Origin of the sequence: Pseudoalteromonas sp. NZS11 (assembly GCF_015864765.1) — a bacterium.
Lineage (GTDB): Bacteria > Pseudomonadota > Gammaproteobacteria > Enterobacterales > Alteromonadaceae > Pseudoalteromonas > Pseudoalteromonas arctica.
On sequence record NZ_JADYWP010000003.1, the window covers coordinates 115344 to 173014 of the forward strand.

General features: G+C 39.2%; 47 protein-coding genes, 1 pseudogene and 1 riboswitch. Of the genes and pseudogenes, 33 read left to right on the forward strand and 15 right to left on the reverse strand.

Going from position 1 to position 57671, the window contains the following annotated elements; translation table 11 throughout:
• Positions 1–197: 197 nt before the first annotated feature.
• The 7 genes from I6E82_RS07655 (at position 198) to I6E82_RS07685 (ending at position 6275) form a co-directional block, all read left to right on the forward strand.
• Positions 198–968, forward strand: coding sequence for a DUF3450 domain-containing protein (locus I6E82_RS07655; RefSeq protein WP_024590812.1), 771 nt, complete (start codon positions 198–200; stop codon positions 966–968).
• A 6-nt stretch (positions 969–974) separates the two neighbouring features.
• On the forward strand, positions 975–2339 hold the full coding sequence (locus I6E82_RS07660) for a MotA/TolQ/ExbB proton channel family protein (RefSeq protein WP_007583865.1): 1365 nt from the start codon (positions 975–977) through the stop codon (positions 2337–2339).
• Positions 2339–2863, forward strand: coding sequence for a MotA/TolQ/ExbB proton channel family protein (locus tag I6E82_RS07665; RefSeq protein WP_002961709.1), 525 nt, complete (start codon positions 2339–2341; stop codon positions 2861–2863). The genes I6E82_RS07660 and I6E82_RS07665 overlap by 1 nt, the downstream gene beginning before the upstream one ends.
• 14 nt (positions 2864–2877) lie before the next feature.
• On the forward strand, positions 2878–3282 hold the full coding sequence (locus I6E82_RS07670; protein ID WP_007583867.1) for an ExbD/TolR family protein: 405 nt from the start codon (positions 2878–2880) through the stop codon (positions 3280–3282).
• Complete coding sequence (locus tag I6E82_RS07675; RefSeq protein WP_007583869.1) at positions 3282–3899, forward strand: energy transducer TonB; 618 nt, start codon at positions 3282–3284, stop codon at positions 3897–3899. The genes I6E82_RS07670 and I6E82_RS07675 overlap by 1 nt, the downstream gene beginning before the upstream one ends.
• A gap of 11 nt (positions 3900–3910) precedes the next feature.
• Positions 3911–5170 (forward strand): tetratricopeptide repeat protein, encoded by a 1260-nt coding sequence (locus I6E82_RS07680; protein WP_010553387.1) that lies wholly within the window; start codon positions 3911–3913, stop codon positions 5168–5170.
• A gap of 61 nt (positions 5171–5231) precedes the next feature.
• Complete coding sequence (locus I6E82_RS07685; protein WP_197111507.1) at positions 5232–6275, forward strand: hypothetical protein; 1044 nt, start codon at positions 5232–5234, stop codon at positions 6273–6275.
• Between the two features lie 16 nt (positions 6276–6291).
• Here the strand turns inward: I6E82_RS07685 and I6E82_RS07690 are convergent, their stop codons facing one another.
• Both I6E82_RS07690 and I6E82_RS07695 read right to left on the reverse strand, forming a co-directional pair.
• Positions 6292–6618 (reverse strand): TraR/DksA C4-type zinc finger protein, encoded by a 327-nt coding sequence (locus I6E82_RS07690; protein WP_024590816.1) that lies wholly within the window; start codon positions 6616–6618, stop codon positions 6292–6294.
• A 61-nt stretch (positions 6619–6679) separates the two neighbouring features.
• Positions 6680–7660: a tRNA-dihydrouridine synthase gene (locus I6E82_RS07695; RefSeq protein ID WP_007583877.1), complete on the reverse strand. Its 981-nt coding sequence runs from the start codon at positions 7658–7660 to the stop codon at positions 6680–6682.
• A 225-nt stretch (positions 7661–7885) separates the two neighbouring features.
• On the opposite strand from I6E82_RS07695, the gene I6E82_RS07700 reads away from it, so the two are divergent.
• The 12 genes from I6E82_RS07700 (at position 7886) to adk (ending at position 20369) form a co-directional block, all read left to right on the forward strand.
• A complete protein-coding gene (locus I6E82_RS07700) occupies positions 7886–8419 on the forward strand; it encodes an HvfA family oxazolone/thioamide-modified RiPP metallophore (protein WP_010553389.1) in 534 nt (177 codons plus the stop codon).
• A 67-nt stretch (positions 8420–8486) separates the two neighbouring features.
• Entirely contained in the window at positions 8487–9344 is an 858-nt protein-coding gene (locus tag I6E82_RS07705; protein ID WP_024590818.1) for an HvfB family MNIO-type RiPP peptide maturase, read from the forward strand.
• Positions 9345–9380: 36 nt separating this feature from the next.
• On the forward strand, positions 9381–10133 hold the full coding sequence (locus I6E82_RS07710) for an HvfC family RiPP maturation protein (RefSeq protein WP_197117403.1): 753 nt from the start codon (positions 9381–9383) through the stop codon (positions 10131–10133).
• A gap of 72 nt (positions 10134–10205) precedes the next feature.
• Positions 10206–10328, forward strand: a complete 123-nt coding sequence (locus I6E82_RS19915; protein WP_002962301.1) for a hypothetical protein — start codon at positions 10206–10208, stop codon at positions 10326–10328.
• 170 nt (positions 10329–10498) lie between these two features.
• Positions 10499–11044, forward strand: a complete 546-nt coding sequence (gene apt, locus I6E82_RS07715; RefSeq protein ID WP_024593943.1) for an adenine phosphoribosyltransferase — start codon at positions 10499–10501, stop codon at positions 11042–11044.
• 3 nt (positions 11045–11047) lie between these two features.
• On the forward strand, positions 11048–13573 hold the full coding sequence (gene dnaX / locus I6E82_RS07720) for a DNA polymerase III subunit gamma/tau (RefSeq protein ID WP_197103264.1): 2526 nt from the start codon (positions 11048–11050) through the stop codon (positions 13571–13573).
• 60 nt (positions 13574–13633) lie between these two features.
• Positions 13634–13960, forward strand: a complete 327-nt coding sequence (locus tag I6E82_RS07725) for a YbaB/EbfC family nucleoid-associated protein (RefSeq protein WP_002962306.1) — start codon at positions 13634–13636, stop codon at positions 13958–13960.
• A gap of 7 nt (positions 13961–13967) precedes the next feature.
• Positions 13968–14576, forward strand: a complete 609-nt coding sequence (gene recR, locus I6E82_RS07730) for a recombination mediator RecR (RefSeq protein ID WP_008165968.1) — start codon at positions 13968–13970, stop codon at positions 14574–14576.
• A gap of 296 nt (positions 14577–14872) precedes the next feature.
• The gene (locus tag I6E82_RS07735; protein WP_197117405.1) at positions 14873–16774 is read left to right on the forward strand and encodes an MFS transporter; all 1902 of its coding nucleotides are present in this window, start codon (positions 14873–14875) and stop codon (positions 16772–16774) included.
• A 4-nt stretch (positions 16775–16778) separates the two neighbouring features.
• Positions 16779–17504, forward strand: coding sequence for an RluA family pseudouridine synthase (locus I6E82_RS07740; RefSeq protein WP_197117407.1), 726 nt, complete (start codon positions 16779–16781; stop codon positions 17502–17504).
• A gap of 118 nt (positions 17505–17622) precedes the next feature.
• Complete coding sequence (gene htpG, locus I6E82_RS07745) at positions 17623–19536, forward strand: molecular chaperone HtpG (protein ID WP_024592695.1); 1914 nt, start codon at positions 17623–17625, stop codon at positions 19534–19536.
• A gap of 188 nt (positions 19537–19724) precedes the next feature.
• Positions 19725–20369, forward strand: a complete 645-nt coding sequence (adk, locus tag I6E82_RS07750; protein WP_010553395.1) for an adenylate kinase — start codon at positions 19725–19727, stop codon at positions 20367–20369.
• Positions 20370–20457: 88 nt separating this feature from the next.
• Here adk and tpx read toward each other — a convergent pair whose 3' ends face one another.
• Complete coding sequence (gene tpx, locus I6E82_RS07755) at positions 20458–21039, reverse strand: thiol peroxidase (RefSeq protein WP_024598337.1); 582 nt, start codon at positions 21037–21039, stop codon at positions 20458–20460.
• A gap of 233 nt (positions 21040–21272) precedes the next feature.
• On the opposite strand from tpx, the gene I6E82_RS07760 reads away from it, so the two are divergent.
• Together I6E82_RS07760 and I6E82_RS07765 are read left to right on the forward strand one after the other, a co-directional pair.
• Complete coding sequence (locus tag I6E82_RS07760; RefSeq protein ID WP_007584074.1) at positions 21273–22277, forward strand: response regulator; 1005 nt, start codon at positions 21273–21275, stop codon at positions 22275–22277.
• Between the two features lie 3 nt (positions 22278–22280).
• Positions 22281–23252 (forward strand): sensor domain-containing diguanylate cyclase, encoded by a 972-nt coding sequence (locus tag I6E82_RS07765; protein ID WP_024592692.1) that lies wholly within the window; start codon positions 22281–22283, stop codon positions 23250–23252.
• 98 nt (positions 23253–23350) lie between these two features.
• On the opposite strand, the gene I6E82_RS07770 is transcribed toward I6E82_RS07765, so the two are convergent.
• The 4 genes from I6E82_RS07770 to I6E82_RS07785 form a co-directional block, all read right to left on the reverse strand.
• Positions 23351–24865, reverse strand: coding sequence for a SpoVR family protein (locus I6E82_RS07770; protein WP_197117409.1), 1515 nt, complete (start codon positions 24863–24865; stop codon positions 23351–23353).
• 19 nt (positions 24866–24884) lie between these two features.
• A complete protein-coding gene (locus tag I6E82_RS07775) occupies positions 24885–26168 on the reverse strand; it encodes a YeaH/YhbH family protein (RefSeq protein ID WP_197117411.1) in 1284 nt (427 codons plus the stop codon).
• Between the two features lie 31 nt (positions 26169–26199).
• On the reverse strand, positions 26200–28122 hold the full coding sequence (locus I6E82_RS07780; RefSeq protein WP_165722493.1) for a PrkA family serine protein kinase: 1923 nt from the start codon (positions 28120–28122) through the stop codon (positions 26200–26202).
• Between the two features lie 210 nt (positions 28123–28332).
• Complete coding sequence (locus I6E82_RS07785) at positions 28333–28914, reverse strand: superoxide dismutase (protein ID WP_002960323.1); 582 nt, start codon at positions 28912–28914, stop codon at positions 28333–28335.
• Between the two features lie 266 nt (positions 28915–29180).
• On the opposite strand from I6E82_RS07785, the gene I6E82_RS07790 reads away from it, so the two are divergent.
• Complete coding sequence (locus tag I6E82_RS07790) at positions 29181–29519, forward strand: Grx4 family monothiol glutaredoxin (protein ID WP_004335359.1); 339 nt, start codon at positions 29181–29183, stop codon at positions 29517–29519.
• Between the two features lie 90 nt (positions 29520–29609).
• Here I6E82_RS07790 and I6E82_RS07795 read toward each other — a convergent pair.
• Positions 29610–29888: pseudogene (locus I6E82_RS07795) on the reverse strand (ATP-binding protein); the annotation flags it as partial.
• A gap of 655 nt (positions 29889–30543) precedes the next feature.
• Between I6E82_RS07795 and gltB the strand changes: the two are divergent.
• The 3 genes from gltB (at position 30544) to I6E82_RS07810 (ending at position 38371) form a co-directional block, all read left to right on the forward strand.
• A complete protein-coding gene (gene gltB / locus I6E82_RS07800) occupies positions 30544–35001 on the forward strand; it encodes a glutamate synthase large subunit (protein WP_101216462.1) in 4458 nt (1485 codons plus the stop codon).
• Positions 35002–35010: 9 nt separating this feature from the next.
• The gene (locus I6E82_RS07805) at positions 35011–36426 is read left to right on the forward strand and encodes an FAD-dependent oxidoreductase (protein ID WP_197103256.1); all 1416 of its coding nucleotides are present in this window, start codon (positions 35011–35013) and stop codon (positions 36424–36426) included.
• A 922-nt stretch (positions 36427–37348) separates the two neighbouring features.
• Positions 37349–38371 carry a GGDEF domain-containing protein gene (locus I6E82_RS07810; protein WP_231609677.1) on the forward strand — a complete coding sequence of 341 codons (1023 nt, stop codon included), beginning with the start codon at positions 37349–37351 and terminating at the stop codon, positions 38369–38371.
• A 371-nt stretch (positions 38372–38742) separates the two neighbouring features.
• Here I6E82_RS07810 and recN read toward each other — a convergent pair whose 3' ends face one another.
• The 3 genes from recN to nadK all read right to left on the reverse strand — a co-directional run bounded on the left by recN (position 38743) and on the right by nadK (position 42011).
• Entirely contained in the window at positions 38743–40416 is a 1674-nt protein-coding gene (recN, locus tag I6E82_RS07815; protein ID WP_007584560.1) for a DNA repair protein RecN, read from the reverse strand.
• A gap of 75 nt (positions 40417–40491) precedes the next feature.
• A complete protein-coding gene (locus I6E82_RS07820; protein ID WP_024590837.1) occupies positions 40492–41049 on the reverse strand; it encodes a hypothetical protein in 558 nt (185 codons plus the stop codon).
• 77 nt (positions 41050–41126) lie between these two features.
• A complete protein-coding gene (nadK, locus tag I6E82_RS07825) occupies positions 41127–42011 on the reverse strand; it encodes an NAD(+) kinase (RefSeq protein ID WP_004335384.1) in 885 nt (294 codons plus the stop codon).
• 154 nt (positions 42012–42165) lie between these two features.
• Here nadK and I6E82_RS07830 point away from each other — a divergent pair, with 154 nt between their 5' ends.
• Both I6E82_RS07830 and grpE read left to right on the forward strand, forming a co-directional pair.
• On the forward strand, positions 42166–43131 hold the full coding sequence (locus tag I6E82_RS07830; protein WP_024590838.1) for an HrcA family transcriptional regulator: 966 nt from the start codon (positions 42166–42168) through the stop codon (positions 43129–43131).
• Between the two features lie 58 nt (positions 43132–43189).
• Positions 43190–43801 (forward strand): nucleotide exchange factor GrpE, encoded by a 612-nt coding sequence (grpE, locus tag I6E82_RS07835; protein WP_007375833.1) that lies wholly within the window; start codon positions 43190–43192, stop codon positions 43799–43801.
• 33 nt (positions 43802–43834) lie between these two features.
• On the opposite strand, the gene I6E82_RS07840 is transcribed toward grpE, so the two are convergent.
• Entirely contained in the window at positions 43835–45037 is a 1203-nt protein-coding gene (locus I6E82_RS07840) for a Bcr/CflA family efflux MFS transporter (RefSeq protein WP_010553412.1), read from the reverse strand.
• Between the two features lie 196 nt (positions 45038–45233).
• On the opposite strand from I6E82_RS07840, the gene I6E82_RS07845 reads away from it, so the two are divergent.
• On the forward strand, positions 45234–46031 hold the full coding sequence (locus I6E82_RS07845) for a M48 family metallopeptidase (RefSeq protein ID WP_197117415.1): 798 nt from the start codon (positions 45234–45236) through the stop codon (positions 46029–46031).
• A gap of 88 nt (positions 46032–46119) precedes the next feature.
• On the opposite strand, the gene I6E82_RS07850 is transcribed toward I6E82_RS07845, so the two are convergent.
• The 3 genes from I6E82_RS07850 to I6E82_RS07860 form a co-directional block, all read right to left on the reverse strand.
• On the reverse strand, positions 46120–47136 hold the full coding sequence (locus I6E82_RS07850; protein ID WP_197117417.1) for an alpha/beta fold hydrolase: 1017 nt from the start codon (positions 47134–47136) through the stop codon (positions 46120–46122).
• Positions 47137–47287: 151 nt separating this feature from the next.
• Positions 47288–48076, reverse strand: coding sequence for a nucleoside-binding protein (locus I6E82_RS07855; RefSeq protein ID WP_170070684.1), 789 nt, complete (start codon positions 48074–48076; stop codon positions 47288–47290).
• Between the two features lie 133 nt (positions 48077–48209).
• Positions 48210–49523, reverse strand: a complete 1314-nt coding sequence (locus I6E82_RS07860; RefSeq protein WP_024607544.1) for a Na+/H+ antiporter NhaC family protein — start codon at positions 49521–49523, stop codon at positions 48210–48212.
• Between the two features lie 372 nt (positions 49524–49895).
• On the opposite strand from I6E82_RS07860, the gene dapB reads away from it, so the two are divergent.
• The 5 genes from dapB to I6E82_RS07885 all read left to right on the forward strand — a co-directional run bounded on the left by dapB (position 49896) and on the right by I6E82_RS07885 (position 57258).
• Entirely contained in the window at positions 49896–50699 is an 804-nt protein-coding gene (gene dapB / locus I6E82_RS07865; protein ID WP_024592675.1) for a 4-hydroxy-tetrahydrodipicolinate reductase, read from the forward strand.
• Positions 50700–51061: 362 nt separating this feature from the next.
• A complete protein-coding gene (gene carA / locus I6E82_RS07870; RefSeq protein WP_007375827.1) occupies positions 51062–52198 on the forward strand; it encodes a glutamine-hydrolyzing carbamoyl-phosphate synthase small subunit in 1137 nt (378 codons plus the stop codon).
• Positions 52199–52214: 16 nt separating this feature from the next.
• Positions 52215–55433, forward strand: coding sequence for a carbamoyl-phosphate synthase large subunit (gene carB / locus I6E82_RS07875; RefSeq protein ID WP_010553418.1), 3219 nt, complete (start codon positions 52215–52217; stop codon positions 55431–55433).
• Between the two features lie 48 nt (positions 55434–55481).
• On the forward strand, positions 55482–55958 hold the full coding sequence (greA, locus tag I6E82_RS07880; RefSeq protein WP_010553419.1) for a transcription elongation factor GreA: 477 nt from the start codon (positions 55482–55484) through the stop codon (positions 55956–55958).
• 241 nt (positions 55959–56199) lie between these two features.
• Positions 56200–57258, forward strand: a complete 1059-nt coding sequence (locus I6E82_RS07885) for a S66 family peptidase (RefSeq protein WP_197117419.1) — start codon at positions 56200–56202, stop codon at positions 57256–57258.
• 80 nt (positions 57259–57338) lie between these two features.
• A riboswitch (FMN riboswitch) is annotated at positions 57339–57505 on the forward strand.
• The last annotated feature ends 166 nt before the right edge of the window (positions 57506–57671 follow it).

Below are 57671 nucleotides of genomic sequence, written 5' to 3' on the forward strand. Positions count from 1 at the left end.
TTAACAGTTGTGTGCTAGTACTTTTGTTTAAGCATTAACTTAGCTATTTATTTGCAGAGATTAGTAAACATCAAGTTGACAGCGCTAATTGCATTTAGCATTATTGGAAGGTTGATATCTATTAAAAGATATCAGGGTTGTTCTCTTCGGAGGATAATTAAATTATAAAAGTAACATTACTTAATTGGTTGGGAACTATGTCTGTTAAAATCAGAAAGAGTCTTGTAGCAACTGCGTTGGTTGGCGCATTTGCATTTGCAAGCAGCAATGTGATTGCAGATCCTTTGAATGACGTGCAAAAAGCAGGTCAACAAATTCAAAAGGCTGCGGTTAAGTCTCAAACTAAAATTGACAATGTATATGGTCAAACTCAGGAGCTAATCGCTGAGTACCGTAGCGTTGTTGATGAGACTGAACTTATGAAAGTGTATAACGATCACGTGTCGCGCTTGGTTGATAGCCAAAACGCGTCTATTGAATCGTTTGATCGTCAAATCGCTACGATTGATAACACGAAACAAAACGTTGTGCCTTTGATGTATCGCATGATCGATACGCTTGAGCAATTCATCAAAGCGGACGTTCCATTTAATCTAGAGACGCGTTTAGGACGTGTTGAAAGACTACGTGAAATCATGGTTTCTGCGTCTGTAACGACGTCTGAAAAATTCCGTCAAGTACTTGAAGCTTACACTATTGAAACAGCATACAGCTCACTTGTATCTGCTTCACAAGGTACACTAGAAGTTGATGGCAAAAGTATTAACGTTGATATCGGTCAGTTAGGTCGTATTACTTACGTTGCTCAGTCTTTTGACTTGAAACATGCTTGGGTGTGGGATAACAACACTAAACAGTGGAAAGAATTAGGTGAAGAATACCTAAAACCTGTTAAAGAAGTTATTCGTATGGCGCGTAAGCAAGCGACATTAGAACTTGTTAAACTACCTATCTTTGGCGCGGAGTAATCAATAATGAAGAAACTATTTAAAGGTTTTGCTGTTGCCGCAGTACTAACTGTTTCTGCAGGTACCGCGTTAAATGCACATGCAAATACTGGAGCTCTAGATAAAATACTTGAGCAAGTAAAGCAAGAGCGTATCTCTGAAGGTAAAATCGATAAGAAACGTGAACAAGAGTTCTTATCAGATCGTGCTGACAAGCAATCTTTACTTAATAAAGCTAAAAGCCAACTTGCTTCTGAGAAGTCTCGTGGTGAAAGCTTAACTAAGCAATATGCACAAAACGAAAACACGTTAGCTGAAAAAGAAGCCGCTCTTCAAAGTGCTCAAGGTACTTTGGGTGAGATGTTTGGTGTTGTACGTCGTGCAGCTCAAGACGCTATCGGTTCTATCGAAGCATCACTAGTTAGTGCTGAGAAACCTGGCCGTGCAGAAATCTTACGTTCATTAGCTGCTGCTAAAGAACTTCCAACTGTTCGTGAACTTGAAGAACTTTGGATTTCACTTCAAACAGAAATGACTGAATCAGCTAAAGTTTCAACTTTTGAAACTGAAGTTGCTGGTCTTGACGGTAACCCGTCAATGAAGAAAGTAACGCGTATCGGTAACTTTAACTTAGTTACAGACGATGGTTACTTAATTTATTCACCAGAAACTAAGTCTATTCAGCCTCTAGGTAAACAGCCTGATAGCTATATTTTAGACGGTATCACTGATCTTGAAAATACATCACCAGATAACTACGCTGGTGTTTATATCGATCCGACTCGTGGTGCTATCTTACGTATCAACACTCAAAAAGCGACACTTATGGAATACTTCCATCAAGGTGGCGTAGTTGGTTATATCATTACAGCTTTACTAGCTTTAGGTATGCTAATTACTCTAATTCGCTTTGTTGACCTTACACTTACTACTAGTAAGATTAAGAGCCAGCTTAAAAATGTTGCTACACCGAATACAAATAACCCACTGGGTCGTATTCTTAAAGTGTACCATGACAACAAGAACCAAGATGTTGAAAACCTTGAGCTTAAACTTGATGAAGCGATTCTACGTGAAACGCCGCGCATCGAAGCTGGTATCAACATAATTAAGATTCTTGCTGCAATCGCACCATTACTAGGTCTACTAGGTACAGTAATCGGTATGATCTTAACGTTCCAAACAATCACATTGTTCGGTACGGGTGATCCGAAGATCATGGCAGGTAACATCTCTCTAGCACTTGTAACTACAGCGCTAGGTCTAATTGCTGCATTACCACTAATTCTACTTCATGCTCTTGTAGCTGGTCGTAGTAAGTCGGTATTACACATCCTTGATGAGCAAAGCGCGGGTATCGTTGCTACTCACGCGGAGAAGGAGAAAGCCTAATGCTAGTCCTGATGGAGATATGGGAATCTATCAGGGATTTTGTTGGCACAGGCGGCCAGGTTTTATACGTGGTCGCGATAGCACTCTTTCTGATGTGGGTTTTAATGATTGAGCGCTATTGGTTTCTACTTGCAGAGTTTCCTCGCACAGCGAAAGAAATTGTAGCAAAGTGGGATGCCCGCCAAGACACTACGTCTTGGTACGCACACAGAATCCGTGAAGCATGGATTTCTGAAGCGTCTGAAAAATTAGATCAGCGTATGTTGTTGATTAAGACATTAGTAGCTGTTTGTCCTTTAATAGGCTTACTTGGTACTGTTACTGGTATGATCTCGGTTTTTGAAACCATGGCCAACCAGGGCACAGGTAACGCACGTTTAATGGCATCAGGTATTTCAATGGCAACAATCCCAACAATGGCTGGAATGGTTGCGGCACTATCTGGAGTATTTTTTAGCTCACGTCTTGAGACAAAAGCTAAAATGGTGAAAGCCAAACTTATTGATAGTATGCCTCATCACTAGAGAGAGAATTAAATATGGCACGTAAACAACGTTTTCGTGAAGAAGAAGAAGCAGCGGTTGATATGACGCCAATGCTTGACATCGTATTTATCATGCTTATTTTCTTTATCGTAACTACATCGTTCGTTAAAGAGGCTGGTATCGAGGTCAATAAACCAAAAGCTGCCCAAGCTACTAAGCAAAAAAATGCTAACATTTTTATTGCTATTCGTAGTAACGGCGAAATCTGGGTTGATAAACAACAAATTGATGTTGAACGTATTTCAGCAAAAATCGAAAGTTTATTAGCAGAACAACCTACTGAAGTTGTGATTATACAAGCTGATAAAGAAGCTAAACACGGCACAGTGGTTAAAGTTATGGACCAGATTAAAGCGACGGGTGACAACCTTAGAATTTCAATAGCTGGAGATCAGTAATGATTCGTTTTCTGTTTTCACTGATTGCAGGTGGGGCAGTTACTTTCGGCTTGTTCTACTTCATGGCCTTCCTCATCTCTGGTGGGGCTGACCGTAATACGGAACAAAAAGAGCAGATCATAGTCGAAATAATGACGAATCCGCCTGAATCTAAGGTGCAGGAGAGGAAGCGTGTACCGCCTCCTCCTCCACCACCGCCAAAGCAGCCGCCTAAACCGCAGCCGCCACAGCCGGAAAATAATAATCCAAACCCTGGTGCTATGTCATTTAACATGGGTAGCATTGATGTTGGTAGTTCAGCTGGTGGACTAAGTGGTCCTGGTGCATTTGGACGAGATGGTGATGCGACACCTATCGTTCGTATAGAACCAAAATATCCAACGCAAGCAGCACGTGATGGCAAAGAAGGTTGGGTACAACTTTCATTCACAATTGATGAGTTAGGTGGAGTAACTGACGTTGAAGTAATTGACGCAGATCCAAAACGTATCTTTGACCGTGAAGCTAAACGCGCACTGCGTAAGTGGAAGTACCGTCCTAAGATCATTGACGGAAAACCACAGAAACAACCAGGTTTACAAGTTCAATTAGACTTTAAACTTAACCAAGGCAACTAAGGAGGCGAGTAATGAGAAATTTTTCTAAAGTAACTGCTCTTGCGATTCTTATGTCTGTGTCGGGTGCTACTTTAAGTGCATCTGTTTTAGCAGCGCCAGATTACGCAAAGATTGAAGAGCGTAAAAAAGCAAAAACTAAAATCATGGGCGAGCGTACTGGTAAAAAGGTAATTAAAGCATTTGACTTGTACAACGAAGAAAAAGTTGATGAAGCAATTGTTTTGCTTAGAGAGATTGAACCTTCGAATGACTTTGATAAAGCGACCGTAAATCGTTACTTAGGTAGCATGTACGCTCAAAAAGAAAAGTATGACGAAGCGATTAAGTACTCTAAGCAAGCAGTTGCCCCTGATGTTTTAAACTTTGCTGATCAAGAACAAACTCTAAAGCTGTTAGGTGATTTATACGCTGGCACAGAAAAGTATCAAGAAGCCAAAAAAGCTTATGTTACTTGGATGGATTTTACCGGTGAAGAAGATCCTACGGTTTACACGCGTATTGCCCAAGCTAACTATCAGTTAGAGCAATTTCGTGATGTTTTTGAACCAGCAGATAAGGCAATTAAACTTCAAAAAGAACCTAATAAAGGTCCTTACCAATTAAAACTGGGTGCATACTTTGAACTTAAAGATTATGCAAACATGGTTAAGATTGGCGAAGAGATTGTTCGTGTATGGCCTGATGATAAAAAAGCTTGGGTTAGCTTAGGTAAATATTACCTACAAACCGAAGACTATCAAAAAGGTTTAGCAACGATGGAAGTTGCTTACAAGAACGGTTACTTTGAAAATGAAGTTGAGTATAAAGTCTTATCTAACTTTTACTCTCTAAACGAGATCCCTTTTAGAGCAGCTGTAACGCTAGAAAAGGCCGTTAAGAGTGAAAAAGTAAAACGTACAAAGCAGAATGTTAGCGCGATTGCTAGTAACTATCATCGCTCTAAAGATCTAGAAAAAGCTGCTAAGTACTATGAAGAAGCTGCTAAATTTGATGACGACGCTGAACTTTACCGTAAAGCTGGTTCATTACTTTTACAATCTGAGAAATTCAGTGCTGCTGTTGTTCGTTTGAACAAAGCATTAGAGCTTGGCTCTGACAAAAAAGGTACTATTTATTCAGATTTAGCTGAAGCGTATTACTATCAAGGTAAGTATAAGCAAGCATATGCTGCAATTACTAAAGCTATGGATGACCCTCGCACACGTAAGTTTGCAAAAGGTTGGTCTACATATATTAAAGATAAAGCCGCTCGCAACGGTGTTAAAATTTAATTTTAATTAGCTAAAGCAACTTATAAAAAGCCCCTCTGGGGCTTTTTTTATTGGAACTACTATGTATAAAAAGCTCTCTTTTTCATTACTACTGTGCTTATTTTTAGCTGCATGTTCAAAGCAGCCTCAACCTTATGAGTCATTTGAAGACGCACAAGTTGCTTTAAAAACTTTAAACATGGCACTTGTACAACCAGACGCTAAAAAAATCGATAGGATTACTAAAGAGCAATTGGTCTTTTCTGATGCGTATTTAGTTAAACGTCATACTATTTATCAGAACCTAATGGGTATGGAGCTTAATCTCAATCAAATTGCACAAGTAAACTACTTGGTTATTGCAGAGCGCTTTCCTGAGCGCTATTTTAATTGGCCGGCTCAAGTAGACGTATTAAAAAACATGCTTGCTTTTGAGGGTTCAAAAAGTACGCCGGATAATATTATTACTTGGCTTAAGTTAACCCAAGATACGCTAGACAGTGCTAAACAAAGCAATTTAAAGCTGAATAAAATTGAGCTCACACTACTACAAAGCTATGTATTGAGTGCGATAGGTAGTAATGACGTTCAACCAGCGCTTAAGAGTCATATAAGAGCTTTTAGCGATTATTTAGCTAGTTACAAGCCTAGAGGTAGTGTTGGTCTGAGAGGCCTGCCAAATGGGTCACAGTGGTATCAGAGCAAACTAAATTACTTTAGTGGCGAAGTACATTCACCGCTAGAGTGGGTTACTATTTTAAATGAAAATATAAAAGTATTAGATCGTGTTGCATTCGACAGTAAATTGTCTATTTCTCATAAAAAATCGTTTTTAGTGCAGTATCTATCGGATGAAAAATTAATTGAAGGGCTTGATTGGCAGGCTGATTATCAAGACTTACCTGCAATGGCGAGCAATATGAACATGTCTGATAAAGATAAAACATTGATGCTTGCAATGATGGAATCAGATATTGGCATTCATTACCATGCGTGGACTTTGCCACAGGCAAAGGTAAACCTTATGAAACGCTTAGAAATCACCCAAGAAGAGGCTCAATATTTAGTTGAAGATATAATACTCTACCCAGGGCAATCATTTAGCTTTATACAACAAATTATATAATGATTTGAAAGTGCGCTTATTGTGCGCACTTTGTACACCGTTGAGTTGCGGGGTCTAGTTCAAGTGATTTGGCTGGTATTTTTTCTTCACAGTCGCAGCAGTAGCCATATTGCCCAATTTCTATTTGGCTGACCGCCGCTTCTAATTTAGTCATGCGACTGATCAAAAACGCATACTCAGGACCTAGCTTCTCTGCTGCACAGTCTAACCATTCATTGTTTGCTGTATTATCTAAAATTTGTATTAAATGCTGATGTGTAGGGTAGGCTGATTTAGAAAGCATAGTTAATATATTTAATTTAATTTGTGCTATTTCATCGTTTAGTCTTTTTTGATGATGCATTATCAGTACAACCTTATTAAATTGGCTTCACGTTATACTGATATTATCTAGAGGCTTTAGGTTAGCCGTTATGATTTGAATCAAGTTGCGGTGCTTTGGCGTATTTATTTAATACGCTTGCCACATCTTCTTTACTTTTTAAACGCCTGATTTCATCAAATAAATCGATCGCTTGCGGGTATTGGCGTTTAAGGTAACCTAGCCATTGCTTTGTACGAGAAGCAAAATACTTTTCATCTTTTGCAGGGTCTTGATGAATAGCAGAGTGGATTAAGTGATAAATAATATGCTCCCATTGAAGGCCATCATATTGTTCATTATTTACATGAGCTTTAATTTTTTTTGCTAAATCAGGGTGCGAAAGGGCGCCACGACCAAGCATCAAATCAGTACATCCACTTCGTTTTTGGCAAAGCATTGCGTCCTCAACTTGCCAAATTTCACCATTGGCAACAACGGCAATATTTTTATCTTTTATTATTGGTGGAATTTTTTCCCAATAAGCTGGCGGGTTATAACCATCACGTTTGGTTCTGGCGTGTATAGCTACACTATTTGCGCCTGCGCTTACCACAGCATCAACAATTTCTTGGCTGTTACTGTCGTCATCAAAGCCTAAGCGAATTTTTGCACTTACTTCATGTTTATCATCTACAGCATCTCGGACTGCTTTAATAATCGTATACATGTGGTCAGGATCTTTAAGCAGTACAGCACCCCCTCGACTACGATTAACGGTTTTTGCTGGGCAACCAAAGTTAAGGTCGACCCCATGAGATCCTAAAGCAATTGCTCTTACTGCATTTTCGGCTAACGGATTTGCTTCTTGGCCGAGTAATTGAACACGCACAGGAGTACCTGCTCGCGTAAATCCATTATTATGTAGTTCAGGGCAAAATCGATGAAAAACTTTATCAGGTAAGCATGTTTCAACCACTCTTACAAACTCGGTAACGCACAAATCGAACCCACCAATGTCTGTGAGTAATTGGCGCATTTTAAAATCAACGACACCTTCCATAGGTGCTAAAACAAGTTTCATAAGGTGATTAATTTTGATAAAAAACTGGACGCATAGTTTACCTGTAAATCACACATTGATAAATCTGTAATTACCAACCATATTTAATGTAGAAACCGCAAAAGTAAATATTATGAAAATAAATGAAAGTTTTTATTCTTGTACAGGTCTACTTAAGCATACAAGCAATTTAAAATACATTTTTATTGCTGAGATTTACAATACTTGATTAAAGAGAGTCACAAAATGAATACAGTTAAAAAAAATACAATCGCGTTAACTTTAGGTGCAGTAGTTGTTGGCTCTGCAAGCTTTGTATCTGCAGATGTACAAGCCAACCCATTTGAGTTTCAACAATTAGTGACAGGTTACCAACTAGACGCTAAAGAAGGTAAGTGTGGTGAAGGTAAATGTGGCGGCGATGCTAAAGATGCAAAAGCTAAAACAGAAGGTAAGTGCGGCGAAGGTAAATGTGGCGGCGATGCAAAAGATGCAAAAGCTAAAACAGAAGGTAAGTGCGGCGAAGGTAAATGTGGCGGCGATGCAAAAGATGCAAAAGCTAAAACAGAAGGCAAGTGTGGCGAAGGTAAATGTGGCGGCGACGCAAAAGATGCAAAAGCTAAAACAGAAGGCAAGTGTGGTGAAGGTAAATGTGGCGGCGATGCAAAAGATGCAAAAGCTAAAACAGAAGGCAAATGTGGTGAAGGTAAATGCGGCGGCGATGCTAAAAAAACTAAAAAAGAAGGTAAGTGCGGCGAAGGTAAATGTGGCGGTCGTTAATATCTTATTCTAAATAAGTTATGCTAAAAGGGCCTTAAGGCCCTTTTTTGATAAGTTAGAGGTAGTTATGACACAAATCCAGAGTACAGATTTCGGGATGGTGGGCCTTGGCCTACGACGAGAAATGCTTGATGAACTGCTTGAACACGTACCTAATCAAGTAGATTTTTTGGAAGTTGCGCCAGAGAATTGGTTAAAACTAGGTGGACGCTTTAAAAAGCAATTTAGAACATTAACAGATGCAAATAATTTTGTGTGTCATGGATTATCACTGTCTATCGGTTCACCCGAACCACTGGATGTTGAATTTGTTAAGTCTTTAAAAGTTTTTTTTGAAGAGCACAATATAAAAATCTTTAGTGAGCACTTAAGTTACTGTTCCGGTACAGGCCATATGTATGACTTAATGCCTATTCCGTTTACACAAGATGCAATAGCACATGTTGTCCCTCGTATTAAACAAGTACAAGACATACTTGAGCAGCAAATTGCGATAGAAAATGTTTCCTATTATGGCGCTCCTGGACAGCAATTATCAGAGCTGGAATTTACAAATACCATTTTAGAGCAAGCAGACTGCAAGCTTTTACTGGATGTGAATAACATTTATGTGAATTCGATTAATCATGGCTATAACGCACAAGAATTTTTAACAGGGTTACCCTCTAATCGTATCGCCTATGGGCACGTTGCAGGCCATTATAATGAGGCTGATGACTTAATAGTTGATACACATGGTGCTGATGTCATTGATCCTGTGTGGGAGCTACTGGATAAAGCATATGAAGTGCATGGCGTATTTCCAACCTTGCTTGAGCGCGATTTTAATATCCCTACCATGAATATTTTAACCAAAGAGTTAGATATAATTCATGAGCTACAAGCTAAACACATTACTTCAATGGTTTCAAAACAACGAGCTTAATATAAGCCTTTATAAATATTAAAAGAGTGCCTGGTTATGAGCTTTATTGAAATACAAAACGAATTTATGGCGCATATTCGCGAGCCTAAAAAAAATAAAAAGCCCAGCGGTATCGAAGACAGACGTATGTCCATTTATCGCGACCTATTTTTTAATAACATTGAAGGTTTTATATCATCAGGCTTTCCGGTATTAAAAACCTTATATACAGACAAGCAATGGCTGGTTCTTGTACGCCAGTTTTTTAGCGAATATGATTGTCATTCGCCGTACTTTTTAGATATAGCAGGGGAGTTTATTAATTACTTATCAAGTGATTATAAAATGAAAAGATACGATCCCGTGTTTATGCTAGAACTTGCACATTATGAGTGGGTAGAGCTAGATGTATCAATTGCACACGAAGATGAGCAAAAGCAAAAATTACAAACAACAGCGCTTACTAGTTCTGCTTTGTATTTATCGAAAACGGCAAGAAATTTAAGTTATCAATTTCCGGTTCAAAATATTAGCAATCGCTTTAAACCAAAAGAGCCATCACCTCAGCCTAATTATTTTGTTGTATATAGAGATGAAGATGATGACGTTCAATTTCTGGCTACGAATGCGATGACTGCTTTGTTACTATCAATTATTGAGGCAAGTGATGGAGCGACATTTGACGACGTTTGCCAACAGGTATTCGCTCATGCACCGCAGTTTAATGCAGATCAAATTGCTCAAGGCGCATTAGTTACCCTCAATGCAATGGTTGAACGCGGTGTAATTGTGACAAAAAATCAAGATTAAGGTCTTTATTGATGATTTTACATCGTCTATTATGGCAGCCTTATTTGTCGTGCTTAATAAAAGGTTGTACCAATGTCAGATGATAAAGACTTTAAAGATCCGTTCAACGCTACTTATTTTCTTGCTTTCTTAGCTGTATTTGCAGGGATTGGTTGTTTAAATGCAATATTAGGCTGGATCACTAGCTTAACTTAAAATGCATAGCGTTTATTAAGGCTGTTGCTTACTTCAGCCTTGAACCACTTTATTTTAATTACCCCCCCATAGTTAATACTTCTTTTATAGTAACGCCAAACTCGCAATTAAAGGTTAGTTAAGGTTATAATCACCTGCTTTGTAATATAAACAATTGAGCAGTTAAAATTATGACTCAAGTAACACCAGCAATTATCAAAAACAGCATAACTACAATTGCTGATCATCCAAAGCCGGGCATCATGTTTCGCGATGTAACCACTTTAATGGCAAATCCAGAAGCCTTTAAAGCAACTATTGACGCGTTTATCGCAGAATATAAAGATCAGGGTTTTACTAAAATAATTGGCACAGAATCACGTGGCTTTATTTTTGGTGCGCCACTGTCTTACGCATTAGGCATTCCGTTTATTCCAGTTCGTAAACCAGGTAAGTTACCACGCGAAGTTATTCGTCAAGATTACTTACTTGAGTACGGTGAAGACACGCTAGAGCTGCATGTTGATGCAATTGTACCTGGCGATAAAGTATTATTAGTTGATGACTTATTAGCAACTGGCGGCACAATTGAAGCCACAGCTAAATTAGTTCATAAACTAGGTGGCGAAGCCACAGATGCTGCATTTGTTGTATCACTACCAGAACTTGGTGGCGAGCAGCGCATCAAAAAAATGGGTATTAAAATCCTAAAATTGGTTGAATTCGAAGGCGAGTAATCGATGAGTTATCAGGTTCTAGCGAGAAAATGGCGTCCTCAAACCTTTCATGAATTGGTTGGGCAGTCTCATGTTAAGCAAGCGCTTGTAAATGCGCTTACACAAAATAGACTGCATCACGCTTATTTATTCACTGGAACCCGCGGTGTAGGTAAAACCACTATTGCGCGTATTTTTGCTAAAAGCTTAAATTGCGACGAAGGTATATCTGCAAATCCGTGTGGCCAATGTAGCAGCTGTTTAGATATAGAAGCAGGGCGCTACATTGACTTACTCGAAATAGATGCGGCTTCTCGTACAAAAGTAGAAGACACCCGCGAAATACTCGATAACGTTCAATATGCACCAACACGTGGACGTTATAAAGTATACCTAATCGATGAAGTTCACATGCTTTCTAAGCACAGCTTTAATGCGCTTTTGAAAACGCTTGAAGAGCCACCAGAGCATGTGAAATTTTTATTGGCGACGACCGATCCTCAAAAACTACCAGTTACTATTTTATCTCGCTGTTTACAATTCAACCTAAATGCCTTGTCGCAAAGTGAGATTAAAACACAGCTTGAACACGTACTTACTCAAGAGCAGCTTAGCTTTGATACCGATGCACTTAGCATTATTTCAAAAGCCGCTGATGGCAGTATGCGTGATGCGCTTAGCTTAACCGACCAAGCTATTGCACAAACAAATGGTGATATTAATAATCAAGCAGTACAAACAATGCTTGGTTTAATGGATACTCATTATAGCCAAAGCTTGCTTGCAGCATTACTTGCACAAGATGGCGCTGCGCTAATGGATGAGATTGCACAGGTGGCAAGTCGTAATCCTAATTATGTTGCATTGCTTGATGATTTAATTGCACTTACGCATTTGACCCAATTAACCCAGTTAGTGCCAGAAGCGGCAGGGCTAGATGAAAAAAATGTAGATTATATTGCTCATGTTGCACAACATACGAGCCCACAACAAATTCAAATTTATTATCAGTTACTGTTAAATGGTAAAAAAGATTTACAATGGGCACCAGAGCCTCGTTTAGGTTTTGAAATGATAATGCTAAGATTATTAGCATTTAAGCCTACAGACGCTCAACAAACTGTACACACAGTAAACGAAGAGCCGGCTCCAAATAAACAAAGCCGCGCAAATGCACTGCGAGATATATTAAATAAAAATAAAACATCGCAAAACACTGTAGCTAGCCAAAGTAGTGCCCCTGTAAATAATACTAAGCCAGTTAGCAATACAGAGCAGCCTAAATCCCTTGAGATAGAGCCTTTACCAAATGTTGCTGCTCAGACATCGAATAATGATGTCGTACAAAGTAATAATGAGCCTGCCCAAGTTGCAGTAGAGCAACCGGTTCAACAAAGTGAAAACGCTTTTGAACAACAGGCTTCAGCTAATGAACAACCACAAACCAATGTTGTTTCGGATGCTCAAGCCCAGCGCCAAAGTGAAGATGAAGCTTACATGCAACATAGTGATGCTGAGCAAACGTTAGCTTCGCAGTTTGACGATATAATGAGTAGCGCTGTAGATCAGGGTTTTAAACCTGCACCTACTGCAAACTCAGAGTCTTCACCAGAGCCCTTAGCAAATCACAATGCAAGTACGCCAATAGCTGAACAAGAAGCGCAGGCGCAATCTGCCATTGCTCGTATTTTACGTGACAGAAACATATCGGGTGCGGGTAGGTTATCAGGCAAGAGTACAAGTACATCTGCAAATAATGTAGCAGTGCAGCCAAGCCAAGCGCCTGCTAAAAAGCCAGAACAGCATCCAAGAATGCCTAAAGCCCAAAGTGTTCATCAAGGTAGTGCAGATACAAGTGCAAGTGAGCTTAATAGCCCTTCAGGTAATGCGTCTGGCGATATCCCTCCTTGGGAAACTGATAGCGAAGGTGAGAGTGAAAAAAAGCATGAGCTCCCAGTAACAGGGGGCCAAACTCAGGCACATAATCACTCCAACATAAAGCCAACTAGTAAGATTGATTTTAAAGCAAAGCACCAAACAATTACTGAAAATCTTGCGCCAGAATTACTTGAGCAAATAAACCCTCAAAAAGCGCCTGAAATAGTGCCAGAGGAAGTAAGTATTCCTGCCCCTGATGATTTTCAAAGCCCAATTAGTGAAATTAGATTTGCACATCAACAAGATGAATGGGCTTATTTAATTAAACGTATGGGGCTAGGTGGTCGTATGCGCCAATTTGCATTGCATTCAATATTTACCAAGCAAGGCAACAGTTTACATATAGACGTTGATGAATCACAAAAGCATTTAGATACACCGATGCTTCGCCAAAGATTAGATGCCGCATTGTCGAGTATTTATGAGCATAACGTGTCGTTAAGTATTAATTTTGCTAAGGGAGTTATTGACTCTCCTTATCTTATTCAGCAAAAAATTGATGCAGGTCGTCATCAACAAGCAATCGATGTGATCACATCTGATGAAAACATAGTACAATTTCAGCAAGTATTTAGCGCCGAAATTGACGAAAACAGTATTCAGGCATTGTAATTACTTACAATCGCCCTTATGTTCATGTTAATTAATGTATTAAAAGAAAGAGAGAAAGTTATGTTTAAAGGTGGAATGGGCAACATGATGAAGCAAGCGCAGCAAATGCAAGATCGCATGCAAAAAGCCCAAGACGAAATCGCAACATTAGAAGTTGTTGGCGAAGCCGGTGCCGGTTTAGTTAAAGTAACCATGCTTGGTAACCACAATGTACGTCGTGTTCAGCTTGATGAAAGCCTTATGGAAGACGACAAAGACATGATTGAAGACTTACTTGCAGCAGCATGTAACGATGCTGTACGCCGTGTTGCAGAAGAAACACAAGAGCGCATGGGTAAAGTAACTGGCGGTATGCAATTACCACCAGGTATGAAAATGCCGTTTTAAGTAAATAATGCAACTTTCAGATAGTTTAAATCAGCTTATAGAAGCACTGCGCTGTCAACCGGGCATTGGTCCAAAGTCAGCACAACGTATTGCTTTTCACTTGCTTGAGCGCGACCGAAAGGGAGGCACTCAGCTGGGCAATGCATTGACTAAAGCAATGACAGCCATAGGGCATTGTCAGTCTTGTCGTACTTTTTGCGAACAAGCTCAGTGCGATATTTGTTTAAGTACAAAACGCCAAGACAGCGGCATATTATGTGTTGTTGAATCGCCTACTGATGTGCTTGCCATTGAGCAAACAGGTCAGTATTTAGGGCTATACTTTGTTTTAATGGGTCATTTATCGCCAATTGACGGTATCGGCCCTAAAGAAATTGGCTTAGACGTTTTAGAGCAAAAACTTGCTCAAGGCGGTATTAATGAGGTTATTTTAGCGACTAACCCTACCGTTGAAGGCGATACTACAGCTCATTATATTGCTCAGCTTTGTCATAAATATAAAGTAGGTGCTTCGCGTATTGCTCACGGTATTCCTGTGGGGGGCGAGCTTGATTTAGTAGATGGTAGAACGCTTATGCATGCTTTTAGCGGCAGGCGTTTAGTTACACAAGACTAACTCTAAGTCACTATTTGAAAAGATTTTATAAAAGCCTACATGATTAAATTATGTAGGCTTTTTTGTTTTTAAGGTAAGCTTAGAAGCAATCTAATACCAATCCGCAATAATACTTAATCATTTTGCGGGGCTAAACGTGTCGCTACCTGCGTTAAAAAATTCCCATTTAGAACAACTAAATAGCGAATTTGTTGCCTAGCTATCAACACGTTTTTTCGCCCTCAAAATAGATCATTTAATTAAACAAATTGGTATAATATATTTTTGGGCTATGTCTCTAATTAGTAAGGAATACAATGAAAGATAATCAACCCTACCAAGGTACATTACTGGGTAGTAAGCGTTTTTTACCGCTTTTTATTACGCAGTTTTTCTCAGCGATAAACGATAACGTGTATAAGCAATCAGTGCTTATTTTATTGATATTCCAGGCTGCAACGCTTGCTGATGGCGCACTTTATTCAAATATTGCTGCTGGGTTATTTATCCTACCTTTCTTTTTATTTTCAGGAATGGCGGGGCAGCTAGCTGAAAAAACAGAAAAATCCAAACTAATCAGAATCGTAAAGCTATGTGAAATCCCTATTATGGTTGTAGGGGCTGTCTCTATTTTAACGCAGTATGTTTGGCTGATGTTAGCCACCGTATTTTTAATGGGCGTACAAAGTACGTTTTTTGGTCCATTAAAGTACTCTATTTTACCGCAGCACGTAGCCCCTAACGAATTAACAAAAGCGAATGGCTTGGTTGAATCAGGCACGTTTGTAGCAATATTAATTGGTACAATTTTTGGCACCTATTATATTACTCAATCAGTAGGGCCTACGCTTATAAGTATTGCCGTATTAGTACTGGCTGTTATGGGTTATGTGAGCAGTCGCTTTATACCCATTAGTGAGGCAAACGAGCCTAACTTAAAATTTACCTATAATATATTTTCATCCACGAAAAACGTATTTTCAGCACTTAATTCGCAAACAGAATCGGTTGGTAAATCAGTCCTCGGGATCAGTTGGTTTTGGTTAATTGGCGCAATTATTTTAACGTCCCTACCAAATTATGTAAAACACACAATGGGCGGCGATGAACTGGTTGTAACTAGCGCGCTTGTTGTGTTTTCACTAAGTATTGCTATTGGTTCGTTATTATGTGAAAAGCTTTCTCGCTCTCGAATAGAATTAGGAATTGTGCCTTTTGGCGCTATTTTAATTACCTTGTTTTTATACTTACTAAGCCAAGAGAGCGCTATTAGCTCTTATTTACCTCAAAACCTTGAATTATTGACGCTTGATCAGTTATTAAAAACAGGCGACATGTTGTGGCATTTTGTATGGATGGCAGGCATTGGTATTGGCTCTGGTTTTTATACTGTACCTCTGTATGCGCTTATTCAACAGCGTACTGAAGAGTCGAGTCGCTCACGAGTTATAGCGGCTAACAATGTATTAAATGCACTGTTTATGGTGGGCAGTGCTGTTTTAAGTATTGTAACGCTGTCTGTTTTTCAGTGGAGTATTTCAGAGTTGCTACTGTTACTTGCTGGGCTAAACTTGCTTATATCTGTTTATATTTATACCAAAGTACCAGAGTTCTTTTTACGATTTATTATATATATTTTAGCTATTTGTATGTACAGAGTGCGTACAAAAGGTGAAAGTAATATTCCAGATGAAGGCGCTGCCGTTATAGTGTGTAATCACGTGAGCTTTGTCGATTGGATGTTTATTTTAGCAGCATCACCAAGGCCTATCCGATTTATGGTATTTGCCCCTATTTATTATTCGCCAGCCCTACATTGGTTATTTAAAATGGCCAAAGCTATTCCCATTAACAGTGAAAAAACCAATCCGGAAGCGTTTAAAAAAGCGTTTGACGAAGTGGCTGCTGCGCTTAATAAAGGTGAACTTGTTGGTATTTTCCCTGAAGGAAAACTAACCAGTGACGGCTCTATCGATATTTTTCGCCGTGGAATCGAGCGCATTATTGAGCGCTCACCTGTGCCCGTTATTCCTGTGCATTTAGGGGGCTTGTGGGGAAGTATGTTTAGCCGAAAAGCTAAGTGGCAACTACCACGATTAAAATGGTCTTTGGTGTCGGTTGCAGTAGGTACCCCGATTGCCGCTGAAAAAGTAGTAGCAGACGATTTACGTGAGCAAGTATTGGCTTTAAAAGCGCTTCATTCAAAAGATATTGACTAATTTAATGGCTAACTCAATATTGGATACACCAGTAGAGTCACAAATGATTGTTGATGACTTTGTAGCGCCTAAGTGCGACGGGTTTATTGAAATATTATATCAAGATGATGATATTTTACTGATCAATAAACCCAGTGGGTTATTAAGTTTGTCTGGTAAGAATCCGCTTAACTGGGACTCAGTACATTACCGTTTAGTACATGGTCAAAAAGGGTTAACAGCCGCATTTGCTGAGGCTAAGTTACCGCATCGGTTAGATTTGGGTACATCGGGCATTATGATTGTTGGATTAAACGCCAAAGCATCAAAGCATCTTAATAAACAGTTTCAGGCGCGTACTATTCAAAAGCGTTATGTAGCCATGTTAGAGGGTAGCTTAGCTGTTGATGAAGGGCAAATTACTGCGCCAATAGCAAAAGATAAACTGCTTTTTCCGCGAGTTAAAATTTGCCAAACGATGGGCAAAGTAGCGGTGAGTGAATACAGTGTGCTTGAGCGGCTTAAACAACCGTGCAGAACCTTAGTGCAATTTACGCCCGTTACCGGACGTACCCATCAATTACGAATACACAGCCAGTTTATAGGGCACCCAATTTTAGGCTGTGATTTATATAAAAGTGCGCAAAGTGAGTACATGGGAGGACGCTTACAATTACATGCCAGCGATTTATATTTTGAACATCCAACAACAGGTGAAAAGATTCATATTAATTGTCCGCACCCATTTTAGATAAACGAGATATTCTATTTTTTCGTTTCACCTTTTTTTGATTTTTCCCTTGAAGTTCTAACACCTCACCCCATATTAAGTGCATAACGCAGACACTTTGCAAATTGGAGATATATAAATGACTGCAGCACAAAAAGAAACATTAGGCTTTCAAACAGAAGTAAAACAATTATTAAACTTAATGATTCATTCTCTTTATTCTAATAAAGAAATATTTTTACGCGAACTTGTGTCAAACGCATCAGATGCGGCAGACAAGTTACGCTTTTTAGCGCTATCTCAAGGCGACCTTTACCAAGGTGATGCCGATTTACGTGTTCGTATTAGCGCAGATAAAGAAGCAAATACAATTACCATTTCTGATAATGGTATTGGTATGACACGTGATGAAGTAATAAGCTCATTGGGTACTATTGCAAAGTCGGGTACTGCTGAGTTTTTCAAAAACTTAACGGGTGATCAAAGTAAAGATTCACAATTAATTGGTCAATTTGGTGTTGGTTTTTACTCAGCATTTATTGTTGCTGATTTAGTAACTGTTCGTACACGTAAAGCCGGTGAAACAACCGCTTACGAGTGGGAATCTCAAGGTGAAGGCGAATACACGCTTCAAGAAATTGAAAAAGAAGGTCGTGGTACCGACATTATTTTACATCTTCGTGATGAAGAAAAAGAATTTGCTGACGATTACCGCTTACGTGGCATTGTTACAAAATACTCAGACCATATTTCAACACCTGTACAAATGTTTAAAGCAGAAGTACCAGAGTCTGAAGGCGAAGACGGCGAAAAAATTCCAGCAGTACCAGGTGAGTGGGAAAGCATTAACCGTGCAACTGCATTGTGGACGCGTGATAAGTCAGAGCTTTCTGATGAAGAATACAAAGAGTTTTACAAGCACGTAAGCCACGACTGGGAAGATCCACTTAGCTGGGCACATAATAAGGTTGAGGGTAAAACTGAATACACGAGCCTTTTATACATCCCTAAAAAAGCACCTTTCGATTTATGGAACCGTGAACGTCAAAGTGGCTTAAAGCTTTACGTACAACGTGTATTTGTAATGGATGATGCTGAGCAGTTCATGCCAAGCTACCTTCGCTTTGTAAAAGGGTTACTAGATTCAAACGATTTACCTCTAAACGTATCTCGTGAAATTCTACAAGACAACAAAGTAACGCAAGCTATTCGTAAAGGGTGTACATCGCGCATTATTAAAATGCTTGAGCGTATGGCTAAAAACAAAGCTGACGATTACCAAGTATTTTGGAATGAGTTTGGCCAAGTAATGAAAGAAGGCCCAGCTGAAGATGCGGCAAATAAAGAAGCCGTATGTAAGCTACTACGTTTTTCGTCTACTCATACCGATTCAGAAACGCAAGATGTGTCGCTTGAGCAATATGTTGAACGCATGAACGAAGACCAAGACAAAATTTACTATGTAGTAGCTGATACATTTACTTCTGCGAAAAATTCTCCTCATTTAGAGATTTTCCGCAAAAAAGGGATTGAAGTATTGTTACTAAGTGACCGTGTTGACGAGTGGATGATGAGCCACTTAACTGAATTTGCTGATAAGCAGCTACAGTCAATCACACGTGGTGATTTAGATTTAGGTAAGCTGGACGACGAAGAAACTAAAAAAGCACAAGAAGAGTCTGAAAAAGAAATGGCAGGCCTTGTTGAGCGTATTAAAACAGCACTAGGTGATGACGTTAAAGAAGTGCGCTTTACGCACCGCTTAACAGATTCTCCAGCATGTGTTGTAAGCGACGACAACGACATGAGCTCACAAATGCAAAAGCTAATGGAATCTGTTGGTCAAGCAGCCCCTGAAGCAAAGCCTGTGTTTGAGCTAAACCCAGAGCATCAACTTGTTAAGCATTTGAATGACGAACAAGATGAAGATAAATTTTCACAGTGGTCACATGTTTTATTAGACCAAGCATTACTTGCAGAGCGCGGTACACTTAAAGATCCAACAGGATTTGTTACTCGCCTAAACAAACTAATGCTTGAACTAAGCAAGTAGTCAGTTAACTATTTAGTTAATAAAAGTATAAATTATATACTTTAAATAAAAGGGAACGTATGTTCCCTTTTTTAATGCGCTGTAAATACATCAACAACTCATCAATTAGTATAAGTTGCTTGAGTATCGGCGGCGCTTGTGGAAGAATTCAGGCTTTAAAATAAATATCCATACTAGGGGACAATAATATGCGCATTATTCTTTTGGGCGCGCCGGGTGCAGGTAAAGGTACTCAAGCTCAGTTTTTAATGGACAAATACGGTATTCCACAAATTTCTACTGGCGACATGTTACGTGCAGCAATTAAAGAGGGCACGCCATTAGGCTTAGAAGCAAAAAAAGTAATGGATGCTGGTCAACTAATTTCTGACGATATTATTATTGGTTTAGTAAAAGAGCGTATTACTAAAGCTGATTGTGAGAAAGGTTTTTTACTTGATGGCTTCCCACGCACAATTCCTCAAGCTGATGCGATGAAAGAAAATGGCGTAGTGGTTGATCACGTTATTGAATTTGACGTGGCTGACGAAGTGATTGTTGAACGTATGGGCGGACGTCGCGTTCATCCTGGTTCTGGTCGTGTTTACCATATTGTATATAATCCACCAAAAGTGGAAGGTAAAGACAACGAAACTGGGGAAGACTTAATTGTTCGCGCTGATGATACTGAAGAAACAGTACGTAAACGTTTAGGTATTTATCACGAGCAAACTATGCCATTAGTTGATTACTACCAAGCAGAAGCTGCTGCTGGTAATACTCAATACCACAAACTAGATGGTACACAAGCTGTTGAAGCTGTAAGTTCACAACTTGGTGAGCTTTTAGGTTAATTATAAAAGCACATTAAAAAACCGCCAATTGGCGGTTTTTTGTTTTAAGGCTGTTTAGCATTGCTTAATCAGTGCTATTTAATCGGCTTTACAACGTTTTAAGTTTCTCAATTACGCTGTTGTATTCTGGTTCAGTTGAAAGGCTACTAACTAATTGTTTATAAATGACGTTATGGCTTTCATCTAAAATAAATACAGTTCGCGTTAATAAGCCCATATCTTTAATAATTAATCCGTATTTTTGGCCAAAATCGCGCCAAACAGAATCTGATAACGTAGTGATTTTATCAATATTTTCAGCTTTGCAAAAACGCTTTTGAGCAAATGGTAAATCAGCACTAATTGTTAGCATTACAACACTTGGAAATTGCGAGGCTACTTTTTCATTAAAATGCTTAGTTTGCAGGCTACAAATACCTGTATCAAGACTTGGCACTACACTTATCAATACAGCTTGGCCTTTGTAATCCTCAAGCGTTACAGGGATGAAGTTGTCATCAACTACTTTGAAATTTGGCGCGCTATCTCCAACAGAGATCCCTTTGCCTAATAAAGTGACTGGTTTGCCTTGTGCAGATACTTTTCCTATGTCTAGCGTGTTTTCTGGGTAATCGGCTGCAATAGCCACAGAGCAAAATGCGCTCAAAGCAAAGGTAAGTGAACGTAACATAAGGTATTTCCTTTTAAATTAACGCAATGGGCGTCAGTGTATTATACTGCGCTATAGTAACCAAGAGATTATACCGCTCTGATGAAGTTGGGATTAGTTCTGCAATATAAAAATTGTAACTGTGCTAAACTTTGATTAACATGAAGTTACAAAATATATCTTCAATAATAAAAATAAAAACCATCATAAAATGATTTTAATGCTCATTACTGGTTTAGAAACAGAGAGATAATATGTCAACATCGGTACTAATATGTGATGACTCAAAATTAGCTAGGCGTCAGCTAGCTCGTTCATTACCTGAAGATTGGGATATTAAAGTTGAATTTGCACTCGACGGCGTTGATTGCATAAAGCAAATAAAGTTAATTGAACCAGAAATACTTTTTCTCGATTTAAACATGCCTGAAATGGATGGGTATGAAGTATTAATCGCTATGAAAGAACAGGGGCTAAACATACTCACTGTTGTTGTCTCTGGTGATATACAGCCAAGTGCACATCAAAGAGTGCTTGAACTTGGTGCTATCGATTTTATTCAAAAACCATGTTCCCCCGAAAAACTAGCCAGCATAATTGAACACCATGGGATTAAAGATAAAGCCATGCGTGAACGTCTCTCTCATTCGCTAGGAGAGCAAGTCGACCCTGATGTTCGGGATATATACCAAGAGCTAACTAACGTTGCTATGGGACAGGCTGGGGATTTACTTGCACGCCTTCTTAATGTGTTCGTAGAGCTACCAATTCCTAATGTGAATATTTTGGAAGTTAATGAACTCGATATGGCGCTGCAGTCTATAGATAATAATGCAGCTACATCGGGTGTGTGCCAGGGCTTTATTGGCGGTGGCATTTCGGGCGAGGCGCTATTACTTTTAAATGATTCAAGCTTTAAAGAAATAGCTTCTTTGATGAATTATGACGGCGAGTTAAACGATAAAATTGAACTTGAGCTGCTTATGGATATTAGTAATATTTTGATAGGCGCTATTTTAACGGGTCTTTCAAAACAGCTCGATATGTCATTTAGCCAAGGGCACCCCATAGTACTTGGCCAACACAGAGATGTGTCTGAGCTGGTTAAATCAAACAAGTCACGTTGGCAACGTACCCTTGCTATAGAGATTAGTTACGGTATTGAAAACCATGATATAAATTGCGACCTCATGCTGTTATTTACTGAAGATTCACTTAAAACTTTGAAGTATAAAGTTGCTTACCTATTAGAAGATTAAGTTATGGCTGCAGATTTAGAAATGAATGAGATCCATTGGCTTATGGATATGTTTAATACCGTTGATGTAGGCCTTGTAGTACTTGATAGAGATTATAAGGTGTGTGTATGGAATGGTTTTATGGAAAACCATTCAGGGCTTCTACCAAGCGCAGTAAAAGATAAAGACCTATTTGATTTATTTCCAGCAATAGACGAAAAATGGTTTAGAAGTAAATCAGAATCGGTTTTTGTTTTAAAAAACCGCTCTTTTACGATTTGGGAGCAGCAGCCATACATTTTTAGGTTTAAAAATTATCGACCTATTACTGGTAAAGCTGATTACATGTATCAAAATGCGACATTTATCCCTCTTACAAATACGATGGGCGAAGTTAGCCATATTTGTATTATTTTGTATGATGTAACGGATGTCGCGGTAAATAAAAAAGAGCTTGAAGAGTTAAACAAAAAATTAGAACAAGTGAGTCAAACAGATAGCTTAACGCAGCTTGCAAACCGTGGACACTGGGAAGGTACGCTACGCCAAGAGTTTTTAAGAGTTAAGCGAAGTGGTGGCTGTAGTACGTTATTAATGTTTGATATTGACCACTTTAAAAAAATAAATGATGAATATGGCCATAGCTGTGGTGATGAATCGCTTCGTCATTTATCTAACTTACTACGTACGACGCTGCGCGAAACGGATGTTGCAGGGCGTTATGGCGGTGAAGAGTTTGCAGTAACATTACTTGATACAGATAAAGAAGGCGCTTTTGTATTTGCTGAGCGTTTAAGGGTATTGATTGAAACTAACCCTGTGAAGTATAAACACTTTGAAATAACAATGACGGTAAGTATAGGGCTGGCTGGTAGCAGTAATGATTTTAAAAATCATGAGCGCTGGATAGAGGCTGCAGATAAAGCACTGTACCAATCTAAAAATACAGGGCGAAATAAAGTAATAGCCTACGAAGATATAAAAAATGACGCTTAAGCGTCATTTTTTATATCCAGAATTTAGGGTTAAATAATACCGTGTTTTTATAACCTGCTGAGCAAACCCAATCAGTATGAAAATTTTATTGCTCTTCATTATTGTGTTGTGTGTCGAGAGTCATCTATTGGGCATTGACCAATCATTGAAACCTCACCAGAATTTGACTCTTGCTCTAGTTTTACTTTAAAGCCCCATAATCTGTAAAGATGCTTAAGCACTTCTTCGTGCGAGTTTGCTAAAGGAATATTGTTATGGGGTACATAGCGTAGGGTTAGTGAACGGTCACCTCTAATATCAACGTCATATACTTGAATGTTAGGCTCATGATTACTCAAGTTGTACTGCGCTGAGAGTGCTTCTCTCACTGCTTTATAGCCGTTGTCGTTATGTATTGCGCCAATTTCTAAATGGGGATTATTAGTATGGTCAATAATAGTAAATAATTTAAAATCACGAATTAACTTAGGCGATAAAAACTGGCTAATAAAACTCTCATCTTTAAAGTTTTCCATTGCAAAATGCAGTGTATCTAGCCAATTACTGCCTGCATATTCAGGAAACCAGCGTTTATCTTCTTGTGTTGGGTGCTCACATATTCTGCGAATATCAACCATCATATTAAAGCCTAAAGCATATGGGTTAATGCCTGAATAATACTTACTGTTATAAGGTGGCTGATAAACTACGTTGGTGTGGCTTTGTAAAAATTCTAACATAAACGAGTCGGTGAGTTTTCCCTCATCATATAAGTGATTAAGGATGGTGTAATGCCAAAAAGTTGCCCAACCTTCATTCATTACTTGAGTTTGTTTTTGTGGGTAAAAGTATTGCGAAATTTTACGAACAATACGTATAACTTCACGTTGCCAAGAGTCGAGTAATGGGGCATTTTTTTCAATAAAATACAAAATATTTTCTTGAGGTTCAGAAGGAAAATGGCGTACTTTCTTTTTGGTTTCTTGCTGTTGCTCGGGAATAGTTCGCCATAATTCGTTTACTTGCGATTGAAGGTAGTCTTCACGCTCTTGTTGGCGTTTTTGCTCTTCAAATAGCGATATTTGTTGTGGACGTTTGTAGCGATCGACTCCGTAATTCATTAATGCATGACATGAGTCGAGTAGGGCTTCTACTTGTGTAATACCGTGTTTTTCTTCACAGCGGCTTATGTAGTTTTTAGCAAATACCAAGTAATCAATAATTGAACCTGCATCTGTCCAGGTTTTAAATAAGTAATTACCTTTAAAAAATGAGTTATGTCCGTAACATGCATGTGCCATTACAAGCGCTTGCATAGGTAGGGTGTTTTCTTCCATTAAGTACGCAATACAAGGGTCCGAATTTATCACTATTTCGTAAGCGAGACCCATTTGTCCGCGCTTATAATTTTGCTCTGTTTGGATGAATTTCTTACCGTAAGACCAATGACTGTAGCCAATAGGCATACCAACGCTTGAATAAGCATCCATCATTTGCTCTGCGGTTATCACTTCAATTTGATTAGGGTATGTGTCTAACCTGTAGTGAGCTGCAACACGGGCAATTTCACTTTGGTACTCATCTAATAAATCAAAGGTCCAATCTGGGCCATCACTCATTCGTTTATCATTCATAATGCTACCTCGCTTTAGGCTATGCAGAGTTTTGCTGCTGACGACCTTTTTTAAATAGCTCCCTAAAAATTGGGTAGATATCTTCAACGCTTTGAATATGCTGTATGGCGAAATTATTATGGCTGTGTGTTATGGATTCATATTCGCGCCATAGGCTTTGATGGGCACGAGTGGTTATTTCAATATAAGCAAAATAGCGTACTGCGCTTAAGAGCTTATTAAGTAAAATTTCACCACACTGCGGGGTGTCGTCCGCCCAGTTATCGCCATCAGAGGCTTGTGCGGCGTATACATTCCACTCGTTTGCGTGATAACGCTCTTTTATTATTTCGTTCATTAATTTAAGTGCGCTTGAAACAATAGTGCCGCCAGTTTCTTGAGAATAAAAAAACTCTTGCTCGTCTACTTCTTTTGCTTGTGTGTGGTGGCGAATATAAACAACGTCTATGTCTTTATAGCTGCGTGTTAAAAATTGATAGAGCAAAATATAAAACCGTTTTGCCATGTCTTTTGTTGGCTGATCCATTGAGCCTGACACATCCATAATACAAAACATCACCGCTTTGCTGGTGGGATGAGGGCGTTTTTCGTAATTACGAAAACGTAAATCGTAGTTATCAATAAATGGAACCGACTTAATTTGCACTTTTAATGCTGCAATTTCTTTTTGTAATAAAGCAATTGCTGCTTTATCGTTATGTGGACCAGCAAGCAGCAGAGCAAGTTGTTCTTCGAGCTCTTTTAAACGGCGTTTTTTACCTGCACTCATGGCAACACGCCGTGCAAGCGAGCCTTGTAATGAGCGGACAATATCAATATTGCTAGGTATACCATCACTACAAAACCCTGCGCGATGGGTTTTCATTTGCACTAACTTATCAAGCTGGTTTTCTTGTAAGTTGGGGAGCTCTAAATCTTCAAACAGTAAATCAAGGTATTCATCTTTTGATATTGAAAATACAAACTCATCTTGTCCTTCGCCCGAATCGCTGGCGTCACCTTCACCGGCACCGCCGCCTTGTCCGCCTTTAGGGCGCTCAATTTTATCACCTGTAGAAAATTGATCGTTGCCTGGGTGAATTTGTTCTCTATTCCCGCCTTGCCCTTGATGAAATGTAGGTTCGCTGATATCGCGCTGTGGAATAGAAATACTCTCACCAGAGCTTGAATCTGTAACGCTGCGCTTGTTAATCGCATCTGAAACCGCTTCTTTAATTTGCTTTTTATAGCGCCTAATAAAGCGCTGGCGATTAAGCGTACTTTTGTTTTTACCGTTTAAACGCCTATCTATAAAATGCGCCATATTGACCTCCTATATACTACGACTATGAAGGTTATTGCGATTTTCTAACCCGTAAATACCACTCAGAAAGCAAGCGAACTTGTTTTTGTGTATAGCCTTTTTCGACCATACGGTTCACAAAGTCTTCGTGCTTTTGCTGATCCTCTGCAGACGTTTTAGTATTAAACGAAATAACAGGGAGTAAATCTTCGGTATTAGAGAACATTTTTTTCTCAATCACCGTGCGTAGTTTTTCGTAGCTTGTCCATAGTGGGTTTTTACCGTTGTTATGCGCACGGGCACGCAATACAAAGTTCACTATTTCATTACGGAAATCTTTAGGGTTAGAAATACCTGCTGGCTTTTCTATTTTTTCAAGTTCGGCATTAAGTGCCTCGCGGTCAAATAGTTGTCCCGTATCAGGGTCGCGATATTCTTGGTCTTGTATCCAAAAGTCTGCATAAATAACATAACGGTCAAAAATGTTTTGTCCGTATTCTGAATACGATTCTAAATAAGCGGTTTGCAGTTCTTTACCTATAAACTCTACATATTGCGGAATTAAATAGCCTTTTAGAAAGCTTAAATAACGCTCTTCTATTTCGCTTGAAAATTGTTCGCGCTCTATTTGTTGCTCAAGTACATAAAATAAGTGCACTGGGTTTGCGGCAACCTCTGTGGTATCAAAGTTAAACACGCGGGATAAAATTTTAAACGCAAAGCGAGTAGAGAGCCCCGTCATACCTTCATCAACACCTGCGTAATCACGATACTCTTGATACGATTTTGCTTTAGGGTCGGTGTCTTTTAGAGTTTCGCCATCGTATACCCGCATTTTAGAATAAATACTTGAATTTTCTGGCTCTTTTAAACGTGATAGCGTCGTAAATTGCGCCAATGTTTTAAGTGTACCCGGCGCGCATGGCGCGTTGTATAGCTCGCTGTGCTCAAGTAATTTGTCGTAAATTTTAATTTCTTCAGTTACACGTAAGCAGTAAGGTACTTTTACAATATAAACACGGTCTAAAAATGCTTCGTTGTTTTTATTGTTTTTAAAGGTTTGCCACTCAGACTCATTAGAGTGAGCGAGGATCATGCCATTAAAAGGCAGAGCACTAATGCCTTCTGTGCCGTTATAGTTACCTTCTTGGGTTGCGGTAAGTAAAGGATGCAGCACTTTAATAGGCGCTTTAAACATTTCTACAAATTCCATCAGCCCTTGGTTAGCTAAACATAAAGAGCCAGAGTAGGCGTATGCATCAGGATCGTTTTGAGCAAAGTGCTCAAGCTGGCGAATATCGACCTTACCCACTAGCGCCGAAATATCTTGGTTGTTTTCATCTCCAGGTTCGGTTTTGGCAATGCCTATTTGGTTTAAAATTGAGGGGTAGCGCTTAACCACTCTAAACTGGCTAATATCACCATTGAATTCTTTTAAGCGTTTGCCAGCCCAAGGGGACATAATGGTTTTTAAGTAGCGCGGTTTAATACCGTATTCTTGCTTAAGTACCTCGGCGTCCTCTATTGGGTCAAATAATGCAAGAGGATGGTCGTTTACCGGAGAGCCTTTAATTGAATAAATAGGCACTTGTTGCATTAAATATTTTAGTTTTTCGGCAATGGATGATTTACCCCCACCAACAGGTCCAAGTAAATAAAGCACTTGTTTGCATTCTTCAAGCCCTTGGGCGGCGTGTTTTAAATAAGAGACTATTTGCTCAATGGCGTCTTCCATACCATAAAAATCAGCAAAGGCAGGGTAGCGCGCAACTACTCTATTAGAAAATAACCGGCTTAGTCGTGCATCCGTTGCGGTATCTACCATGTTTGGTTCGCCAATTGCCATGAGTAGGCGTTCTGGTGCGCTGGCGTAGGCAGACTTATCGGTTTTACAAATCTCAAGAAATTCAGCGATACTGTATTCTTCTTCCTGTGCCGCTTCGTATCGTGCTTGGTAATGCTCAAAAATCGTCATAATAACCTCCGAAACCCGCTGTAAAAAGGTGCTTACATTTTAAAGTCTAGTCACGAATTTGTATTTTTGTGCAATAAAATTAAAAATTTAAGTGAAAAAAGATCATGTTACTAAAAGTGTTTTATTAAATGATGAGGCGCTTAGGTGTGATAAACAAGAAACAAAAAAAGACGCCTAAGCGTCTTTTTTACATTAGCGTTTAAAGGCTAATTAAGCGAAGTTAGCGTTCGCGAATTCCCAGTTAACAAGCGACCAAAAACCTTTAAGGTAATCTGGACGAACGTTACGGTAATCAATGTAGTAAGCGTGTTCCCATAAATCCACTGTAAGGATTGGAGTAACGCCATCATCAGTTAATGGTGTAGCAGCGTTAGATGTATTAACGATGTCTAGTGAACCATCAGCAAGCTTAACTAACCACGTCCAGCTTGAACCAAAGTTATTTACTGCTTTGTCATTTAATGCATCTTTAAACGCATCAAAAGAACCCCATTTGGCGTTGATTGCATCAGCAACTGCGCCAGTAGGCTCGCCGCCGCCGTTTGGAGATAAGCTGTTCCAGTAAAAAGTATGGTTCCAGATTTGTGCTGCGTTGTTAAATACGCCGCCTTCTGATGAACATACGATCTCTTCTAGAGATTTGTTTTCAAACTCAGTACCAGGGATTAAACCATTAAGCTTAACCACGTAAGTGTTGTGGTGTTTGCCATGGTGAAACTCTAGTGTTTCTTTTGAAATATGTGGCTCAAGTGCGTCGATTGCATATGGTAGTGACGGTAGTTCAAATGCCATTTTTTTATCTCCATCTTCTTTGGTTGATAGTCCATTTGGTAATACGTAATGCCTGTTGAAACAGAGCAGTTACCTATACCAAGCGGTAATATAGTGTTACTATAATTGTTGAGTATTTTACTCAAGTTTAAGCAAACAGCAATGCTATTGCGAAAGACTATTTCAATTGCGGCTTTATTTGCCCATATTAAGTTATATATTTGTGGTCACGATGAGTTATTTTCAAGACCTAAATATATTTAGCTATCGTTACTTTGAGGTTGTAGATGGAAACCATTGATAAAATTAAACAGCAAATTTCAGAAAACCCAATAATCCTTTTCATGAAAGGGTCACCAAAATTACCTAATTGTGGTTTTTCTTCACAAGCATCGCAAGCGTTAATGTCATGTGGTGAACCATTTGCATACGTTGATATTTTACTTAACCCAGACATTCGTGCTGAGCTTCCAGCATACGCAAATTGGCCAACATTCCCACAACTTTGGGTAGATGGCGAGTTAGTTGGTGGTTGTGACATTATTATCGAAATGTTTCAACGCGGTGAATTACAGCCGTTAATTACAGAAACTGCTGCTAAATATAAAGAAGCTGACGCAGAGTAATTTTATTACTCAACCTGCTATCAGGTTATTAAGCTCTTTAAACACAAAGCCACTTTTTAAGTGGCTTTGTTGTTTTTAATTTTTGTGAATTTACGAATAAGGAAGGCTCACTTGTACGTTTAAGCCGCCCTCTATTTTGTTATGTAAACTTATATGCCCCTGGTGCGCTTCTGCTATTTCTCTGCATAAGGCTAGCCCTAAACCACTCCCCGTACTTTTTGTAGAATAAAAGGGCACTAAAGCATTTGCCATTACTTGCTCGCTCATTCCTTTGCCACAGTCGCTCACATTTATAACACAAGCTTGGGGTACAAATTCGACCTGAATATGTATTTCATTGGCGTTGGAGCCTGACTCGTGTGAATTTTTATTTCGTAGCTGATAATTCGTATTACTTTTTTCTATATAAGTAGAGACTCCTGTTGCTTTAATTCATTTATCAACTCAGAACTTTATAATAGGGCAAGCGTATTGCCAGACTTTACGTTTAAATTTGTAACTCCCTTCTGGGCTATATATTTTAGGCGTTTTGCTTTCTAGACTTTAAAGTTTATGCCTACATCGGACATAGTTTTAAATAAAAATTCACTATTAACTTACAAAAAATGACATGAACTTTCATAACTATACTAATGAGCAGCAATAATCGGGGATGTTAAGCCATTAAAGTAATGAAATAGCATAAAACTATCTAAATGTTAACTGAATAGCCCCTCTAGCGCTGAATACTTATTCACTTTCGGTTGTCTTTACGTTTACGTAAGCTGGCACGCTGAGGGCTCGTGTTTTTTACAATATGTTAAACTTGACACCAGTGTCATGAAAAAATAGTGGTTAAAATAACGCTAAATGTTAAAAATAATGATAAAAAGAAATCTTGCTATGAAGTGAGAAATATTCAAGAATGTGAATATGTATTCAAAGTGCTATTGACTCTATTTAAGATAGAGGCTAGTTTTGTCCGTCTGTTAGCAAATCGTCGAGCAGTTCATCCACGCTAACAGTGCAGCAAGGGGAGGGGTCTATGTTATACGACTCAAAGTTAGAAAAAGAAAATTGTGGCTTTGGCTTAATAGCCCAAGTTAATGGTCAAGCTAGTCATAGGCTTATTCGTACTGCTATTACGGGGCTTGATCGCATGCAGCACCGTGGTGGTATATCTGCCGATGGCAAAACAGGTGATGGCTGTGGTTTATTATTACAAAAACCAGATAGCTTTTTCCGTGCTATTGCTAGTGAACATAACTGGCACTTAGGCAAAAACTACGCAGTGGGTATGATATTTTTAAATTCAGACCCTGTTTTAGCGCAAGCTGCAAAACAAATACTTAGCGAAGAATTAGAAAAAGAAACGTTAAATATTTTAGGTTGGCGCGTTGTGCCAACTGACCCATCTATGTTGGGTCCTATTGCTGTACAGCAATTACCAGGTTTTGAACAAATTTTTGTTAGCGCGCCAGAAGGTTGGCGTTCTAAAGACTTAGAGCGTCGCTTATATGTAGCACGCCGCCGCGCTGAAAAGCGCATTGTTGATGACGAAGCTTTCTATATCGCAAGTTTATCTGGTTTGGTAACTATCTATAAAGGCTTAATGATGCCTGCAGATTTACCAAATTTTTACCTGGATTTAGCTGATATTCGTATGACGAGTGCGATTTGTGTTTTCCATCAGCGCTTTTCTACTAATACTCAGCCGCGTTGGCCTTTAGCTCAACCTTTCCGCTATTTAGCACACAATGGTGAAATTAATACTATTGAAGGTAACCGCCAGTGGGCACGCGCACGTTCATACAAGTTTGCGTCACCGCTTATTCCTGATTTACAAAGCGCAGCGCCGTTTGTAAACGAAACCGGTTCTGATTCATCAAGCCTAGATAATATGCTTGAGCTATTTTTAGCTGGTGGCATGGATTTATTCCGCGCTATGCGTATGCTCGTGCCACCTGCATGGCAGAAAAACCGTGCAATGGACGACGATTTACGTGCATTTTACGACTTTAACTCTATGCATATGGAACCATGGGATGGCCCCGCCGGTATTGTTATGTCGGATGGTCGTTTTGCGGCATGTAACTTAGACCGTAATGGACTTCGTCCTGCGCGTTATGTAATTACGCAAGATGGTTTTATTACACTCGCATCAGAAGTGGGTATTTGGGATTACACTGCCGATGAAGTAGTCGAAAAAGGCCGTGTAGGACCAGGTGAGCTGTTAGTAATTGATACTAAGCTTGGTAAAATTTGGCACTCAGATGAAATCGATCAAGATTTAAAGTCTCGCCATCCTTACAAGTCATGGCTTGAGGAGAACGTTAAGCGTTTAGTTCCATTTGAAGAGCTTACTGAACAAGACGCCGGTAATCGCTCATTTGATGACGAAACGCTAGCTAAATATCAAAAAATGTTTGGTTATACCAACGAAGAGCTTGATAGCGTTATTCGTGTAATGGGTGAAAACGGCCAAGAAGCAACCGGCTCAATGGGTGATGACACGCCATTTGCAGTGCTTAGTGAAGGGCATCGTTCGCTGTATGATTACTTCCGCCAAAAATTTGCGCAAGTAACAAACCCACCTATTGATCCACTGCGTGAAAATCATGTAATGTCGCTTGCGACATGTATTGGTAGTGAGCAAAACGTATTTAACGAAACAACAGGCCATGCTAAGCGCCTACAGTTTGATACGCCAATTTTAATGTACGCAGACATGCAGCAGCTATTAAATGCTGATGAAGCGCATTACAGCTACTGTAAAATTGATATTACCTACACAGTTGAAGAAGGTTTAGAAAATGCGGTAACGCGTATTTGTGACCAAGCACAAGAAAAAGCAGCCGCTGGTTGTATCATGCTTATTTTAACTGACCGTAACTTTAATGAAGCAAATTTGCCGATTCCAGCAGCTATGGCTGTAGGTGCGGTACAAAAACGATTAGTTGATAACAATCTTCGCTGTGAATCAAACATTATCATTGAAACCGGTAGCGTGCGTGATGCGCATCAGTTTGCTGTGTTATTAGGCTTTGGTGCTACGGCAATTTATCCATACCTTGCGTATGAATCGTTAGTTGCAATGAGCGACAGCAAAATTATTAATAAGTCGTATTGCGAAGTAACTCTTGCTTACCGTAAAGCCATTAACAAGGGCTTATACAAAATCATGTCTAAAATGGGCATAAGTACGGTTGCGTCATATCGCTGCTCAATGTTGTTTGAAGCGGTTGGTTTATCTGACGCTATTGTACAAATGTGCTTTAAAGGTGTGGCGAGTCGCATACAGGGCGCATGCTTTACCGACTTTGATGACGATCAGCAAAGCTTACACAAACTCGCTCTAAGTAAGCGTAAATTATTAAGCCACGGCGGCTTGTTTAAGTACGTACATGGCGGCGAGTATCATGCTTATAATCCTGATGTAATCCAAACCCTGCAAAAAGCAGTTCGTTCTGGTGAATACAGTGATTACAGTGAATATGCAAAACTTGTTAATACGCGTCCTATTGCCACTTTACGTGACATGCTTGCGCTTAAAATTCCAGAGCAAGGCATTAGCATCGATGATGTAGAGCCTGCAGAAAACCTATACAAGCGTTTCGATTCAGCAGCAATGAGTATTGGTGCATTATCGCCAGAAGCGCATGAGGCTCTAGCAATTGCAATGAACCGCTTAGGTGGTTGTTCAAACTCTGGTGAAGGCGGTGAAGATAAGCTGCGTTATGGTACCGAGAAAAACTCGCGTATTAAGCAAGTCGCTTCAGGTCGATTTGGCGTAACGCCGCATTACTTACGCAGTGCTGACGTTATTCAAATTAAAGTAGCGCAAGGTGCAAAACCAGGCGAAGGCGGTCAATTACCGGGTGAAAAAGTAACCCCATATATTGCTAAGCTTCGTTATTCTGTTCCAGGTGTTACGTTAATTTCGCCACCACCACATCACGATATTTACTCAATTGAAGATTTAGCGCAGCTAATTTTCGATTTAAAACAAGTAAACCCTAAAGCACTTATTTCTGTAAAACTGGTTTCAGAACCAGGCGTAGGAACCATTGCGACAGGTGTTGCTAAAGCGTATGCCGATTTAATTACTATTTCTGGCTACGATGGCGGTACAGGCGCAAGCCCACTTACTTCAGTTAAATATGCAGGTAGCCCATGGGAGCTAGGACTTGCTGAAACGCAGCAAGCCCTTGTTGAAAATGGACTGCGTCATCGCATTCGTTTGCAAACTGATGGTGGCTTAAAAACAGGTTTAGATATAATTAAAGCGGCAATTTTAGGTGCAGAAAGCTTTGGCTTTGGTACCGGCCCAATGGTTGCGCTTGGTTGTAAATACTTACGAATTTGCCATTTAAACAACTGTGCGACCGGTGTTGCAACACAAGACGAAACACTTCGTCAAAAGCATTACCACGGCTTACCAGAAATGGCGATGAACTACTTTAAGTTTATAGCGCAAGAAGCACGTGAAATCATGGCAAGCTTAGGTGTTGTAAACTTAACTGATTTAATCGGTCGTTTAGATTTGCTTGAAGCCATTGAAGGCAAAACAGCTAAACAGAAGAAAATTGATTTATCTTCAGTAATTGCTCAGCCTAATAACCCAACAGGTGAAACACTTTATTGTAGTGCGCCTAATAGCTCACATTATTTAGGAAAGCTTAATGAGAGCCTACTTGCTAAGGCGCAAGAAGCAATTGATGCTTCAAGCGGTATCTCACTAGTAAGTCGTATTTGTAATACGGACAGATCGGTAGGTGCAATGCTTTCTGGCTATATTGCTGATAAATATGGCAACCAAGGTATGGCGGCAGATCCTGTAGCAATTGAGCTACACGGTACTGCGGGTCAATCATTTGGTGTGTGGAATGCCGGTGGCCTTGAAATGACACTGGTTGGCGATGCAAACGATTACGTAGGTAAAGGCATGGCGGGTGGCAAGTTAGTTATTCGTCCACCACTTGGCTCGTCGTTCGAAAGTCACAAAGCCACAATTGCAGGCAACACATGTTTATACGGTGCAACAGGCGGCAAACTGTTTGCTGCAGGTTGTGCAGGCGAGCGCTTTGCAGTTCGTAACTCAGGTGTGCAAGCGGTTGTTGAAGGTGTAGGTGACAACTGTTGTGAATACATGACCGGTGGCGTTGTATGTGTACTGGGCAATGTAGGCGTTAACTTTGGCGCGGGTATGACAGGTGGTTTTGCTTATATTTTAGATGAGCGAAATGATTTTGAAAAACGCATTAATCCAGAGCTTGTCGAAATAGTAACACTAGACGAATTAACGTCGCATCAAGAACATTTACGCGGCTTAATTGCTGAGCATTTAGAGCTTACGGGTTCGTGCAGAGCAGAAAGTATTTTGGCTAACTTTGAATTGTACTTACCTATGTTCAAATTAGTAAAACCAATATCAAGTGACGTAAAAAGTTTACTCGGGCATCGCGCTCGCAGTAGTGCCGAACTACGTGTTCAGGCGCAATAAGGGGGCAGTATGAGCGAAAATGTATATCAATTTATAGACGTGCAGCGTGTAGACCCACGCAAAAAACCAATCTCGTCACGTAAAAAATCTTTCGTAGAAATTTACGAACCCTTTTCAGAGAATCAGGTTAACTCACAAGCTGACCGTTGTTTAGATTGTGGTAACCCGTACTGTGAGTGGAAATGTCCAGTACATAACTACATTCCACAATGGTTAAAGTTAATACGCACGGGCCGTATTATAGAGGCGGCTGAGCTTTCTCATCGTACAAATAGCTTACCAGAGGTTTGTGGGCGTGTTTGCCCACAAGACCGCTTGTGTGAAGGCTCGTGTACGCTCGATGAAGAGTTTGGTGCTGTTACAATTGGTAATATTGAAAAATACATTACTGATGAGGCATTTAAAATGGGCTGGAAGCCTGATATGTCTTATGTAACATGGACTGACAAAAAAGTAGCCATTATTGGTGCAGGCCCTGCAGGTTTAGGGTGTGCTGATATTTTGGTGCGCAACGGTGTTAAACCAGTGGTGTTTGATCGTCACCCAGAAATAGGTGGACTACTCACATTTGGTATTCCTTCTTTTAAACTTGAAAAATCAGTAATGCAAAAGCGCCGTGAAATTTTCACTGAAATGGGCGTAGAATTTAAGTTAAATGTTGAAGTAGGTGTTGATATTACACTTGATCAAATTTTAGCTGATTACGACGCTGTGTTTTTAGGGGTTGGTACGTATCAGAGTATGCGTGCAGGTCTTGAAAATGAAGATGCAGCGGGTGTTCACGATGCATTGCCGTTTTTGATTGGTAACACGAACCGTGTAATGGGCTACGACGAGACAAAACAACCGTGTATTGATATGGCTAATCAAAAAGTAGTTGTACTTGGCGGTGGTGATACAGCGATGGACTGTGTGCGTACGTCTATTCGACAAAATGCTGCAAAAGTAACGTGTGCTTATCGTCGTGATAAAGAAAATATGCCAGGCTCTAAACGTGAAGTTAAAAACGCGAAAGAAGAAGGCGTTATATTTACGTATAACGTTCAGCCTAAAGGCATTGTACTGAGCGATAAAGGTAAAGTGACCGGCGTTAAAATGGTTAAAACTAAATTAGGTGAACCTGACGCAAAAGGCAGAAGCCGTGCTGAAGAAGTACCTGGTTCAGAACATGTTATTGAAGCTGATCAAGTTATTATGGCGTTTGGTTTCCAGCCTCACAAAATGGATTGGTTAGAAAAATACGATGTAGAAATAAACAACTGGGGCGGTATTAACGCACCAGAACAAGGTGAGTTTACACATCAAACTACTAACCCTAAAATATTTGCTGGTGGCGACATTGTACGTGGTTCAGATTTAGTGGTAACTGCTATTTTTGAAGGACGTAACGCTGCAGAAGGTATTATGGATTACTTAAAAGTTTAATTTTTCGTTTTAAAATAACGATATTTAAAGCAAGCCAAGTGGCTTGCTTTTTTATTTGTTTTATCCAAATGTAATGTCAACGTAATTAGTGACAAATGTGGCTATATTTATACCACCTTTTGTATGGCTTTCTTGAACAACACCTTTTATTAGTAACTTCATGTAGAAACCTTATATAGTAACTTTCAGAGAAACTGCTTTGTTATTATGGGTTGTTCTTTCTAAGCCAAATGCGATTTCTTTGGGTATCTACTAAGCGGCTTTCAGGGCTCGTTTCATATATATAAACGTTATCGAAACTCCTTTCTTCTATGTCGTTTATATACTCTAATACCAATTCGCTTAATTAAGTAATCTATTTTGAGATAACAAAATTATGTCGATAATGAGGCTAAAGTTTCGTTACTTAGGTGTTCTCGGTAATTACCTCTACATTGCTTTGTATTCATGCAGTCGTATTTCGAAAGTTTTAACGCAGTTAGCGCCAAGTTCAATCCTTAAAATTGATTGAGTATTATCGCGGATTGGTATAATGCGTGTACTTTTTTGTAGCGGCATTTTTATTGATTAATGTGTTGTTTACTCGGTCCAGGCACAATTCATAGAATAGTTACTACTATCTTTAACTGTGCAGGTTTATATTATTTTTTGACTACCAGTCAGTTCGATTATTGCAGGAATAAAAGGGCGTACTTATATAATTTAGCAAATGGTATTAGTGCCAAGCAATTTAATATCGTAAAAATGTACTTACCTGAGATAAATGCAAGAGGCTAAAAATATGTGCACAATTGTCAGTGCTAATTACTAACCTTAATAGTTGATTTAAATATAAAGTAGGTTCATTATTGCACGCTGTTTACGGTTTGCTTACTTTATATCTATAAGTTTGCTTTTATACATTAATAAATAAATAGAAATTATGTACGAATATTCAAACAATTTAGAAAGGAAGCTCATTGTTCGGTTCTTTTCCTCAATAGGCTTTATAGCAACGTTTTCGATGGCTAGCTTAGCATTTATTAACAGTAGCTATTTATTAGCATTTACTTTGGTTGTTTCTTCGTTTGTTTACTTATCTGCGTTTAATATAGGTAGAGGTGTAGAGAAGTCTGCAACTGTAATTTTATATAACCTGTATGCACTGATGTTTTATCTTGTACTTACAGGAGGAGCACAAGGTACAGGGCCTATATGGATATTTATAGTGTCTCCTGTTACTTATTCAATTCGAGGGCTTAAACGAGGGACGTTTGATATTGTTTTATTTTTATCGGCAATTGTTCTCGGTTTCTATTGCGCTGATACATTTAATATATATGACTACAATCCTGAGCAGTTTCCAGTCAGAATCATACTCGCTTTTATAATTGTTGCATCGCTGAGTGGTTATTACGAATTTTCAAGAGAAAAATACAGCAGTAAATTAATTGCTTTAAGCCAAAAAAATGAATTTTTAGCAACTATAGATCCACTCACTAATCTGCCAAACCGTCGTTTCACTATGAATAAGCTTATAGCTTTTAAAAATGAGCTTAAAAATAATAATATTCCGTTTGTAATATTATTAGCTGATGTAGATAATTTTAAAAAAATTAATGATCAATTCGGCCATGATTTTGGCGATGAAGCTCTTATCCATTTAGCCAAAACATTTGAAAATAATATTCCGCAAAATGCGATTGCTTCACGTTGGGGCGGTGAGGAGTTTTTAATTGTGATTCCAAATGTAACCGTTGATGATGGCGAGCTCGTTGCAGAAAAAATCCATAATGCCCTTAAAGCTTCAGCTGTAAGCTTATTTTCAGATAGTGTAAATATAACGCTAAGTATTGGCATCACAGCTGCAAACGCTGAGCGCTCAATTGACCTAGATATTAAGCATGCTGATGAACTACTTTATAAAGCAAAAGAGCAAGGTAAAAACAGAACGTGCTCTTTTTAAATGTTTATTTACTTTAATCCATTGAAAACGAATCAAGGGATGGCCTTATTTTAGCCTTTCTGCGTTTTAAGCTCATGTAGCATATTACAATACACGCAATCTGCATTGTAATTAAAACCCAATAACTAACACCTAAATCACTTAGTCCATTTATTTTTTCGCTAGTAAAGTAATAGGCCACAACGATTAGTTGAAAAACTAAAAAGCTATTTAAAAACTTAAATAAACGTTGTTTAAAACAAGTATGTTTATATTTACTAAATATAATTAAACAGGTACTTAGTACTAATAACAACCAACTTAAAATTATACAAAAATCAACTAAAGTACTGTGCATTATTTAATCCTTGAAGACGTTATTTACTAACACATTAGGCATGAGCCATTATTAGTTCTTTAGCATTTGCTTTAGCTGTTTTGCTTATGTTATCGCCGCCAAGTAAACGGGCTATTTCATTAATACGGCCATCTTTATTTAAAGGCAGCATATGAGTAAACGTTTCGCCTTGTGCTATTTCTTTAGCTACAAAAAATTGCTGATGTGCACTACTGGCAACTTGCGGTAAATGAGTAACACAAATTACTTGAGTTGATTTACCTAATTGGCGTAATAACTTACCTACAGCAGATGCCGTTGGGCCAGAAATACCTACATCAACTTCATCAAAAATAAGTGTTGGGGTTGTTACTTTTTGGGCAATAATTACCTGTATAGCAAGACTTATACGAGAAAGCTCACCACCTGATGCTACTTTAGCTAATGGCTGAAGTGGTTGCCCTGGATTAGTTGATACTAAAAACGAGACATTATCAAAGCCTAGGCTGTTTGGTGTACGATTACTCTCTTGAGTTAAGGCTATTTCAAAAACACCGTTTTCCATTGATAAATTAGCCATGCTTTCACTTATTAGTGTGTTAAGTGTATTAGCATACTCGCAGCGGCTTTTACTTAATTCATCAGCAGTTTGCTTGTAACTAAGTAACGCGCTTTCTATTTCTGACTCAAGCTGCTCCAGACGATTACTATTATTACTTATTGACTCAAGTTCTTGAGCAATCGATTGATGAAACTCAACTAACTGCTGTGGTTTTATATGATGCTTACGCGCTAAATCCATCGCTCCACTTAGCCTATTTTCTACTTCAACTAAGCGTGCCGGGTCTAAATCTGCTTGCTCAGTGTAATTGCGCACTTCGCGGCTTGCTTCTTCAACTTGTACAGCGGCTTCGCTAAGCATAGCAGCTACGCTTGCTAAACTTTCGTCATATTGAGCCAGTTCGGTAAATTGTTGAGCGCTGTGCTGTAGTAACGAGCAAGCGTTTTGCTCATCACTTTCATATAAGTGTTGTAACTCACGTTGGCACGATTCTAATATTGTTTGGCTATTGCTTAGTTTGTAATGCTCAGCCTCAATTAAATCAAACTCATTTTCTTGTAATGCAAATTCATCAAGCTCAGCAACTTGATACTCTAACAATTGTTTTTGCGCTGCTTGTTGCTGCTGTTGTTGTTCTAAGTGTTTAAATTCTTTTTGTAAGTTAGCAAACTGTTTATAGTTTTTATTTACTGAGTTTACTAAGTGGTGATGCCCTGCATAGGCATCTAAAAGCTGTAACTGATGCTCTGCTTTTAATAAATATTGGTGGGCATGTTGTCCATGAATAGATATTAAATATTGACCAAGTTCTTTTAATTGTGATGCGGTAACTGCACTACCATTAATATAGCTTTTACTACGGCCATTTTTACAAACAACACGACGTAATAAGCACTCGTTGTCAGAAGTGCTTAGCATATGTTGCTCTAAAAATGCTTGAGCGAGTGGTAGATCTGTTAAGTCAAATTGTGCACATACTTCTGCTTTATCAGAGCTTGGGCGAACTGCTGATGCTTCAGCGCGCTCACCTAAGCATAGCGATAGGGCATCAATAGCAATAGATTTACCAGCACCGGTCTCACCTGTGATCGCAGTCATACCGCTGCGCCATTCGGTGCTTAAATTACTTACGATTGCAAAATTTTTAACTTCTAAACCAATTAACATACTGTTTATCCATCCAGTCAATTAACTGTTAATTTATACAGTGTTTTGGTTTTTTGCAAATTAATTTTTTATTATTTACGCAACACTTACATCTTGAGTAAACTGTGTATCGGAAGTTTGGGAAGATGCATCAATTTGATCATCAACAATATCAGTAGGTTGTATACTCTCTTCGGTTTTAAGCAGAGCAATGAGGGGAGGTAATGTATTAATATAAAAACTCTTATTGTACAAAATTCCTTGCTGGGGCAACTCAGATACAAAGTACTGTATATTATCGATCAATGGTTGAATTATATTTGTTTGATTGGTTTTAATTAACTCGTTGGACAACGTATTAATTAGTAGGTCGGCGGTATCTTCAAGCTGTTGCAAGTTCTCGTCTGTATGTGATTGAACAACAAAAAAATTATTTACAATAGCTTGAATGCGAGGAACGTATTTTGGGCGAATTATTTTAGCATCAAGTAGATCATTAAGCTTTGCTTTAAGGCGCGTATTTACATGCGAAACACGTTCATTAAATAGCTTTTTTCTAGCTTCTATCGCTTTTTTACGGTTACTCTCAATTTTGAGGTAACTGTATAAAAGTGTAATTAATAGCAGTAAAGCAAAGAATACTACATAAGTCATTGCTACTCGTTCCTAAATTAGTTGATTATTATTTTAAGTCGCCATTTTGCTTTATAGTACTAAATTTGGCAATAAAATTAGTACAAACGACTACCCCAATTCAGTTTTGTACGTAAAACGTTGTAGTACGAGTAATTTTTTGGATGAATTAAGCGCAATTGTTTATCCGCTTTTTTAATTACTACCTCATCGCCGGGTAATACGGCAAGCACAACATGGCTGTCGCAACTTACCTGTAGGCTATCTGTATTTTCTAGGCTTAGCTTTAAGCGAACTTCATTATCGGCATCTACCACTAAAGGTCTGCTAGATAAGGTATGAGGAAACATAGGTACTAACGATATAGCATTTAGTTCTGGCGTTAATATTGGACCGCCACCTGAAAGTGAATACGCCGTAGAGCCTGTCGGGGTTGATACTATTAAACCATCGGAGCGCTGAGAAAACACAAAGTCATTATTTATGAAAGCTTCAAATTCAATCATGTGCGCTACTTTATCGGCATGAAGTACCGCTTCGTTAACGGCTGAGTTTGCACTTTTTAATTCGTTGTGGCGATATACTTCTACTTCTAATAAAAAGCGTTTTTCTTCAAGATACTCACCACTGAGTACTTGCTCTAAGCTCGCTTCAAACCCTTCGGGGTTTAAATCAGTTAAAAAACCAAGGTTGCCTCTATTTACACCAATTACAGCAATGTTAAAGCGCGCAAGTACGCGTGCTGCGCCAAGCATGTTACCGTCACCGCCTACAACAATGGCTAAATCGGCTTGTTCACCTAAGTCGACTAACTTAACAAGTTTGTCATGCGGAATATCGTCTAACTGACTCCCTGTGCGTTTTTCTACTATTACCTCAAAGCCAAGCGCAAGTAAAAAGGTATGTAAACGCTGAAGGGTAGCAGCGGCTCCCGGGTGATTAGGTTTGCCAATTAGGCCTATGGTGTTAAAAGGAGAGTCCATAATGTACGCACAAAGAGATTTAATAATAGTAGAGTAACTCAAAACAGAAGTGTTTGAAAATACAGATTATAGCAATATTATAAACCTTCAATTTTATTCGCAGTGAGTTAGCTGCACGACTTGAAAAAGAACTAAACGCCCCGATATCTCTTTCATGCAACAAGATGTAGATACCATGAAACTAAACCCACGAGATCAGCAAATTTTTTCAGCTGTTATGAACATGTACTGTAATGGTGAAGGCTTGCCTGTTCCATCAACAAAAATTGCCAAGCTTAAAGGCATGGCAGTGTGTTCGGCTACGGTTCGTAATGCTATGGCTCGCTTAGAAAAAGTGGGCTTATTGTATTCACCTCATACATCCGCAGGGCGAGTGCCGACAAATGAAGGGTTTGATTATTGGTTTGACGAATTTTTTGTGCTTGCTGATATTGCTAATTATTGGCAACCACAGCAGTCACAACTCGTTGAGCTAGCGCATGGTTTGAGCCAAAAATATCAAGTATGTTGTTGTGTTGGTTTACCTCAAGCCAGTTCACAGCAAGTGTTTAGAGTAGAAGTGCTTGATTTTGATTCTACCGACTGGCTTATTTTATTAATAGACAGAGCAGGGCAGAGTCACAATATTTGTATTGATAAACCTCATGATTCGTCAGACTCTGTTCGTTATCAATTTGCCACGTGGTTGAATACTGTATTTAGCCAACAAACCTTAATGGAAGGTTTGTACCGTATGCAAGCTATGGCAAATACAGCGCCTCGAAATTGTCATGATTCGCTTAATCAATGGACGCGACAACTAAGCCAAAAATTAGGCTCAGATAATAGTATTGTTGTTGGTGAAAATTACCTCTACAAACAAATAGACTGCGAACAAAGTTTAAATATTGGTGTTTCGTTTTTAAATTATGTAGAAGATAAGCTTGCTTTTAAAAATGGTGTATCGGTACTTAATAGCGAAAAATTACCTTTTACTGAGTGCGATGAATTAATTGTAATAAGCGTGCCGTACTTTAAAAATCAAGAATATCAAAGCCGTTTTTGTATCATTTGTCCTAAATCAGCGCAGATTGAAGAAATAATTCAAGAATTTAAATTAATTGAGGCATCTAACTCTTGAATCTTTTTATTCAATCCCCATAATTACCGCAGTTGTAAAGAATTGGAGCACGTATTTTATGTCTGAGCAGACACAAAACCCTGAGCAAGAAGTAGAATTAAACGAAGAAATTTCTAAAATGCAGGCTGATGTAGAAGCAGCAGTAGAAGCCGCTGATCAGCATGCAGAACAAGAACAAAGCCCTGAAGCAGAAATTGCGATGTTATATGCAGAGCTTGAAGCTGCAAAGCAAACAATTGCTGATCAAAAAGACGGTGTTGTTCGTGCCGCAGCAGATGTAGATAATATTCGTCGTCGTGCAGCACAAGATGTAGAAAAAGCGCATAAATTTGCACTAGAAAAATTTGCTAACGAATTACTACCTGTAATTGATAACCTTGAACGTGCTATTGAATTTTCTGATAAAGAAAATGAGACACTAAAGCCGTTGCTTGAAGGTATCGATATGACGGTTAAGAGCTTTAATGACGCTGTTTCTAAATTTGGTGTTGAAATTGTAAACCCACAAGGTGAGCAGTTTAATCCAGATTTTCATCAAGCAATGTCAATTCAACCAAGTAACGATGTAACACCTAATACAGTACTTGCTGTTATGCAAAAAGGTTACACATTGAATGGTCGTTTATTACGCCCTGCAATGGTTATGGTTTCTAAAGCTGCTGACGCTTAATTAATTTAAGGTTATTAGCTTTGATAAAATGCCTCATATTGAGGCATTTTTTTTGTCTTTTTTATAGTGAATTAGCTGTACGAGCATAGTGAGTAACACAGCACTAAACATTAAACTTGAAAATGGTACTGCGCTTTTTGCATGCATAATGGCGAGTAACGGGCCAACTAATGCACCACTACCAAAACGAAGTGTGCCAATTACGGCCGTTGCTGTACCTGTGTTTCTTTCAAACTTCATCAATATTAGCGAATCAGCATTACTTGCAGTGACACCTAAACTCATCATTAATGGCGCAATAGCAGCCACAATATAATAAAGTGATAAGTGCAATAAGCTAAATGTTAACAGCGCAAGCCCCGATACAAACCCACATACAAGCCCAATATAGAGCATTTTTCGAGAGCCCAGCCTTGGTACAATTCGCGTATTTAAAAAGTTACCAAACATAAGCGCCATTACATTAAACGCAAATAACACACCAAATAACTGTTCTGACACTTCATATAAATCTAAATAAATAAATGGTACTGAGGTCAAAAAGCAAAAAAATCCAAACGATACAAACATAGAACTGAGTATATCCGCACGTGCGTCTTTATTACTCAGTACTGTTTTATAGCTATCAAAAAATAGAGCGAGGCCTTTTTTCTCATTTTTATGAATAGGTATATCTATTAAATACACTTGTACAAACGCTAATATTAAAAAGCTATATCCAGCAAGAACCAAAAATATGGTTGACCAAACAGAAAATCCTAAAATAAACGAACCAACAGAGGGGGCTACTAACGGTGCTACCATCATGATCATCGACACATACGACATTCCCTTAGCTGTATTTTGCTGATAAATATGGCGAATAATACCTGGTACGACTACGGTAGCTGCAGCTCCCGTAAATGCTTGCACTGCTCTAAGAGTCCAAAACGCATGGATTTCGGTTGTAAATGCGAGTGCAAGTGAGCTTGCGCCAAATAGGGTTAAGCCAATACGTGCGAGCTTACGGCGGCCAATTTGATCGGCAATAGGGCCAAAAAATAACATCCCCAATGAATAACCCGCTAAGTAAATACTCAACGATATTTGTACATTTGGCATATTAGTTTGTAAATCGCTTGCAATTACCAGCATGGCAGGCAAATACATATCAATAGCCAAAGGAGTAATCGCCACGATACTGGCTAATAAAGGCAATAAAATACGGGTATTAAAAGACGAGGCTGAGGCGTCCATGTGTAAACTCAACAATCACTAAAAACAAGGGCTATAGTGTAACAGGGCATTGTATTTGGATAAACTTAGTTTGCCTGCTAAGTTTATCGTCTCATCGCATCTTTTAATATAAAGGTAAATAAAGCAAATATTTTAAATTGGTACTGTGTTTGCTATTCTACAAGCAATAAAAAATTTATTACTTAAGAGAATTACCATGAAAAAACTAGTACTTGCAGTATTAGCGACAGCTGTTTTAGCCGGTTGTAAAACGTCACCAACAGGACGCACTCAAATAGCGCTTTACTCAGACCAACAAATGAGTGAAATGGGCACAGCTAGCTTTGCCGAAATGAAAGCATCTCAGCCAATTAATAAAGATGTAAAAACAAATGCATATGTAAATTGCATTGCTGAAAAAGTAGTGGCTGTATTACCAAAAGAATACGCGTCGCAAAATTGGGAAGTGGTTGTATTTGAAGATGAATCTGCTAACGCTTTTGCACTACCTGGTGGTTACATTGGGGTTCATACGGGCTTATTAAAAATAGCCACCAATCAAGACCAACTAGCAACAGTGCTAGGGCACGAAGTTGGGCACGTAATTGCTGAGCATTCTAATGAACGAGTTTCACAAAGCTCTATTTTAGATACAGGTATGCAACTAGGTAGTGCAGCACTTGAAATGGGTAACATTCAATACCGTAATGAAATTATGCAGGGTCTAGGCTTAGGCGCACAGTATGGTGTTGTTTTGCCATTTAGCCGTTCGCATGAGTCAGAAGCTGATGAAATTGGCTTAGATTTAATGGCGGAAGCAGGCTTTAATCCACAAGAATCAGTAACCCTTTGGCAAAATATGAGTGCTGCAGGCAGTGGTACAACACCTGAGTTTTTATCAACTCACCCAGCGCCAACTAACCGTATTAAAAACTTACAAGCGCAAATGAGCAAAGCTCTTGGCGAACAAAGTACAGCTAAAGCGCAGGGTAAAAACCCACAATGTAAGCTGTAATTTAGCTTATATAATAAAAACCCTGTAAATAGTTTACTTACAGGGTTTTTGTTTTTTTACTATAAAAACTTATTATCTAGTATTCAGGTTATTTAGTATTAAGTGCCTTGTTAAATACGTCTTTAAAACGATCAAAATCTTCAATTTGCGGCAAATGACCTAAATTATTCAGTTCAAATAGTTGAGCATTAGGGATAAGTGATGCAGCATGCTTACCTAACTTATCGTATCGACCAAGCTCGTAATCAACATCGTCTTTTTTCCAGTTGCGACCTGGACCGGTCCTGTCTCGTGTACCAATAATTAATTTAACCGGCACAGTTAAATCTTTAAATTCGGTTATTACAGGCTGAGTGAAAATCATGTCATATGTTTTAGCATTTACCCACGCCATTTTTTCTTTATCTGGGCCTTGTATTTGCCCTGTTATAAAGTCAGTTAAGGCTGAATATGTTGTATTCCACTTACCATCGTAGTAATTTTTTTGTTGATACTTTCTTACACCTTCAGGTGTTTTTGCTAATTCATTTTTATAGAAAAAGTTAGTATCTTTGTAATCAACATACTGCAAGTAGTTTTCAAGCCCAATAGGGTTTACTAAAATTAGCTTTTTAGTGGTGTTTGGATACATTAAAGCAAAACGACTCGCTAGCATCCCGCCCATTGAGTGCCCTAATACAATCGACTCCTTTATATTAAGTGAATCTATTAACGCGTGAGTATGATGAGCAAGCGCCGCAAATGAATATTGATAATCCGTTGGTTTAGACGATTTGCCAAAACCAATTTGATCAGGGATTAATACGCCGTAACCTAAAGATTGCAGGTATTGCGCAGTTGTAGTCCAGTAATCTGCATTAAAATTTTTGCCATGCATAAGCGTAACTGTAGGCATGTCGGATTTGGTTGGCTTTAAGTAAATATAGGCCATTTTTAATGATTGTTTTTGTGACTCAAGTGCAAAATAATTTACTTTAAAATCGTATTCGTAATTACTTAAAAGTGCATCGTAAGATAGAGACTCTGTATTTACTTCACTACTTGCTAAAGCATTATTAGTTAAAGCTAACAATGCAGAAAAACAAATAACTTTGATTGATGACATGTTGATACTCCTAGTAAGGCAAGCGTGTGGCTTAAATGAAGTACGACAATAGCTAAGTATTAGACGCTGTTCAATTAAATACTTTTTATGCATAAAAAAAGGAGCGCTTAAAAGAGCTCCAATATATGTAATTTTAACGCAGTGTGGCTGTTTAAAATGTCCACTCTACATGTATTTGTGGAACCGACTCGGTCACTTCAGTACCTAATTTGTTGTGCCAGTATTGAAGCTCCATACCCAGCAGTAGTGTATTTTCTTTCATTTGAAGGGCATGACCCATATCCCACACTAAAATAGGCTGTGCGAGTATCCACGCTTCTACGTCGTTACCAAATTCATCTTCACGCTCTGCGATGTATTCAGCGTGGCCTTTAAAGCTAAACTTTTGTGAGCCAATAGTGAAAGGATATTCAAAAGCTACATCAAGCATCCAGCTATTAGTTTCAATAGGTGCGCCGCCCTTTGCGACACCTTCACTATCGTCAATGTAGGCTGTGAACAGCGTTTGAAAAAAGTTGAACCCAGGTACATCCCAGCTTAATTTAACACCTGGTAGATACTTCATTACTTTTGCATCACCAGCAACGTTAATACCGCCCGTTAGGCCAACATCTAATAATGCGCCAGAGCCAATTTGCTTACCAGTGATGGCAGATAAGCTTACCGTTGAATACCACTCACCATAAAAATCAGCATCTTGGTAACCATCATCTATATCGTCTTTACTGTAATCGATAAAAAAGAAGTTATCGCCGTAGTCATAGCCCGATGCATGTTGAACCGAGTAAACAGTGGTGTCTGACTCTTGCTCAGTGAATGGATTTTTTTGGCTGCCATTATTTATATGTAGCGCTGTACTGCTCCAATTGGCAGCAAAAGCCGACGATGATAAAGCGAGAGAAGTAAGGGTAATAAAAGGGAGTAATTTTTTAAATTTCATAACTGTTTAATAACTATAATTTTAGTGACACGCGGAAGCGGCAATTATAGCAGAAGAGATTGATTTGTTGATCGCTAATTTAACACATGTTGCAGCCTACTTAATAAGCTGCAACATGTAATGACTCAATTTATTACGCTTTATTACGGCGTAAACAAATAATAGTAATCGCCGTAAATGCTAAAATAAAACAGTAATAAGAAGACGTTGATACTTCCCACGGGCTAATTTTAAACGTAGCGCCTAACAGTAGCGCTTGTGCGCCATAAGGCAATGAGCCTTGCGTTACACAAGCAAATATATCAAGCAAACTTGCAGAGCGTTTACCGCTTATTTCACCATCATCTGCCAGCTTTTTAGCAATAGGGCCAGCAACAATAATAGATACGGTATTATTGGCAATACACATGTTACTTGTCATAACCAATGCTGCAATACCTAATTGATCGGCCACTTTACGGTGCCATTTTGCGATGATTTTAGTAATTGCCTGAATCTTATGAGCAATATAATCAAGGCCACCATTAATGCGAATAAATTCAGATAAGCCACCTATAAACATTGATAGTAAAAATATTTCCTGCATATCGGTAAAGCCTTTGTAAATATCTTTTACAAAGCTTGCGCCTTCATAACTTCCTGTAAAGCCCATTAATGCAGCAAAAATAATACCGCTAAACAATACTACAAATACGTTCAAGCCAGCAACCGCTAACACTAAAATAAAGGCATAAGGAAGTACTAACCAAATATCGTAATCTTTGGTTTCAACTACTTGTGCAGCAGGTGTTAAATAAAACAACAAGCCAATAGTTAGTATTGCAGCGGGTACTGCTATTTTAAGATTCTCTTTAAACTTATCTTTCATCTCACAGCCCTGCGTTCGCGTAGCTGCAATAGTGGTGTCGGAAATAATTGATAAGTTATCGCCAAACATAGCGCCAGATACAATCGTACCTGCCATTAATGCTGGATCTATACCTGTTTTAATTGATACTGCATAAGCAATAGGACCAATAGCACCAATTGTTCCCATCGACGTACCCATTGCAGTAGATACAACCGCTGCAATTAAAAATAAACCAGGAAGTAATAGCGAAGGTGGAATAAGTGATAAGCCAGCATTTACTACCGCATCTACACCACCGGTTGCACTGGCAACGGCAGAAAACGCACCTGCAAGTAAGTAGATTAAACACATGGTAATAATATTGTTGTGTCCGGCACCTTTAATAAAGGTCTCTACACATTCGTTTACTGTGCCTTTATTTAATATAAACGCAAGCATAATAGCGGGTAATATAGCCACTGGAGCAGGAAGTTGATAAAAAGCGTAATCAACCCCTTGCGATTGTAAATATAAACCAGAGCCCAAAAATAGTGCTACAAAGGTTAAAAGGGGTAGTAAAGAAAGTATTGCTTTGTTTTTGTTAAATGATGGCTGCATCATAATCCTCGAAACCAGTTAATTTACAACAGCCAAAAATTCCTCTTTTAGCTGAATTTAGCAAATCTACCTACTATGTTAATCATTAACAAAATTAGGAGAGTGCAGCGCCCGCAAGCCAAAGACCAAATCGACGCGAAAGAGAAGTTTAAATGTATAGATGGCTAAAGTAAACTGGTATTGTTATTATTATTAAATTAAAAGGTCACCTGACTATTGCATGACTTTTAGATAATATCTACAAAGTAACGCTATTTTCAGCGATTAATATTTGTCCAACTGCATAAAAATACCTAAGCGCGTATTTGTAATGCACCGGATATATACTTAGATTAGTAAAAAACGGATCCAAATTTAAATTAGGTAAAAACAATGACTACAAATCGAATAGGCGTTTTTGGTGCTAATGGCAGAATGGGCTTAGCTTTATTAGAAGCCGCGACAATTAAAGAGCAAACACAACTTACAGGTGCATACGTTCGTAGCAGTTCATCGTTATTAGGTATTAATGTAAATCAAGTAAATAGCGCCGCCGATAACAGTGTTAGCTTTAGCGAAGAAACCACAATAGATAATGTAGATGTTTTAATCGACTTTACGCTTCCCGCTGGTATGAAAAACCATTTAAAAACCGCTGTAGCACAAAAAATTCCTATGGTTATTGGTACAACGGGCTTAACAAGCGACGATATGGCACTTTTACACGATGCCGCTAAGCATATTCCTATTGTATTTGCGCGAAACTACAGTGTAGGAGTCAATGTACTACTGAACCTTGTGCAAACCGCAGCGACCAAATTTGGTGACGATTTAGATATTGAAATATTTGAAGCGCATCATCGTCATAAAATCGATGCGCCATCGGGCACAGCATTAGCCATTGGCGAATCAATTGCACAGGCTAAAGGCTGGGACCACGACGAGGTTGCTGTATACGACCGCAGCCAAGTGGAGACAGCTAAATCGCAAAATGAAATTGGTTATTCGGTACTAAGAGGGGGCGATATAGTAGGTGAACACACCGCATACTTCGCTACAATGGGCGAAAGGCTCGAATTAACCCATAAAGCAAGTTCAAGAATGACATTCGCTCTAGGTGCTGTAAGGGCTGCAAGCTGGTTGAAAAATAAACCTGTAGGACTTTATGATATGCAAGATGTACTAGATCTGAAGTAGTTTAGTTACTTTTTTAACTGTTTGGGTCTAATTTTGCCTACAGTGACTTGTTTGTAACAATTTACTAAATAATATTAGACCTAAAAGCTAACTTAATGTAATATGCAGCCAATTTGCCAAAAATTACTAAATGCGTGTTTCCAATTATACCCAAGTGGCTAGTAAATCCGGGGTTTCAGTGGGAATAAAAATAGTTTTAGGCAAGAAAAAATGATTGAAGGTTGAATGCTTTACATCTGCATCATTTAAGACTGCGTAAAACAATTTAAGCTCACAGAAATCTGGTTTTGACGATCCCTCTGGGTATTGGCGGGGTGTTAAGCAATTGCTTACTCCCGTTTTTTACTGTTAGGAGGTTTAACTTGACTAAATCCGCTCTGTTAGTCCTAGAAGACGGCACAGTGTTTCGCGGTACTGCAATCGGCGCTGACGGCATGTCAGTCGGTGAAGTAGTATTCAATACGTCTATGACTGGTTATCAAGAAATTTTGACTGATCCATCATACGCGGAACAAATCGTAACTTTGACGTACCCACATATCGGTAATACGGGTACCAACAGCGAAGACGAAGAAGCGAATCAAATTTGGGCTAAAGGCCTAGTGATCCGTGATTTGCCACTGCTAGCGAGTAATTTTCGTAACGAGCAATCGTTAGATGATTACTTAAAAGAACGTAATATTTTAGGTATTGCGGACATCGACACCAGAAAGTTAACTCGAATTTTGCGTGATAAAGGCGCACAAAACGGGTGTATTATTGCTGGCGACGAGCTAGACGAAAATAAAGCGCTACAAGCCGCGCAAGCCTTCCCAGGCTTAAAAGGTATGGATTTAGCAAAAGTTGTCTCAACCAAGGAAAATTTTGAGTGGCGCGAATCAAGCTGGACATTAGGCGAAGGATTTAAAACCCTTGATGCTGCTGATGAAAAGTTTCATGTTGTTGCCTACGACTTCGGTGTAAAGCGTAATATTTTACGTATGCTTGTAGACCGTGGTTGTAAACTTACAGTAGTACCAGCGCAAACTTCTGCCGCTGACGTACTGGCTTTAAACCCTGATGGTATCTTCCTATCTAATGGCCCTGGCGATCCTGAGCCATGTACTTACGCTATTGATGCAATTAAAACCTTTTTAGAAACCGACACACCTATTTTTGGTATCTGTTTAGGTCATCAGTTATTAGCCCTTGCCTCAGGTGCTAAAACAGAAAAAATGAAATTTGGCCACCACGGCGCTAACCACCCAGTTAAAGACCTAGACCGCGATGTAGTTATGATCACAGCTCAAAACCATGGTTTTGCAGCTCAAGAGTCAAGCCTGCCAAGTACGCTTCGTGCTACGCACAAATCGTTATTTGACGGAACGCTTCAAGGTATTCATCGTACAGATAAACCTGCGTTTAGCTTCCAGGGTCACCCTGAAGCAAGCCCTGGTCCGCACGATGCAGCCCCATTATTTGACCACTTCATCGATTTGATGCAAGCGCGTAAACACTAATTTAACTGGAGTAATAATGCCAAAACGTACCGACATAAAAAGCATTCTTATCTTAGGCGCAGGCCCAATTGTAATTGGTCAAGCTTGTGAATTTGACTACTCTGGTGCTCAAGCGTGTAAAGCACTTAGAGAAGAAGGCTACAGAGTTATATTAGTTAACTCAAACCCTGCAACTATCATGACCGACCCTGATATGGCCGATGCGACTTACATCGAACCAATTCACTGGGAAGTGGTAGAAAAAATTATTGAAAAAGAAAAGCCAGATGCAGTACTGCCTACAATGGGTGGTCAAACGGCATTAAACTGTGCGCTTGAACTAGACAAGCACGGTGTATTGGCTAAACATGGTGTTGAACTAATTGGTGCAACGGCTGATGCAATCGACAAAGCAGAAAACCGTGAACGCTTTGACGTAGCAATGAAAAATATTGGTCTTGAATGTCCTCGTGCTGAGATTGCTCACTCTATGGATGAAGCCAAAGACATCATAACGCGCATTGGTTTACCATGTATTATCAGGCCTTCTTTTACTATGGGCGGCACCGGCGGCGGTGTGGCGTATAATTTAGAAGAGTTTGAAGAAATTTGTGAACGAGGCTTAGATTTATCGCCAACGAACGAATTACTAATTGATGAATCACTGATTGGTTGGAAAGAGTACGAAACAGAAGTTGTACGTGATAAAAACGACAACTGTATTATTGTTTGTACCATTGAAAACTTTGACCCTATGGGTGTTCACACTGGCGATTCAATCACCGTTGCACCAGCGCAAACGCTAACCGACAAAGAATACCAAATTATGCGTAACGCCTCTATGGCAGTATTACGTGAAATTGGTGTAGAAACTGGCGGTTCTAACGTGCAGTTTGGTATTAATCCTGAAGATGGCCGTATGGTTATTATTGAGATGAACCCACGTGTATCACGTTCATCTGCATTAGCATCAAAAGCAACGGGTTTCCCAATTGCTAAAATTGCAGCAAAACTAGCAGTAGGTTATACGCTTGACGAGCTTCAAAACGACATTACTGGTGGCAAAACTCCCGCGTCTTTTGAGCCTTCAATCGATTACGTTGTTACAAAAATTCCTCGCTTTAACTTTGAAAAATTTGCCGGTGCAAACGACCGTTTAACTACGCAAATGAAATCAGTTGGCGAAGTAATGGCAATTGGTCGTAACCAACAAGAGTCGTTGCAAAAAGCATTACGTGGTCTTGAAGTGGGTGCAACGGGATTTAACCCGATAGTTGCGCTTGATGATCCTAAAGCAAAAGAAAAAATCATTCGTGAACTACGCGAGCCAGGCGCTGAGCGTATTTGGTACATTGCCGATGCAATGCGCCATGGCATGAGTGTTGATGATGTTTACGAACTGACTAAAGTTAACCGCTGGTTCTTAGTACAAATAGAAGACATTTTAAAAGACGAAGCAAAAATAGCGAAAGTAGGCATGGCGGGTTTAAATGCTGACTTCCTACGTAAACTTAAACGTAAAGGCTTTGCAGATCCGCGTATAGCAGAAATTGCAGGTGTATCTGAAGCTGAAATTCGTAAAAAACGTCATTTATTAAACATCGTGCCAGTATACAAACGTGTTGATACGTGTGCAGCAGAATTTAGCTCAGACACTGCTTACATGTACTCAACTTACGATGAAGAGTGTGAAGCTAACCCAACAGATCGTGATAAAATCATGGTTATTGGTGGTGGTCCAAACCGTATCGGTCAAGGTATTGAGTTTGATTACTGTTGTGTACATGCCTCGCTTGCGCTTCGCGAAGACGGTTACGAAACTATTATGGTTAACTGTAACCCTGAAACGGTATCTACCGATTACGATACATCTGACAGGTTATACTTTGAACCAATTACGCTTGAAGACGTACTCGAAATCGTACGTGTTGAAAAGCCAAAAGGCGTTATCGTACAGTACGGTGGTCAAACACCACTTAAGCTAGCGCGTGAGCTTGAAGCCAATGGCGTACCAGTGATTGGTACTTCACCTGATGCGATTGACCGTGCAGAAGACCGCGAACGTTTCCAACAACTTGTTGAGCGTTTAAACTTACTTCAGCCAGAAAATGCAACAGTAACTTCAACCGAAGAAGCCTTACTTAAATCAGTTGAAATTGGCTTCCCGTTAGTAGTACGCCCGTCGTATGTACTAGGTGGTCGTGCAATGGAAATTGTATACGACGAAGATGATTTACGTCGCTACATGACCGAAGCTGTACAAGCATCAAACGAAGCACCTGTATTACTGGACCGTTTCTTAGATAACGCGATTGAAGTTGACGTTGACGCAATTTGTGACGGCGAGCAAGTAATTATCGGCGGTATTATGGAGCACATTGAGCAAGCGGGTGTTCACTCGGGTGACTCAGCCTGTTCATTACCAGCACATTCTTTATCACAAGAAGTGCAAGATGTAATGCGCAAGCAAGTAACCGACATGGCGCTTGAACTTGGTGTTGTTGGCTTGATGAATACACAGTTTGCAGTAAAAGAAGACAAAGTGTACTTAATCGAAGTTAACCCGCGTGCTGCACGTACTGTACCGTTTGTATCAAAAGCAACCGGTGTGGCGCTTGCAAAAGTAGCTGCACGTTGTATGGCTGGTCAGTCTTTAGCAAGCCAAGGTATTACTAAAGAAGTGATCCCTCCTTACTACAGCGTTAAAGAAGTTGTTTTACCATTTGCTAAGTTTCAGGGTGTGGATCCAATCCGTGGTCCTGAGATGCGTTCAACAGGTGAAGTGATGGGTGTTGGTGATACTTTCGCCGAAGCATTCGCAAAAGCACAATTAGGTGCAAGCAACACTTTACCACGCGGTGGTCGCGCGCTATTATCTGTTCGTAATAGCGATAAGCCACGTATTGTTGAATTAGCCAAAATCATGACCGACTTAGGTTTTGAACTTGACGCAACTGGTGGCACGGCACAAGCTCTTGAAGAAGCTGGCATTGAAGTACGACGTGTAAACAAAGTATATGAAGGCCGCCCGCATATTCTTGATTATATCAAGAATAAAGAGTACAGCTATATCGTTAATACCACCGAAGGTCGCCAAGCGATCGAAGATTCGAAGGTGTTACGTCGTGGTGCATTGCAAAATAAAACCAACTATACGACAACCTTGAACGCGGCATTCGCTAACTGTACTGCTAATAAAGCAGATGACCGCAGCAAAGTGACGTCAGTTCAAGAGCTACATCTGCGATTGAACTAAGGAAATGTGCCAAGGCCAACTAGGGCCTTGGTGTTAAGTGAGAAAAGTATGCAATCAATTCCGATGACAGTTCGTGGCGCAGATTTACTGCGTAAAGAGCTTAACGAATTAAAAACAGTTACCCGTCCTAAAATCGTAAGTGATATTGCGGTTGCACGTGAACATGGTGACTTAAAAGAAAACGCTGAATACCACGCTGCGCGTGAGCAACAGGGTTTTTGTGAAGGGCGTATTCAAGAAATTGAAGCTAAACTTTCAAATGTTCAAATTATCGACGTAACTAAAATGCCAAATACCGGTAGAGTTATTTTTGGCACTACGGTAACTATTGTAAATATAGAAACCGATGCTGAAGTAAAATACCGTATTGTGGGCGATGACGAAGCAAATATTAAAAACAACTTAATATCTGTTAACTCACCGATTGCACGTGGCTTAATTGGTAAACAAATGGACGACGCAGTGTCTATTCAAACGCCAAAAGGTATTGTTGAGTTCGAAATCATTGAAGTTGAGTATCTTTAACGCATAACTCACTTTAACGTTTTTAAATAAAAACCGATGTAATTACATCGGTTTTTTTATGTCTGTAATTTAACCTTTAATGGTAGGCGTGTTTGTACAGTATTCATATTCTATAAATATGGTCTATGTTGGTATAGTAGGTACTTATATCAATTTACTAAAAACATGAGCATTTAGCGCATCAAATAACTCGCTGATTTAATGTAATTGGTATTAACGTATTCTCTAAAAAGGAAAATATATGCCTAATATACTTTACCCAGCGCCTTTAAAAGTAGGATCAAAAATAGCAATTTGTTCACTTTCATCAGGCCTTAAAGAAAAGTACCATGCACGGTTAGACATTGTTATTAATGGATTAAAACATCGAGGATATGATGTTGTTGAAGGAGAGTTTTTACGCCAAAGCAAACCGCATGGACAGCTTAACGCTAAAGCGCACGCTCAGCAGTTAATGGGTTTTTTATTAGATGATGAGATAGATGCAATTATGCCTCCATTTGGTGGCGAGCTTGCAATGGAAATACTGCCCCTACTTGATTTTCATGCAATTAAAGAAGCAAAGCCTAAATGGTTAGTTGGGTTCTCTGATGTAAGCACCATTGCATGCGCACTCACGGCAAAATGCCAATGGGCAACACTACACAGTGCTAATCTTATGCAGTTACATCCTGACGAAAAAAGTCCTTATTGCCTGCAAATATTTGAAACACTAAGTTATGAAGCAGGTAGCAAATTTGAGCAAGCCCCGTCATCGCATTATCAAAAAAATAGACCTGATTACGTACAAAACCCAAATGCATTGTTTGAACACACAGAAGTTACTCAGTGGCAGTGTTTAAATTACTTTGATGAACGCACTATTGAAATGTCGGGTCGCTTATTTGGTGGCTGTTTAGATACAGTCGGCTTATTACTCGACTCTCCATTTTTGGCACTACATGAATTTAAAAAACACAGTGCACCCGAAGGGCTTATTTTATACCTAGAAAACTCAGAGCTGACGCCAACAACCGTTGCACGGTTTTTACTTTCATTAAAATTAGCAGGTATATTTGACGATATAAACGGTATTATTATTGGTCGCAGCGTGATCACTCAAGGTCAAGATGCTTCTTTTGATTACCGTCACGCGCTTGATGTTGCACTAGGTGGGTGTTTATTTCCTGTGATTATTGATGCCGATATTGGTCATGCTCCACCTAACTTAAATTTAGTAAACGGCGCTACTTGTACAATCACCGCTGACATAAATGAAGGTAAAGTAGTCAAAGCCTCATTAAATACCGAGCTTTGTTAGAAGTTTATTCACTTACCTTTGATAAGTAATTAAGTTAAAGGGTATAATAAGCCCGCTTTTATAGCGCTTTAGTTATAAAAGTACATTCTCAGGGCGGGGCGAAATTCCCCACCGGCGGTATGTCTAATGTTATTTATAACTTAGACGAGCCCGCGAGCGCTTTATTTAACCTAGGTTAAGTAAAGGTCAAGCAGATCTGGTGAGATGCCAGAGCCGACGGTTAAAGTCCGGATGAAAGAGAATATGGCTTATTATACTAATACCAATTTTATTAAAGACACGATCATTGTATCGCGTTAAGTGAGCTATTTTTTAGCGCTATAACAGGTTACTAATTTAATGCCGTTGGTATAACAGTGTGCGCTGCTTTTTGCTGCGTGCTTTTTGTTATTTTATTTAAGCTATTTTGGTAG

Excerpts from the sequence above, each read along its gene's own strand:
- I6E82_RS07655 (WP_024590812.1), top strand. The coding sequence starts at position 198 with ATGTCTGTTAAAATCAGAAAGAGTCTTGTAGCAACTGCGTTGGTTGGC.
- I6E82_RS07660 (WP_007583865.1), top strand. The coding sequence starts at position 975 with ATGAAGAAACTATTTAAAGGTTTTGCTGTTGCCGCAGTACTAACTGTT.
- I6E82_RS07665 (WP_002961709.1), top strand. The coding sequence starts at position 2,339 with ATGCTAGTCCTGATGGAGATATGGGAATCTATCAGGGATTTTGTTGGC.
- I6E82_RS07670 (WP_007583867.1), top strand. The coding sequence starts at position 2,878 with ATGGCACGTAAACAACGTTTTCGTGAAGAAGAAGAAGCAGCGGTTGAT.
- I6E82_RS07675 (WP_007583869.1), top strand. The coding sequence starts at position 3,282 with ATGATTCGTTTTCTGTTTTCACTGATTGCAGGTGGGGCAGTTACTTTC.
- I6E82_RS07680 (WP_010553387.1), top strand. The coding sequence starts at position 3,911 with ATGAGAAATTTTTCTAAAGTAACTGCTCTTGCGATTCTTATGTCTGTG.
- I6E82_RS07685 (WP_197111507.1), top strand. The coding sequence starts at position 5,232 with ATGTATAAAAAGCTCTCTTTTTCATTACTACTGTGCTTATTTTTAGCT.
- I6E82_RS07690 (WP_024590816.1), bottom strand. The coding sequence starts at position 6,618 with ATGCATCATCAAAAAAGACTAAACGATGAAATAGCACAAATTAAATTA.
- I6E82_RS07695 (WP_007583877.1), bottom strand. The coding sequence starts at position 7,660 with ATGAAACTTGTTTTAGCACCTATGGAAGGTGTCGTTGATTTTAAAATG.
- I6E82_RS07700 (WP_010553389.1), top strand. The coding sequence starts at position 7,886 with ATGAATACAGTTAAAAAAAATACAATCGCGTTAACTTTAGGTGCAGTA.
- I6E82_RS07705 (WP_024590818.1), top strand. The coding sequence starts at position 8,487 with ATGACACAAATCCAGAGTACAGATTTCGGGATGGTGGGCCTTGGCCTA.
- I6E82_RS07710 (WP_197117403.1), top strand. The coding sequence starts at position 9,381 with ATGAGCTTTATTGAAATACAAAACGAATTTATGGCGCATATTCGCGAG.
- I6E82_RS19915 (WP_002962301.1), top strand. The coding sequence starts at position 10,206 with ATGTCAGATGATAAAGACTTTAAAGATCCGTTCAACGCTACTTATTTT.
- apt (WP_024593943.1), top strand. The coding sequence starts at position 10,499 with ATGACTCAAGTAACACCAGCAATTATCAAAAACAGCATAACTACAATT.
- dnaX (WP_197103264.1), top strand. The coding sequence starts at position 11,048 with ATGAGTTATCAGGTTCTAGCGAGAAAATGGCGTCCTCAAACCTTTCAT.
- I6E82_RS07725 (WP_002962306.1), top strand. The coding sequence starts at position 13,634 with ATGTTTAAAGGTGGAATGGGCAACATGATGAAGCAAGCGCAGCAAATG.
- recR (WP_008165968.1), top strand. The coding sequence starts at position 13,968 with ATGCAACTTTCAGATAGTTTAAATCAGCTTATAGAAGCACTGCGCTGT.
- I6E82_RS07735 (WP_197117405.1), top strand. The coding sequence starts at position 14,873 with ATGAAAGATAATCAACCCTACCAAGGTACATTACTGGGTAGTAAGCGT.
- I6E82_RS07740 (WP_197117407.1), top strand. The coding sequence starts at position 16,779 with ATGGCTAACTCAATATTGGATACACCAGTAGAGTCACAAATGATTGTT.
- htpG (WP_024592695.1), top strand. The coding sequence starts at position 17,623 with ATGACTGCAGCACAAAAAGAAACATTAGGCTTTCAAACAGAAGTAAAA.
- adk (WP_010553395.1), top strand. The coding sequence starts at position 19,725 with ATGCGCATTATTCTTTTGGGCGCGCCGGGTGCAGGTAAAGGTACTCAA.
- tpx (WP_024598337.1), bottom strand. The coding sequence starts at position 21,039 with ATGTTACGTTCACTTACCTTTGCTTTGAGCGCATTTTGCTCTGTGGCT.
- I6E82_RS07760 (WP_007584074.1), top strand. The coding sequence starts at position 21,273 with ATGTCAACATCGGTACTAATATGTGATGACTCAAAATTAGCTAGGCGT.
- I6E82_RS07765 (WP_024592692.1), top strand. The coding sequence starts at position 22,281 with ATGGCTGCAGATTTAGAAATGAATGAGATCCATTGGCTTATGGATATG.
- I6E82_RS07770 (WP_197117409.1), bottom strand. The coding sequence starts at position 24,865 with ATGAATGATAAACGAATGAGTGATGGCCCAGATTGGACCTTTGATTTA.
- I6E82_RS07775 (WP_197117411.1), bottom strand. The coding sequence starts at position 26,168 with ATGGCGCATTTTATAGATAGGCGTTTAAACGGTAAAAACAAAAGTACG.
- I6E82_RS07780 (WP_165722493.1), bottom strand. The coding sequence starts at position 28,122 with ATGACGATTTTTGAGCATTACCAAGCACGATACGAAGCGGCACAGGAA.
- I6E82_RS07785 (WP_002960323.1), bottom strand. The coding sequence starts at position 28,914 with ATGGCATTTGAACTACCGTCACTACCATATGCAATCGACGCACTTGAG.
- I6E82_RS07790 (WP_004335359.1), top strand. The coding sequence starts at position 29,181 with ATGGAAACCATTGATAAAATTAAACAGCAAATTTCAGAAAACCCAATA.
- gltB (WP_101216462.1), top strand. The coding sequence starts at position 30,544 with ATGTTATACGACTCAAAGTTAGAAAAAGAAAATTGTGGCTTTGGCTTA.
- I6E82_RS07805 (WP_197103256.1), top strand. The coding sequence starts at position 35,011 with ATGAGCGAAAATGTATATCAATTTATAGACGTGCAGCGTGTAGACCCA.
- I6E82_RS07810 (WP_231609677.1), top strand. The coding sequence starts at position 37,349 with ATGTACGAATATTCAAACAATTTAGAAAGGAAGCTCATTGTTCGGTTC.
- recN (WP_007584560.1), bottom strand. The coding sequence starts at position 40,416 with ATGTTAATTGGTTTAGAAGTTAAAAATTTTGCAATCGTAAGTAATTTA.
- I6E82_RS07820 (WP_024590837.1), bottom strand. The coding sequence starts at position 41,049 with ATGACTTATGTAGTATTCTTTGCTTTACTGCTATTAATTACACTTTTA.
- nadK (WP_004335384.1), bottom strand. The coding sequence starts at position 42,011 with ATGGACTCTCCTTTTAACACCATAGGCCTAATTGGCAAACCTAATCAC.
- I6E82_RS07830 (WP_024590838.1), top strand. The coding sequence starts at position 42,166 with ATGCAACAAGATGTAGATACCATGAAACTAAACCCACGAGATCAGCAA.
- grpE (WP_007375833.1), top strand. The coding sequence starts at position 43,190 with ATGTCTGAGCAGACACAAAACCCTGAGCAAGAAGTAGAATTAAACGAA.
- I6E82_RS07840 (WP_010553412.1), bottom strand. The coding sequence starts at position 45,037 with ATGGACGCCTCAGCCTCGTCTTTTAATACCCGTATTTTATTGCCTTTA.
- I6E82_RS07845 (WP_197117415.1), top strand. The coding sequence starts at position 45,234 with ATGAAAAAACTAGTACTTGCAGTATTAGCGACAGCTGTTTTAGCCGGT.
- I6E82_RS07850 (WP_197117417.1), bottom strand. The coding sequence starts at position 47,136 with ATGTCATCAATCAAAGTTATTTGTTTTTCTGCATTGTTAGCTTTAACT.
- I6E82_RS07855 (WP_170070684.1), bottom strand. The coding sequence starts at position 48,076 with ATGAAATTTAAAAAATTACTCCCTTTTATTACCCTTACTTCTCTCGCT.
- I6E82_RS07860 (WP_024607544.1), bottom strand. The coding sequence starts at position 49,523 with ATGCAGCCATCATTTAACAAAAACAAAGCAATACTTTCTTTACTACCC.
- dapB (WP_024592675.1), top strand. The coding sequence starts at position 49,896 with ATGACTACAAATCGAATAGGCGTTTTTGGTGCTAATGGCAGAATGGGC.
- carB (WP_010553418.1), top strand. The coding sequence starts at position 52,215 with ATGCCAAAACGTACCGACATAAAAAGCATTCTTATCTTAGGCGCAGGC.
- greA (WP_010553419.1), top strand. The coding sequence starts at position 55,482 with ATGCAATCAATTCCGATGACAGTTCGTGGCGCAGATTTACTGCGTAAA.
- I6E82_RS07885 (WP_197117419.1), top strand. The coding sequence starts at position 56,200 with ATGCCTAATATACTTTACCCAGCGCCTTTAAAAGTAGGATCAAAAATA.